The sequence below is a fragment of the Modicisalibacter ilicicola DSM 19980 genome (assembly GCF_900128925.1).
In the GTDB taxonomy this organism is placed as follows: domain Bacteria; phylum Pseudomonadota; class Gammaproteobacteria; order Pseudomonadales; family Halomonadaceae; genus Modicisalibacter; species Modicisalibacter ilicicola.
The window spans coordinates 1-55605 of the sequence record NZ_FQUJ01000015.1; the positions used below are offsets into that span (position 1 = coordinate 1).

Annotated in this window: 60 protein-coding genes, 4 tRNA genes, 1 rRNA gene and 3 pseudogenes (1 of these 68 only partly in view); 55 read left to right on the plus strand and 13 right to left on the minus strand. The window is 60.2% G+C overall.

Annotated features, from left to right (window positions below; translation table 11 throughout):
- The first annotated feature begins 112 nt into the window (after nt 1-112).
- The 47 genes from rrf to rplQ all read left to right on the plus strand — a co-directional run bounded on the left by rrf (nt 113) and on the right by rplQ (nt 33433).
- A 5S ribosomal RNA gene (gene rrf / locus BUA41_RS14965) occupies nt 113-228 on the plus strand.
- A gap of 200 nt (nt 229-428) precedes the next feature.
- Nucleotides 429-1412 carry a biotin--[acetyl-CoA-carboxylase] ligase gene (locus BUA41_RS14970; protein WP_072824314.1) on the plus strand — a complete coding sequence of 328 codons (984 nt, stop codon included), beginning with the start codon at nt 429-431 and terminating at the stop codon, nt 1410-1412.
- Nucleotides 1409-2248 (plus strand): type III pantothenate kinase, encoded by an 840-nt coding sequence (locus tag BUA41_RS14975; RefSeq protein ID WP_072824316.1) that lies wholly within the window; start codon nt 1409-1411, stop codon nt 2246-2248. The genes BUA41_RS14970 and BUA41_RS14975 overlap by 4 nt, the downstream gene beginning before the upstream one ends.
- A 102-nt stretch (nt 2249-2350) precedes the next feature.
- Nucleotides 2351-2434: transfer RNA gene (locus BUA41_RS14980), tRNA-Tyr, on the plus strand.
- A 39-nt stretch (nt 2435-2473) separates the two neighbouring features.
- A tRNA-Gly gene (locus tag BUA41_RS14985) sits at nt 2474-2547 on the plus strand.
- An 18-nt stretch (nt 2548-2565) separates the two neighbouring features.
- Nucleotides 2566-2640 (plus strand) — tRNA-Thr (locus BUA41_RS14990).
- Between the two features lie 141 nt (nt 2641-2781).
- A tRNA-Trp gene (locus BUA41_RS14995) sits at nt 2782-2857 on the plus strand.
- A gap of 74 nt (nt 2858-2931) precedes the next feature.
- Complete coding sequence (gene secE, locus BUA41_RS15000) at nt 2932-3300, plus strand: preprotein translocase subunit SecE (RefSeq protein ID WP_072824318.1); 369 nt, start codon at nt 2932-2934, stop codon at nt 3298-3300.
- A gap of 8 nt (nt 3301-3308) precedes the next feature.
- Complete coding sequence (nusG, locus tag BUA41_RS15005; protein WP_072824320.1) at nt 3309-3842, plus strand: transcription termination/antitermination protein NusG; 534 nt, start codon at nt 3309-3311, stop codon at nt 3840-3842.
- Between the two features lie 99 nt (nt 3843-3941).
- The gene (gene rplK / locus BUA41_RS15010) at nt 3942-4373 is read left to right on the plus strand and encodes a 50S ribosomal protein L11 (RefSeq protein ID WP_072824322.1); all 432 of its coding nucleotides are present in this window, start codon (nt 3942-3944) and stop codon (nt 4371-4373) included.
- Nucleotides 4374-4375: 2 nt separating this feature from the next.
- Complete coding sequence (gene rplA / locus BUA41_RS15015) at nt 4376-5068, plus strand: 50S ribosomal protein L1 (RefSeq protein WP_072824324.1); 693 nt, start codon at nt 4376-4378, stop codon at nt 5066-5068.
- Nucleotides 5069-5309: 241 nt separating this feature from the next.
- The gene (gene rplJ, locus BUA41_RS15020) at nt 5310-5810 is read left to right on the plus strand and encodes a 50S ribosomal protein L10 (protein WP_072824326.1); all 501 of its coding nucleotides are present in this window, start codon (nt 5310-5312) and stop codon (nt 5808-5810) included.
- 90 nt (nt 5811-5900) lie between these two features.
- On the plus strand, nt 5901-6272 hold the full coding sequence (gene rplL / locus BUA41_RS15025; RefSeq protein ID WP_072824328.1) for a 50S ribosomal protein L7/L12: 372 nt from the start codon (nt 5901-5903) through the stop codon (nt 6270-6272).
- 245 nt (nt 6273-6517) lie between these two features.
- Nucleotides 6518-10594 (plus strand): DNA-directed RNA polymerase subunit beta, encoded by a 4077-nt coding sequence (gene rpoB / locus BUA41_RS15030; RefSeq protein ID WP_072824330.1) that lies wholly within the window; start codon nt 6518-6520, stop codon nt 10592-10594.
- 80 nt (nt 10595-10674) lie between these two features.
- A complete protein-coding gene (rpoC, locus tag BUA41_RS15035) occupies nt 10675-14892 on the plus strand; it encodes a DNA-directed RNA polymerase subunit beta' (protein WP_072824332.1) in 4218 nt (1405 codons plus the stop codon).
- A 153-nt stretch (nt 14893-15045) separates the two neighbouring features.
- The gene (rpsL, locus tag BUA41_RS15040; RefSeq protein WP_072824334.1) at nt 15046-15420 is read left to right on the plus strand and encodes a 30S ribosomal protein S12; all 375 of its coding nucleotides are present in this window, start codon (nt 15046-15048) and stop codon (nt 15418-15420) included.
- A 139-nt stretch (nt 15421-15559) separates the two neighbouring features.
- Nucleotides 15560-16030 (plus strand): 30S ribosomal protein S7, encoded by a 471-nt coding sequence (rpsG, locus tag BUA41_RS15045; protein ID WP_072824336.1) that lies wholly within the window; start codon nt 15560-15562, stop codon nt 16028-16030.
- Nucleotides 16031-16064: 34 nt separating this feature from the next.
- Nucleotides 16065-18185, plus strand: coding sequence for an elongation factor G (gene fusA, locus BUA41_RS15050; protein ID WP_072824338.1), 2121 nt, complete (start codon nt 16065-16067; stop codon nt 18183-18185).
- Nucleotides 18186-18214: 29 nt separating this feature from the next.
- The gene (tuf, locus tag BUA41_RS15055; RefSeq protein WP_072824340.1) at nt 18215-19408 is read left to right on the plus strand and encodes an elongation factor Tu; all 1194 of its coding nucleotides are present in this window, start codon (nt 18215-18217) and stop codon (nt 19406-19408) included.
- A gap of 148 nt (nt 19409-19556) precedes the next feature.
- Nucleotides 19557-19868: a 30S ribosomal protein S10 gene (gene rpsJ / locus BUA41_RS15060; RefSeq protein WP_011505728.1), complete on the plus strand. Its 312-nt coding sequence runs from the start codon at nt 19557-19559 to the stop codon at nt 19866-19868.
- A gap of 136 nt (nt 19869-20004) precedes the next feature.
- Complete coding sequence (gene rplC, locus BUA41_RS15065) at nt 20005-20643, plus strand: 50S ribosomal protein L3 (protein WP_072824342.1); 639 nt, start codon at nt 20005-20007, stop codon at nt 20641-20643.
- 13 nt (nt 20644-20656) lie between these two features.
- Entirely contained in the window at nt 20657-21265 is a 609-nt protein-coding gene (gene rplD, locus BUA41_RS15070) for a 50S ribosomal protein L4 (protein WP_072824344.1), read from the plus strand.
- A complete protein-coding gene (rplW, locus tag BUA41_RS15075; RefSeq protein WP_072824346.1) occupies nt 21262-21558 on the plus strand; it encodes a 50S ribosomal protein L23 in 297 nt (98 codons plus the stop codon). Before rplD ends, rplW begins: the two co-directional genes overlap by 4 nt.
- A 16-nt stretch (nt 21559-21574) precedes the next feature.
- A complete protein-coding gene (gene rplB / locus BUA41_RS15080; RefSeq protein ID WP_072824348.1) occupies nt 21575-22405 on the plus strand; it encodes a 50S ribosomal protein L2 in 831 nt (276 codons plus the stop codon).
- Between the two features lie 33 nt (nt 22406-22438).
- Nucleotides 22439-22714: a 30S ribosomal protein S19 gene (gene rpsS / locus BUA41_RS15085; protein ID WP_072824351.1), complete on the plus strand. Its 276-nt coding sequence runs from the start codon at nt 22439-22441 to the stop codon at nt 22712-22714.
- Nucleotides 22715-22732: 18 nt separating this feature from the next.
- The gene (gene rplV, locus BUA41_RS15090; RefSeq protein ID WP_072824353.1) at nt 22733-23065 is read left to right on the plus strand and encodes a 50S ribosomal protein L22; all 333 of its coding nucleotides are present in this window, start codon (nt 22733-22735) and stop codon (nt 23063-23065) included.
- Nucleotides 23066-23076: 11 nt separating this feature from the next.
- Nucleotides 23077-23778: a 30S ribosomal protein S3 gene (rpsC, locus tag BUA41_RS15095; RefSeq protein WP_072824355.1), complete on the plus strand. Its 702-nt coding sequence runs from the start codon at nt 23077-23079 to the stop codon at nt 23776-23778.
- Between the two features lie 15 nt (nt 23779-23793).
- The gene (rplP, locus tag BUA41_RS15100) at nt 23794-24207 is read left to right on the plus strand and encodes a 50S ribosomal protein L16 (RefSeq protein WP_072824357.1); all 414 of its coding nucleotides are present in this window, start codon (nt 23794-23796) and stop codon (nt 24205-24207) included.
- On the plus strand, nt 24207-24398 hold the full coding sequence (gene rpmC / locus BUA41_RS15105) for a 50S ribosomal protein L29 (RefSeq protein WP_072824360.1): 192 nt from the start codon (nt 24207-24209) through the stop codon (nt 24396-24398). The genes rplP and rpmC overlap by 1 nt, the downstream gene beginning before the upstream one ends.
- 1 nt (nt 24399) lies before the next feature.
- A complete protein-coding gene (rpsQ, locus tag BUA41_RS15110; RefSeq protein WP_072824362.1) occupies nt 24400-24660 on the plus strand; it encodes a 30S ribosomal protein S17 in 261 nt (86 codons plus the stop codon).
- Between the two features lie 54 nt (nt 24661-24714).
- Nucleotides 24715-25086 (plus strand): 50S ribosomal protein L14, encoded by a 372-nt coding sequence (rplN, locus tag BUA41_RS15115; RefSeq protein WP_072824363.1) that lies wholly within the window; start codon nt 24715-24717, stop codon nt 25084-25086.
- A 14-nt stretch (nt 25087-25100) separates the two neighbouring features.
- A complete protein-coding gene (rplX, locus tag BUA41_RS15120) occupies nt 25101-25418 on the plus strand; it encodes a 50S ribosomal protein L24 (protein WP_072824365.1) in 318 nt (105 codons plus the stop codon).
- An 18-nt stretch (nt 25419-25436) separates the two neighbouring features.
- Complete coding sequence (rplE, locus tag BUA41_RS15125) at nt 25437-25976, plus strand: 50S ribosomal protein L5 (protein WP_072824367.1); 540 nt, start codon at nt 25437-25439, stop codon at nt 25974-25976.
- Between the two features lie 10 nt (nt 25977-25986).
- Nucleotides 25987-26292, plus strand: coding sequence for a 30S ribosomal protein S14 (gene rpsN, locus BUA41_RS15130; RefSeq protein ID WP_072824369.1), 306 nt, complete (start codon nt 25987-25989; stop codon nt 26290-26292).
- A gap of 30 nt (nt 26293-26322) precedes the next feature.
- Entirely contained in the window at nt 26323-26715 is a 393-nt protein-coding gene (gene rpsH, locus BUA41_RS15135) for a 30S ribosomal protein S8 (RefSeq protein ID WP_072824371.1), read from the plus strand.
- Nucleotides 26716-26724: 9 nt separating this feature from the next.
- Complete coding sequence (gene rplF / locus BUA41_RS15140) at nt 26725-27255, plus strand: 50S ribosomal protein L6 (RefSeq protein WP_072824373.1); 531 nt, start codon at nt 26725-26727, stop codon at nt 27253-27255.
- A gap of 9 nt (nt 27256-27264) precedes the next feature.
- Entirely contained in the window at nt 27265-27615 is a 351-nt protein-coding gene (rplR, locus tag BUA41_RS15145) for a 50S ribosomal protein L18 (RefSeq protein ID WP_072824375.1), read from the plus strand.
- An 11-nt stretch (nt 27616-27626) separates the two neighbouring features.
- Nucleotides 27627-28127, plus strand: coding sequence for a 30S ribosomal protein S5 (rpsE, locus tag BUA41_RS15150; protein WP_072824377.1), 501 nt, complete (start codon nt 27627-27629; stop codon nt 28125-28127).
- 6 nt (nt 28128-28133) lie between these two features.
- Nucleotides 28134-28316 (plus strand): 50S ribosomal protein L30, encoded by a 183-nt coding sequence (gene rpmD / locus BUA41_RS15155; RefSeq protein ID WP_072824379.1) that lies wholly within the window; start codon nt 28134-28136, stop codon nt 28314-28316.
- A gap of 3 nt (nt 28317-28319) precedes the next feature.
- Nucleotides 28320-28754, plus strand: coding sequence for a 50S ribosomal protein L15 (gene rplO / locus BUA41_RS15160; RefSeq protein ID WP_072824380.1), 435 nt, complete (start codon nt 28320-28322; stop codon nt 28752-28754).
- On the plus strand, nt 28755-30086 hold the full coding sequence (gene secY, locus BUA41_RS15165; RefSeq protein ID WP_072824382.1) for a preprotein translocase subunit SecY: 1332 nt from the start codon (nt 28755-28757) through the stop codon (nt 30084-30086).
- 30 nt (nt 30087-30116) lie between these two features.
- A complete protein-coding gene (rpmJ, locus tag BUA41_RS15170) occupies nt 30117-30230 on the plus strand; it encodes a 50S ribosomal protein L36 (protein WP_072824384.1) in 114 nt (37 codons plus the stop codon).
- 269 nt (nt 30231-30499) lie between these two features.
- Nucleotides 30500-30856, plus strand: coding sequence for a 30S ribosomal protein S13 (gene rpsM, locus BUA41_RS15175; protein WP_072824386.1), 357 nt, complete (start codon nt 30500-30502; stop codon nt 30854-30856).
- A gap of 39 nt (nt 30857-30895) precedes the next feature.
- Nucleotides 30896-31282, plus strand: coding sequence for a 30S ribosomal protein S11 (rpsK, locus tag BUA41_RS15180; protein WP_072824388.1), 387 nt, complete (start codon nt 30896-30898; stop codon nt 31280-31282).
- Between the two features lie 12 nt (nt 31283-31294).
- Nucleotides 31295-31915 carry a 30S ribosomal protein S4 gene (rpsD, locus tag BUA41_RS15185; protein WP_072824390.1) on the plus strand — a complete coding sequence of 207 codons (621 nt, stop codon included), beginning with the start codon at nt 31295-31297 and terminating at the stop codon, nt 31913-31915.
- A 93-nt stretch (nt 31916-32008) separates the two neighbouring features.
- Nucleotides 32009-33007, plus strand: coding sequence for a DNA-directed RNA polymerase subunit alpha (locus BUA41_RS15190; protein WP_072824392.1), 999 nt, complete (start codon nt 32009-32011; stop codon nt 33005-33007).
- A 39-nt stretch (nt 33008-33046) separates the two neighbouring features.
- Nucleotides 33047-33433 carry a 50S ribosomal protein L17 gene (gene rplQ / locus BUA41_RS15195; RefSeq protein ID WP_072824394.1) on the plus strand — a complete coding sequence of 129 codons (387 nt, stop codon included), beginning with the start codon at nt 33047-33049 and terminating at the stop codon, nt 33431-33433.
- Nucleotides 33434-33522: 89 nt separating this feature from the next.
- Here rplQ and uvrA read toward each other — a convergent pair whose 3' ends face one another.
- Nucleotides 33523-36405 carry an excinuclease ABC subunit UvrA gene (gene uvrA / locus BUA41_RS15200; RefSeq protein ID WP_072824396.1) on the minus strand — a complete coding sequence of 961 codons (2883 nt, stop codon included), beginning with the start codon at nt 36403-36405 and terminating at the stop codon, nt 33523-33525.
- A gap of 182 nt (nt 36406-36587) precedes the next feature.
- On the opposite strand from uvrA, the gene BUA41_RS15205 reads away from it, so the two are divergent.
- Nucleotides 36588-37973 carry an MFS transporter gene (locus BUA41_RS15205; RefSeq protein WP_072824398.1) on the plus strand — a complete coding sequence of 462 codons (1386 nt, stop codon included), beginning with the start codon at nt 36588-36590 and terminating at the stop codon, nt 37971-37973.
- Between the two features lie 12 nt (nt 37974-37985).
- Here the strand turns inward: BUA41_RS15205 and BUA41_RS15210 are convergent, their stop codons facing one another.
- A complete protein-coding gene (locus BUA41_RS15210) occupies nt 37986-38393 on the minus strand; it encodes a hypothetical protein (RefSeq protein ID WP_072824400.1) in 408 nt (135 codons plus the stop codon).
- A 258-nt stretch (nt 38394-38651) separates the two neighbouring features.
- On the opposite strand from BUA41_RS15210, the gene BUA41_RS15215 reads away from it, so the two are divergent.
- The 4 genes from BUA41_RS15215 to BUA41_RS15230 are packed head-to-tail and all read left to right on the plus strand — an operon-like array spanning nt 38652 to nt 41610.
- Entirely contained in the window at nt 38652-39230 is a 579-nt protein-coding gene (locus BUA41_RS15215) for a cytochrome b/b6 domain-containing protein (protein WP_072824402.1), read from the plus strand.
- Nucleotides 39217-39534, plus strand: coding sequence for a PepSY domain-containing protein (locus BUA41_RS15220; protein WP_072824404.1), 318 nt, complete (start codon nt 39217-39219; stop codon nt 39532-39534). Before BUA41_RS15215 ends, BUA41_RS15220 begins: the two co-directional genes overlap by 14 nt.
- A 1-nt stretch (nt 39535) precedes the next feature.
- Nucleotides 39536-40219: a response regulator transcription factor gene (locus BUA41_RS15225; protein WP_072824406.1), complete on the plus strand. Its 684-nt coding sequence runs from the start codon at nt 39536-39538 to the stop codon at nt 40217-40219.
- Complete coding sequence (locus BUA41_RS15230; RefSeq protein ID WP_072824408.1) at nt 40216-41610, plus strand: sensor histidine kinase; 1395 nt, start codon at nt 40216-40218, stop codon at nt 41608-41610. Before BUA41_RS15225 ends, BUA41_RS15230 begins: the two co-directional genes overlap by 4 nt.
- Here BUA41_RS15230 and BUA41_RS15235 read toward each other — a convergent pair.
- From BUA41_RS15235 to BUA41_RS15245, 4 genes and pseudogenes are all read right to left on the minus strand, one after another.
- On the minus strand, nt 41562-41876 hold the full coding sequence (locus BUA41_RS15235) for a PepSY domain-containing protein (RefSeq protein ID WP_072824410.1): 315 nt from the start codon (nt 41874-41876) through the stop codon (nt 41562-41564). The two genes, BUA41_RS15230 and BUA41_RS15235, sit on opposite strands and share 49 nt — an antisense overlap.
- Before the next feature lie 619 nt (nt 41877-42495).
- Nucleotides 42496-42594: pseudogene (locus tag BUA41_RS19775) on the minus strand (hypothetical protein); the annotation flags it as partial.
- Between the two features lie 738 nt (nt 42595-43332).
- Nucleotides 43333-43449, minus strand: a pseudogene (locus tag BUA41_RS19745) (IS3 family transposase); the annotation flags it as partial.
- Between the two features lie 139 nt (nt 43450-43588).
- A complete protein-coding gene (locus tag BUA41_RS15245) occupies nt 43589-43819 on the minus strand; it encodes a helix-turn-helix domain-containing protein (protein ID WP_072824412.1) in 231 nt (76 codons plus the stop codon).
- A gap of 101 nt (nt 43820-43920) precedes the next feature.
- On the opposite strand from BUA41_RS15245, the gene BUA41_RS15250 reads away from it, so the two are divergent.
- Both BUA41_RS15250 and BUA41_RS15255 read left to right on the plus strand, forming a co-directional pair.
- Nucleotides 43921-44508, plus strand: coding sequence for a VspR family transcription factor (locus BUA41_RS15250; protein WP_072824414.1), 588 nt, complete (start codon nt 43921-43923; stop codon nt 44506-44508).
- Nucleotides 44509-44627: 119 nt separating this feature from the next.
- Nucleotides 44628-45569 (plus strand): annotated as a pseudogene (locus BUA41_RS15255) (IS481 family transposase).
- Between the two features lie 146 nt (nt 45570-45715).
- Here the strand turns inward: BUA41_RS15255 and BUA41_RS19025 are convergent.
- From BUA41_RS19025 to BUA41_RS15280, 7 genes are all read right to left on the minus strand, one after another.
- Nucleotides 45716-45826 (minus strand): LPXTG cell wall anchor domain-containing protein, encoded by a 111-nt coding sequence (locus BUA41_RS19025; protein WP_139249146.1) that lies wholly within the window; start codon nt 45824-45826, stop codon nt 45716-45718.
- A gap of 389 nt (nt 45827-46215) precedes the next feature.
- Entirely contained in the window at nt 46216-46734 is a 519-nt protein-coding gene (locus BUA41_RS19750; RefSeq protein WP_084671675.1) for an IS630 family transposase, read from the minus strand.
- Between the two features lie 4 nt (nt 46735-46738).
- Nucleotides 46739-47218 (minus strand): IS630 family transposase, encoded by a 480-nt coding sequence (locus BUA41_RS15265; protein WP_084671678.1) that lies wholly within the window; start codon nt 47216-47218, stop codon nt 46739-46741.
- Between the two features lie 78 nt (nt 47219-47296).
- The gene (locus tag BUA41_RS15270; RefSeq protein WP_072824418.1) at nt 47297-51148 is read right to left on the minus strand and encodes a hypothetical protein; all 3852 of its coding nucleotides are present in this window, start codon (nt 51146-51148) and stop codon (nt 47297-47299) included.
- Between the two features lie 377 nt (nt 51149-51525).
- A complete protein-coding gene (locus BUA41_RS19030; RefSeq protein WP_139249147.1) occupies nt 51526-52044 on the minus strand; it encodes a hypothetical protein in 519 nt (172 codons plus the stop codon).
- Between the two features lie 305 nt (nt 52045-52349).
- Nucleotides 52350-53006, minus strand: a complete 657-nt coding sequence (locus BUA41_RS15275; RefSeq protein ID WP_072824420.1) for an SOS response-associated peptidase — start codon at nt 53004-53006, stop codon at nt 52350-52352.
- 366 nt (nt 53007-53372) lie between these two features.
- Nucleotides 53373-54080 carry a DUF4113 domain-containing protein gene (locus tag BUA41_RS15280; protein ID WP_072824422.1) on the minus strand — a complete coding sequence of 236 codons (708 nt, stop codon included), beginning with the start codon at nt 54078-54080 and terminating at the stop codon, nt 53373-53375.
- A gap of 244 nt (nt 54081-54324) precedes the next feature.
- Here BUA41_RS15280 and BUA41_RS15285 point away from each other — a divergent pair, with 244 nt between their 5' ends.
- On the plus strand, nt 54325-55605 hold the 5' portion of the coding sequence (locus BUA41_RS15285) for a site-specific integrase (RefSeq protein ID WP_072824425.1). 75 nt of this gene lie beyond the right edge of the window; the window shows 1281 of its 1356 coding nt (coding positions 1-1281); it begins with the start codon at nt 54325-54327; its stop codon lies beyond the right edge, outside the window.

The following is a 55605-nucleotide window of genomic DNA, read 5'->3' on the forward strand; positions in this document are numbered from 1 at the left end:
ACAGTGAGCAGGCCCGCGCGACGCGCGCATACCGGAGACGAGAGTCGTATCACCGAGGCCACCGAAAGCGCCTCGGGCATTGTCAGCGAGATTCAGGTTGTTACCGATTACGCCTGACGACCATAGCGAGCGGGTCCCACCTGACCCCATGCCGAACTCAGCAGTGAAACCGCTCAGCGCCGATGGTAGTGTGGGGCCTCCCCATGCGAGAGTAGGTCATCGTCAGGCATCTTTCCCCAAACCCCCGATCTCCCCGAGGTCGGGGGTTTTTCGTGGGCGCCAGGAAAGTGACCTGTCAGTGGCAAATGGCCTCCAAGGCTTCCACCAGGCTATCCATAAGGCCTCGGTAGTATTCAACTTTGATCGCTAGCGTTCCCGGCAGGCAGTGGCATCCGCTAGAATGAGCATTTTCGGCGGGGCGACGCGACATGACCACTGGTGAGCTGATCCGTCTGCTGAGTGACGGCGACTACCATTCGGGCGAACAGCTGGGTGAGCGATTCGGCGTGTCACGTACCGCAGTGTGGAAGCAGCTGAAGAAGCTGGAGTCTCAGGGCATCGTGCTCGAGGCGGTGCGGGGCCGAGGCTATCGGCTGGCGTCACCGCTAGAACTGCTGGATGGCCCATTGATCGTCGGCTCCCTGAGACGGGACTCGAGGCGTCATCTGGCCAGACTGTTCGTGGAAGAGTCTCTGGACTCCACCAACCTCTTTTTGCGCGAGCGCTTTTCCCAAGGCGCAGGTCATGCCGAGGTATGTCTGGCGGAAAGCCAGAGCGCGGGAAGAGGGCGCCGTGGACGCCAATGGTTATCTGGGTGGGGACAGGGGCTGACGCTGTCGCTCGGCTGGCGGTTCGAGGGAGGGGCGGCTGCCTTGGAAGGGTTGAGCCTGGCGATCGGGGTGGTCATGGCTCAGGTGCTCGAAAGGCATGGCCTGGAGATCAGGCTAAAGTGGCCTAATGATGTGCTGATGCTGACCGCGGAAGGTGAAAAGCGCAAGTTGGCGGGGATCCTGCTCGAGCTGACCGGTGATGCGGAGGGGCCTTGCGAGGTCGTGGCAGGCATTGGTCTCAATATTGTGCTTCCCGCGTCGCTGAACGGTCACTTGGACCAGCCGGCAGCAGCCGTGACGGACCAGGCACCGGGCGTGTCACGCAATGGCCTGGCCGCGGAACTGATCGGGGGGGTGTTGGAGCTGATGGCCGACTTCGAGCAGACCGGCTTCGTCGTCTGGCAAGAGGCATGGAATCGGCGCAATGCCTATTCCGGACAGGAAGTGGATGTCATCCAGAGCACTCGTCGCTATACGGCTACCGACGGCGGAGTGGACGAGTCCGGCAACCTGCTGGTTCGGCAGGGTAGCGAAGAGTTGCGCCTGGTCGGTGGAGAGATCAGCTTGCGTGGGCGCCCATGATCCTCGACCTCGACATCGGCAATACACTCTCAAAGTGGCGACTCAAGGACGTCGTGAGTAGCGAGATCCGCTCCCGCGGCGCTGTCTGGACAAGAGAGGAGTGGCGTCCCGGGGCCGATATACCCGACCTGGATGTGGTGACCGCCGTGCGCATCTCTAGCGTTGCGCGACGTGCCGTGCTCGATGATACGGTTGCCTTGCTGCGCCGCCAGGTTGGCGCAGTCCATGTGGCGCGCTCATCTAGGGAAATGCTTGGCGTCGTCAATGGCTACGAGGAACCCGGACGGCTCGGAGTGGATCGCTGGATGGGTGTGCTGGCTGGCTATCAGTTGACCGGTGGCTGCTGCAGCGTCGACTGTGGTAGCGCCGTCACCATCGATTTCGTTCTGCCGGGCGGGCGCCATCTTGGGGGCTATATCATGCCTGGATTGCGGTTGATGAAGGAGAGCCTCCAATTGGGCACGCGCAACGTGGCGATCGATCCGGATAGCGAGGCCGACGAACTGCTCGCGCCGGGGAAGAACACCGTCGAGGCGGTCAACCATGGCATCTTCATGGCTACGGTCAGCGCCGTTAATCGTCTCTACTTCGAGGTGTGCGATCGCGAGGGTGTCTCCTTGCCCCTGTTGTTGACGGGGGGAGACGCACGGGTGGTGTCTCGGGGCATTCGTGTTCCGCATGCGCTGTGGCCGGATATGGTCTATGCGGGACTGGAGGCCTGCTTCCCACTGACTGCTGCCGAGAGGGCCGGACGGATGTCGGGTTCGCCACATGTGCCGGACGCCGTCGAGCTTGAAAAAATCCGTATCGGTCTTGCATTCTCCATGCTGCTTTGACACAATTCGCCCCGCTTCGAGGCAACGGCAACCGCAGAAGAAATGCTTGATTTTCTAAGGGTTGACAGCGTTGCAGCAGGCGGTAGAATTAGCCGCCAAGTTGGAGGGGTTCCCGAGTGGCCAAAGGGAGCAGACTGTAAATCTGCCGCGAAAGCTTCGAAGGTTCGAATCCTTCCCCCTCCACCAAGTTTCTTTAGACACGAGTTTCGTGTCGTGAGCGGGCAAGCGGGCATAGTTTAATGGTAGAACCTCAGCCTTCCAAGCTGATGATGCGGGTTCGATTCCCGCTGCCCGCTCCAGTTAGTGGTGGTGTTTGCGCTCATGTAGCTCAGGGGTAGAGCACACCCTTGGTAAGGGTGAGGTCGACGGTTCAAATCCGTCCATGAGCTCCAGCGATCGAAAAGACGAGCCCGCCTCGTCTTTTCTTTTTCCGATTGCAAGGCCAGGTAGGGTTGCCAGCACCAAGCGCATCCGCTATCATTTCGGCCGCTGTTGCATAGCCGCCTGCAAGAGGCGAATAGCAACACTGTTAAAGGCCAGTAGCTCAATTGGCAGAGCAGCGGTCTCCAAAACCGCAGGTTGGGGGTTCGATTCCCTCCTGGCCTGCCAGTCTTCCCCAGACTGGCTCGTTTTCAATATGATTCGTTCTTTTTGATTGCCGCACCCTGAGGAGTCCCGCTGTCATGAAACACAACGCCGAGGTGCAGGAGTCGCGCCACGACGGGGCCAGATGGGCGGTTGTCGTCATTCTTGTTGCTCTAGCCGTCGTCGGTAACAGTTATTTCTCCGACCAGGCCTTGCTGTACCGTGTCTTGGGTGTGGTGGTGCTGGGTGTTGCTGCCGCTGCCGTCGCCTTGACGACGACCAAGGGGCGTGAGCTAACCGAGTTGGCGCGTGGCGCCCGCAAGGAAATTCAGCGCGTGGTCTGGCCGACCCGTCAGGAAACTGTTCAGACGACCGCCATCGTGCTGGTGGCGGTGTTGCTGGTCGGCCTGATGCTGTGGTTGATCGATACCGTTCTGGGTTGGGCCATGTCCAGCATCATAGGTTAGGAGAGTTCATGTCCAAGCGTTGGTACGTCGTACACGCCTATTCCGGCTTCGAGAAGCAGGTCATGCGCTCGCTGATCGAGCGTGTGAAGCTGTACGAGATGGAAGATCAGTTCGGCGAGATTCTGGTGCCCACCGAAGAAGTCGTCGAGATGCGCGACGGCAAGCGTCGCAAGAGTGAGCGCAAGTTTTACCCGGGCTACGTGCTGGTCGAGATGGAAATGGATGATCGTACCTGGCACCTGGTCAACGAAACACCTCGTGTGATGGGTTTCATCGGCGGCACTCCCGAGAAGCCGGCTCCGATTACGCAAAAGGAGGCCGACTCCATTTTGCGTCGCGTGCAGGACGGGACCGACAAGCCGCGTCCCAAGACGCTCTTCGAGCCGGGTGAAGTGGTGCGTGTCGTCGACGGCCCCTTTGCCGACTTCAACGGTGTCGTCGAAGAGGTCAACTACGAGAAGAATCGTCTGCAGGTAAGCGTGCTGATCTTCGGTCGCGCGACGCCTGTCGAACTCGAGTTTGCGCAAGTCGAGAAGGATTGAGTGCGCCGGGGACGGTGCAGGTAGCGCAGACGTCAGCGGACTCAAGTGGTCCGAAAATCCGGGGAGCCGCAAGGCGCTATCACCCAACTGGAGAGTATCATGGCAAAGAAAGTCCAAGCCTACATCAAGCTGCAGGTTGCAGCTGGTAAGGCCAACCCGAGCCCGCCCGTCGGCCCCGCGCTGGGTCAGCACGGTGTCAACATCATGGAGTTCTGCAAGGCGTTCAATGCCCAGACTCAGGATATCGAGCCCGGTCTGCCGACGCCGGTGGTCATCACGGTCTACTCTGATCGCAGCTTCACCTTCATCACCAAGACGCCGCCCGCCGCCGTCCTGCTGAAGAAGGCAGCCGGCATCAAGTCAGGCTCCGGCGAGCCTAACAAGAAGAAGGTGGGTACCGTGACGCGTGAGCAGCTCGAGGAGATCGCCAGGACCAAGGAGCCGGACATGACGGCTGCCGATCTCGATGCCGCTGTTCGTACCATTGCGGGTAGCGCCCGCAGCATGGGTCTCAATGTGGAGGGCCTCTGATCATGGCGAAACTATCCAAGCGCGCGCAGATGATCCGCGAAAAGGTCGATTCCTCCAAGGTCTACTCTCTGGACGAGGCCGTCACGCTTCTCGGTGAGCTATCCAAGGTCAAGTTCAAGGAATCCCTGGACGTTGCCATCAATCTGGGGGTCGACCCGCGTAAATCCGACCAGGTGGTGCGTGGCGCGACCGTCATGCCTCACGGTACCGGCAAGGACGTGCGTGTCGCCGTCTTCACTCAAGGTGCTAATGAAGAGGCTGCCAAGGAAGCTGGTGCCGACATCGTGGGGATGGACGATCTTGCCGAGCAGGTGAAGAAGGGTAACCTGGACTTCGATGTCGTCATCGCCTCGCCGGATGCCATGCGCGTCGTCGGTCAGCTGGGTCAGATTCTCGGTCCGCGCGGCCTGATGCCCAACCCCAAGGTGGGCACGGTGACCCCCGACGTGGCGACCGCCGTCAGGAATGCCAAGGCCGGTCAGGTGCGCTTCCGTACCGACAAGAACGGCATCATCCATACGACGCTCGGCAAGGTGGATTTCTCTTCCGATGCCATTCGCGGCAACCTGGAAGCGCTGGTCAACGACCTCAAGCGTCTCAAGCCCAGCACGTCCAAGGGTGTCTATTTCCGCAAGATGACCCTGTCCACCACGATGGGGCCGGGATTGACCGTCGACCATTCGGCTTGGGTCTGACGCGTCCATTGCAGGCAGTAACTTTGCGGTCCCCGTGCCAGATGGCCGGGGCACCGTCAAAGACCGCAGGCGTCATCTCCAGATGACTTAATGGCTTGATTCTTGGACGAGCCGCCTGCGCAGATGGTGTGGCCCGCCAGAAGATTGGTGAGCACCATCCAACAAGGCTTCCCTGTCGATGGCAGTGGAAGAGATGGTAACCACCGGGATTCGACTATCCCGGCACGAAGGAGTGAGCACTGTGCCACTAGCTCTCGAAGGCAAGAAGGCAATCGTTGCCGAGGTCAGTGAAGCCGCCAAGGATGCACTCTCCGTCGTTGTTGCCGATTCTCGTGGCGTCGCGGTCAGCGCGATGACCGACCTGCGCAAGCAGGCCCGCGAGAATGGCGTGCAGATCCGTGTTGTTCGCAACACGCTGGCACGCCGCGCCCTGTCCGGAACTCCCTGGGAGGTCCTGGACGAGACGTTGACCGGTCCGACCCTGCTGGCATTCTCCTACGAGCATCCGGGCGCTGCCGCTCGTCTGTTCAAGGAGTTTCTCAAGTCGCAGAAGGACTTCGAAGTCAAGGCGCTGGCCTACGAAGGTGAGCTGATTCCGGCTTCCGATCTCGATCGTCTCGCGACGCTGCCGACCTATGACGAAGCCATCGCCAAGCTGATGTCCGTCATGAAGGAAGCGTCCGCCGGCAAGCTGGTTCGTACCCTTGCCGCACTGCGCGATCAGAAGCAGGAAGCCGCCTAAGCGGTTTCGCTATTTCTCACGAAACGACTACCCAGTCACCGAGCGTCTACCTGCGATGGAAAGCGCTCCGCAAAGTTCAGGAAAGTAAAAATGGCACTGACCAAAGACGATATCATCAACGCCGTAGCCGACATGTCCGTGATGGAAGTCGCCGAGTTGATCGAAGCGATGGAAGAGAAGTTCGGCGTATCTGCGGCAGCGGCTGTGGTGGCCGGTCCCGGCGGCGGCGCTGAAGAAGCGGCCGAAGAGCAGACCGAGTTCGACCTGGTGCTGACCGCTGCCGGCGACAAGAAAGTCAACGTGATCAAGGCGGTTCGCGAGATCACCGGCCTTGGCCTGAAGGAAGCCAAGGGCGCTGTCGATGGCGCACCGGCAACCATCAAGGAAGCCATGTCCAAGGACGACGCCGAGGAAGCCAAGAAGAAGCTGGAAGAAGCCGGCGCCTCTGTGGAACTCAAGTAACCCTTGCGTTCCGGGGCTTTACGCGACGCGTGAGCTTCTGCGGCTGGTGGCGGGATTCCCGCTGCCGGCCTTTTTCTGTTGTCACTAGCGTTCCATCGTGAATCTTTCATCGCTGATGACGCTAGACGAATTCCGGCGGCGAGCCTCTCATGGGGCTTGCCGTCAGCGCCTGACGGGGGAGGTCCTCCGTCTGGCGGCGCTGACCGCGCATCGGTCACCCATGGTGAACAAGCTGGGGAATACAGATGGCTTACTCATACACTGAGAAAAAACGCATCCGCAAGGATTTCGGCAAACTGCCCCAAGTAATGGATGTGCCTTATTTGCTGGCCATCCAGCTTGATTCCTACTACGACTTCCTTCAGCAGGACCGGGCGCCTCAGGAGCGCCTCGATGTCGGTCTGCATGCTGCTTTCAAGTCCGTGTTCCCTATCTCGAGCTTCTCCGGGAATGCGGCGCTCGAGTATGTCAGCTATCGTTTCGGTACCCCGGCCTTCGATGTCAAGGAGTGTCAGCTGCGTGGTGTCACCTATTCGGCACCGCTGCGGGTCAAGGTTCGCCTGATCATCTACGACAAGGAGTCGTCGAACAAGGCGATCAAGGACATCAAGGAGCAGGAAGTCTACATGGGGGAAATCCCCCTGATGACCGAGAACGGTACCTTCGTCGTCAATGGTACCGAGCGGGTCATCGTCTCTCAGTTGCACCGTAGCCCGGGCGTGTTCTTCGATCACGACAAGGGCAAGAGCCACTCTTCCGGCAAGCTGCTGTATTCCGCGCGGGTGATTCCCTACCGTGGTTCCTGGTTGGACTTCGAGTTCGACCCCAAGGACAACGTCTTCGTGCGCATCGATCGCCGCCGTAAGCTGCCGGCGTCGGTTCTGCTGCGGGCCCTGGGCATGAGCACCGAGGAGATTCTCGATACCTTCTTCGAGACCAGCACCTTCCACATCGAGAAGTCCGGCTTCTCCGTGGATCTGGTGCCCTCGCGCCTGCGCGGCGAGACCGCCACCTTCGACATCAAGGATGCGGATGGCGAGGTGATCGTCGAGGAAGGGCGGCGTATCACCCAGAAGCATATTCGACAGATGGAGAAGGCCGGTCTCGAGCGCCTCGAGGTGCCGATGGAATACCTGTTCGGCAAGACCCTGGCCAAGGATCAGGTCGACCCGAACACCGGCGAGCTGATCTGCGAGTGCAACAGCGAGATCACCCCGGAGCTTCTCGAGAAGCTGGCCCAGGCCGGCATCACGACCCTGGAAACGCTCTACACCAACGACCTGGATTGCGGCTCGTTCATCTCCGACACCCTCAAGCTGGACACCACGCGTTCCGGCCTCGAGGCGCTGGTCGAGATCTACCGCATGATGCGCCCCGGCGAGCCGCCGACCAAGGAAGCCGCCGAGACGCTGTTCCACAACCTGTTCTTCACCGAGGATCGCTACGACCTGTCCGGTGTCGGTCGCATGAAGTTCAACCGCCGCCTGCGTCGCGAGTCCGACACCGGCTCCGGCGTGCTGGACAACGACGACATCATCGCCGTGCTCAAGGAGCTGATCAGCATCCGTAACGGCTTTGGCGATGTCGACGATATCGACCACCTGGGCAACCGGCGCATCCGCTGCGTGGGCGAGATGGCCGAGAACCAGTTCCGCGTGGGTCTGGTGCGGGTCGAGCGGGCGGTCAAGGAGCGTCTTTCCATGGCCGAGAGCGAAGGCCTGATGCCCCAGGACCTGATCAACGCCAAGCCGGTGGCGGCGGCGGTCAAGGAGTTCTTCGGCTCGAGCCAGCTCTCCCAGTTCATGGACCAGAACAATCCGCTGTCCGAGGTCACCCACAAGCGGCGCGTGTCCGCCCTGGGGCCGGGCGGCCTGACCCGGGAGCGGGCCGGCTTCGAGGTGCGCGACGTGCATACCACGCACTACGGGCGCCTGTGTCCGATCGAGACGCCGGAAGGGCCGAACATCGGCCTGATCAACTCCCTGGCGACCTACAGCCACACCAACAGCTACGGCTTCCTCGAGACGCCTTACCGCAAGGTGGTGGATCGTCAGGTCACCGACGAGGTGGTGCACCTGTCGGCGATCGAGGAGGGGGACTTCGTCATCGCCCAGGCCTCGGCCACCGTGGATGGCGACAACAAGCTGGTCGACGACCTGGTGCAGGTCCGTCACCGCGGCGAAACCACCTTCATGGGGCCCGACAAGGTCACCCTGATGGACGTCTCGCCACGTCAGGTCGTCTCCGTGGCAGCAGCACTGATTCCGTTCCTCGAGCACGACGATGCCAACCGTGCCCTGATGGGGTCGAACATGCAGCGTCAGGCGGTACCTACCCTGCGTGCCGACAAGCCGCTGGTGGGCACCGGCATGGAGCGCTTCGTGGCTCGTGACTCCGGTGTCTGCGCCGTGGCCCGTCGCGGCGGCGTGATCGACTCGGTGGATGCCAAGCGCATCGTGGTGCGCATCAACGAGGACGAGATCATCGGCGGCGAGGCCGGGGTCGACATCTACAACCTGACCAAGTACACCCGTTCCAATCAGAACACCTGCATGAACCAGCGCCCCATCGTGCGCCCGGGTGACGAGGTGGCACGCGGTGACATCCTCGCCGACGGCCCCTCCGTCGACATGGGGGACCTGGCCCTGGGTCAGAACATGCGCATGGCCTTCATGCCCTGGAACGGCTACAACTTCGAGGATTCGATCCTGGTCTCGGAGCGGGTGGTTCAGGAAGACCGCTTCACCACCATCCATATCCAGGAACTGACCTGCGTCTCCCGCGACACCAAGCTGGGGGCCGAAGAGATATCGGCGGATATTCCCAACGTGGGGGAGTCGGCGCTGTCCAAGCTCGACGAGGCCGGGGTGGTCTACATCGGTGCCGAAGTCGGCGCCGGCGACATCCTGGTCGGCAAGGTGACGCCCAAGGGCGAGACCCAGCTGACCCCGGAAGAGAAACTGCTGCGCGCGATCTTCGGCGAGAAGGCCTCCGACGTGAAGGATACCTCGCTGCGCGCGCCGACCGGCATGAAGGGTACGGTCATCGACGTGCAGGTCTTCACCCGCGATGGTGTCGAGAAGGATTCCCGGGCCCTGTCCATCGAGCAGATGCAGCTCGACGAGGTACGCCGGGACCTGCAGGAGACCTACCGCATCGCCGAGGATGCCACCTTCGAGCGCCTGAAGCGTGCGCTGACTGGCCAGGCGGTCAACGGCGGCCCCAAGCTGAAGAAGGGCGATGTGCTCTCCGAGGAGTACCTCGAGGAGTTGCCGCGCCAGCAGTGGTTCAGGCTGCGTCTGCAGGACGAGGCCCTGAACGAGCTGCTGGCCCAGGCCGACGAGCAGCTCGAGAATCGCCGCAAGGAGATGGACGAGCGTTTCGAGGACAAGAAGCGCAAGCTCACCCAGGGCGACGACCTGGCGCCGGGCGTGCTCAAGATCGTCAAGGTCTACCTGGCGGTCAAGCGGCGCATCCAGCCCGGTGACAAGATGGCCGGTCGTCACGGCAACAAGGGTGTCATCTCGGCGATCATGCCCATCGAGGACATGCCCTTCGATGACAACGGCGAGCCGGTGGACGTGGTGTTGAACCCGCTGGGTGTTCCGTCACGCATGAACGTGGGGCAGATCCTCGAGACACACCTGGGCCTGGCCTCCCGGGGGCTGGGCATGAAGATCGAGAGCATGCTGCGTGATGCTCGTGAACAGCAGGTGGCCGAGATCCGCGAATTCCTGGGCAAGATCTACAACACCCCGGACACCCGTCAGGAAGACATCGACTCCCTGACCGACGACGAGGTGATCGCGCTGGCCAAGAATCTGCGCGGCGGCGTGCCGATGTCGTCACCGGTCTTCGATGGCGCCAAGGAGCAGGAGATCAAGAGTCTGCTCAAGCTGGCGGATCTGCCCGAGTCCGGTCAGATGGACCTCTACGACGGGCGCACCGGCGAGAAGTTCGACCGTCCGGTGACCGTGGGCTACATGTACATGCTCAAGCTCAACCACCTGGTCGACGACAAGATGCACGCACGCTCCACCGGCTCCTACTCGCTGGTCACCCAGCAGCCGCTGGGTGGCAAGGCGCAGTTCGGTGGGCAGCGCTTCGGCGAGATGGAAGTCTGGGCACTGGAAGCCTACGGTGCAGCCTATACCCTGCAGGAAATGCTCACGGTCAAGTCCGACGATGTGGAGGGGCGTACCAAGATGTACAAGAACATCGTCGACGGCGACCACGCCATGCAGGCCGGCATGCCGGAGTCCTTCAACGTGCTGGTGAAGGAAATCCGTTCGCTGGGTATCGATATCGAGCTTGAAGGCTAAGCGCCGCACGCTGGCAATGACGGTCCGCGGGGCCCCGAAGATTCGGCCCCGCTCATGACAACTCCGCGATGGAGCGACCTATGAAAGATTTGGTGAAAGTCCTCAAGTCCCAGGCACAGTCCGAAGAGTTCGATGCGATCAAGATCACGCTTGCATCGCCGGACATGATCCGCTCCTGGTCCTACGGCGAGGTCAAGAAGCCCGAGACCATCAATTATCGTACCTTCAAGCCGGAGCGCGACGGCCTGTTCTGCGCCAAGATCTTCGGCCCGGTGAAGGACTACGAGTGCTTGTGCGGCAAGTACAAGCGCATGAAGCATCGCGGCATCATCTGCGAGAAGTGCGGCGTCGAGGTGACCCGCGCCGCGGTACGCCGTGAACGCATGGGGCACATCGAGCTGGCAAGCCCGGTCGCCCACATCTGGTTCCTGAAGTCGCTGCCCTCGCGCATCGGCATGTTCCTGGACATGACCCTGCGCGACATCGAGCGCGTGCTCTACTTCGAGAGCTTCGTGGTCATCGACCCGGGCATGACCACCCTGGAACGCGGTCAACTGCTCAACGACGAGCAATACTTCGAGGCTCTCGAGGAGTTCGGCGACGACTTCGACGCGCGCATGGGCGCCGAGGCGGTGCAAGCCCTGCTCAAGGACATCGACCTCGAGGAGGAGATCGAGCGTCTGCGCGAGGAGATCCCCCAGACCAATTCCGAGACCAAGATCAAGAAGCTCTCCAAGCGTCTGAAGCTGCTGGAGGCGTTCCACAAGTCCGGGAATGCGCCGGCGTGGATGGTCATGGAGGTGCTGCCGGTGCTGCCGCCGGACCTGCGTCCGCTGGTGCCGCTCGACGGTGGCCGCTTCGCGACCTCGGACCTCAATGACCTGTATCGTCGGGTGATCAACCGCAACAATCGCCTGAAGCGGCTGCTCGACCTCAATGCACCGGACATCATCGTGCGCAACGAAAAGCGCATGCTCCAGGAGTCCGTGGACGCGCTGCTCGACAACGGCCGCCGCGGTCGTGCCATCACGGGCTCCAACAAGCGTCCGCTGAAGTCCCTGGCCGACATGATCAAGGGCAAGCAGGGGCGTTTCCGCCAGAACCTGCTGGGCAAGCGCGTCGATTATTCCGGCCGTTCGGTGATCACCGTGGGGCCGACCCTGCGCCTGCACCAGTGCGGCCTGCCGAAGAAGATGGCCTTGGAGCTGTTCAAGCCGTTCATCTATTCCAAGCTGCAGTCCAGCGGTCAGGCCTCGACGATCAAGGCCGCCAAGAAGATGGTCGAGCGCGAGCTGCCGGAGGTGTGGGACATCCTCGCCGATGTCATCCGCGAGCATCCAGTGCTGCTCAACCGTGCGCCGACCCTGCACCGCCTCGGTATCCAGGCCTTCGAGCCGTTGCTCATCGAGGGCAAGGCGATCCAGCTTCATCCGCTGGTGTGTGCCGCCTATAACGCCGACTTCGACGGCGACCAGATGGCCGTGCACGTGCCGCTGACCCTGGAGGCCCAGCTCGAGGCGCGCGCCTTGATGATGGCCACCAACAACGTGCTGTCGCCGGCCAACGGCGAGCCGATCATCGTGCCGTCCCAGGACGTGGTGCTGGGTCTGTATTACATGACCCGCGAGAAGGTCAACGCCCAAGGCGAGGGCATGGTGTTCGCCAATCTCAACGAGGTCGAGCGCGCCTTCGGCACCCAGAGCGTCTCCCTGCATGCCCGGGTCAAGGTGCGCCTGACCGAGCACCTGGCCGAGGAGGAGGACGGCGAACTGGTTGAGAAGACCTCGCTGTTCGATACCACCGTGGGCCGGGCGCTGCTGTTCCGCATCCTGCCCAAGGGCGCTCCCTTCGAGCTGGTCGACCAGCCGATGAAGAAGAAGGCGATCTCGCGGCTGATCAACGAAGTCTATCGTCGCAGCGGCCTCAAGGATGCGGTGATCTTCGCCGACCAGCTGATGTACACCGGCTTTCGCCTGGCGACTTGGTCCGGTGCGTCGATCGGCGTCAACGACTTCGTCATTCCCGAGGCGAAGAAGGAGATCGTCGACGGCGCCGAGGACGAGGTGAAGGAGATCGAGGACCAGTTCTCCTCGGGCCTCGTCACCGCCGGCGAGAAGTACAACAAGGTCATCGACATCTGGTCCAAGGCCAACGACAAGGTGGCCAAGGCGATGATGGCGGGCATCTCCAAGGAGACCGTGACCGATCGCGACGGCAACGAGGTCGAGCAGGATTCGTTCAACAGCGTGTTCATCATGGCCGACTCCGGGGCCCGGGGCAGTGCCGCCCAGATTCGCCAGCTGGCGGGCATGCGCGGCCTCATGGCCAAGCCGGATGGCTCGATCATCGAGACCCCGATCGTCGCCAACTTCCGTGAAGGGTTGAACGTACTGCAGTACTTCATCTCGACCCATGGCGCGCGCAAGGGCCTGGCGGACACGGCGCTCAAGACCGCCAACTCCGGCTACCTGACCCGTCGTCTGGTCGATGTCGCCCAGGATCTGGTGATCACCGAGCAGGATTGCGGTACCGAGGAAGGCCTGACCCTGCATCCGGTCATCGAGGGCGGCGACATCATCGTCTCCCTGGCCCAGCGGGTGCTGGGGCGTGTGGTCGCCCAGGACGTCGTCGATCCGGTCAGCGAGGATGTCCTGATTCCCCGCGGCACCCTGCTCGACGAAGCCTGGTGCGCACAGCTCGACACCATGGGGGTGGACGAGATCGTGGTGCGCAGCACCATCGCCTGCGAGACGCCTCATGGGGTGTGCTCCGCCTGCTACGGTCGCGATCTGGCCCGCGGGCATCGCGTCAACATCGGCGAGGCGGTGGGGGTCATCGCCGCCCAGTCGATCGGTGAGCCGGGCACCCAGCTGACCATGCGTACCTTCCACATCGGCGGCGCCGCCTCACGTGCCTCGGCGGTGGATAGCGTGCAGGTCAAGCACGGGGGCAAGGTGCGCCTGCACAACATCAAGCACGTCGAGCGTGCCGACGGCAAGCTGGTGGTGGTTTCCCGCTCCAGTGCCCTGGCGGTGGCCGACGAGCATGGCCGCGAGCGGGAGTACTACAAGCTGCCCTACGGTGCCGAGCTGTCGGTCAAGAACGGCGATGCGGTCGAGGCCGGACAGACGGTGGCCAAGTGGGACCCGCACACCCACCCGGTCATCGCCGAGGTCGAAGGCCAGGCGCAGTACATGGACATGGACGAAGGGGTCACCATCCACCGCAGCGTGGACGAGATGACGGGCCTTTCCTCCATCGAGGTGATCGAATCCGCGGCGCGTCCGGCCTCCGGCCGCGACAAGCGCCCCATGATCATGCTGCTCGACGCTGCCGGCGAGCATGTCACCCTGCCGGGCTCCAACACGCCGGTCCAGTACCTGCTGCCCGGCAAGGCCATCGTTTCCGTCGAGAACGGGGCCGCCGTCGGGGTGGGCGAAGTCATCGCTCGCATCCCGGTGGAAGCGTCCGGCAACAAGGACATCACCGGCGGTCTGCCGCGGGTCGCCGACCTGTTCGAAGCCCGCAAGCCCAAGGAGCCGTCGATTCTCGCCGAGATCACCGGTGTCGTCAGCTTCGGCAAGGAAACCAAGGGCAAGCGCCGCCTGACCATCACGCCGGAATCCGGCGAGCCGTACGAAACGCTGATCCCGAAATGGCGCCAGATCGCCGTCTTCGAGGGCGAGACGGTCGAGAAGGGCGAGGTGATCTCCGATGGCCCGAGCAATCCTCACGACATCCTGCGCCTGCTGGGCGTCGCGGAACTGGCCAAGTACATCACCACCGAGATCCAGGAGGTCTACCGCCTGCAGGGCGTGGGCATCAACGACAAGCACATCGAGGTGATCGTGCGTCAGATGCTGCGCAAGGTGGAGATCACCGATGCCGGGGACGCCAACTTCATCCCGGGCGATCAGGTGGAGCTGGTACGTGTGCTCGAGGAGAACGCGCGGCTGGCCGAGGAGGACAAGTTCCCGGCCAAGTACGAGCGTGTGCTGCTGGGCATCACCAAGGCCTCGCTGGCCACCGAGTCGTTCATCTCCGCCGCCTCCTTCCAGGAGACCACGCGGGTGTTGACCGAAGCGGCGGTCACCGGCAAGCGCGACTACCTGCGCGGGCTGAAGGAGAACGTGGTGGTGGGTCGCCTGATCCCGGCCGGCACCGGCCTGACCCATCACGCCGAGCGCCGTCGCAAGCGCGAAGAGCTCGAGCGCATGCAGGAGCATCCGTCGGCCTACGACGTCGAGCAGGAGTTGGGGGCCCAGCTCACCGCCCTCGACGCGGACGACGAGCTATAACCGCGCCGCAGCACCGGCGCCCCGCGGGGCGCCGGTCTTGACGCGGATTGCCGCTAGACATTAGAATGCGCAGCCTTCGATAGTGGGCTGGTGCGCCCCTATCCGCGCAAGAGTGCTCAAAGGCACAGCAACCACTGGAGTCAGCTACAGACTATGGCAACGATCAATCAGCTCGTGCGCAAGCCGCGCAAGCGCCCCGTCGAGACTAGCGACGTGCCGGCGCTGCAGGCCTGCCCGCAGCGTCGCGGGGTTTGTACCCGCGTGTACACGACGACCCCGAAGAAGCCGAACTCCGCACTCCGCAAGGTGTGCCGTGTTCGCCTGACCAACGGCTACGAAGTCGCTTCCTATATCGGCGGCGAAGGCCACAATCTTCAGGAACACTCCGTGGTCCTGATCCGTGGCGGCCGCGTCAAGGATTTGCCGGGTGTGCGTTATCACACCGTGCGCGGTGCACTGGACACCTCCGGTGTGCAGAACCGCAAGCAGGGCCGTTCCAAGTACGGCACCAAGCGTCCCAAGACCTGAAACCAGGCGCGGCGCATACGAGTACAAGCAAGCTTAAAAAGACACGGTCAGATAAGAGTAAGGTCGAGCGGCGCAGCGACGGCTGTCATTGCGCGGCGTCTCGGGTTTACCTGAAGGACCCTTCAACAGAGGGCTTATCATGCCTAGAAGAAGAGTTGTGGCCAAGCGCGAGATTCTTCCGGATCCCAAGTTCGGAAGCGAGCGCCTGGCAAAGTTCATGAACCATCTCATGATCAGTGGCAAGAAGTCTGTAGCTGAGCGTATCGTGTACGGTGCGCTGGACAGGGTTGCCGAGCGTGGCAAGGACACGCCGCTGGAAATTTTCGACAAGGCCCTGGAGGCGATTCAGCCGATGGTCGAGGTGAAGTCCCGTCGTGTCGGCGGTGCCACCTATCAGGTGCCCGTCGAGGTCCGCCCGTCGCGTCGCCAGGCACTGGCCATGCGCTGGTTGGTAGACGCCGCCCGCAACCGTGGCGAAAAGACCATGGTGCAACGCCTGGCCGGCGAGATGCTGGACGCCGCAGAGGGCAAGGGTGCTGCTGTGAAGAAGCGTGAAGACGTGCATCGCATGGCAGAAGCCAACAAGGCCTTCTCACACTATCGCTTCTAAAAGCGTCGCTTCTTAACCAACGGGGAGTTCCACCTTGGCACGCAAGACTCCACTCAAGCGTTACCGCAATATAGGTATCGTGGCTCACGTCGACGCCGGCAAGACCACCACTACCGAGCGCGTACTGTTCTACACCGGCCTGTCCCACAAGGTCGGCGAGGTCCATGAGGGCGCCGCCACCATGGACTGGATGGAGCAGGAACAGGAGCGTGGCATCACGATCACCTCCGCGGCGACGACCTGCTTCTGGCAGGGCATGAACAAGCAGTTCGACGAGCACCGCATCAATATCATCGACACCCCGGGGCACGTCGACTTCACCATCGAGGTCGAGCGTTCGCTGCGTGTTCTCGACGGCGCCGTCGTCGTGCTCTGCGGCAGTTCCGGCGTGCAGCCGCAGACCGAAACCGTCTGGCGCCAGGCCAACAAGTACGAAGTGCCGCGCATGGTGTTCGTCAACAAGATGGACCGTGCCGGTGCCGACTTCTTCATGGTCGTCGACCAGCTGAAGAGCCGGCTGGGCGCCAATGCCGTTCCCATCCAGATCAACTGGGGCGCGGAAGACGAGTTCAAGGGCGTCATCGACCTGATCCAGATGAAGGCCATCCTCTGGGACGAGGACAACTTCGGCATGAACTACCAGCTCGTGGATATTCCCGCCGAGCTGCAGGAAACCGCCGAGAAGTATCGTGAAGAGATGGTCGAGGCGGCCGCCGAAGCCTCGGAAGAGCTCATGGACAAGTACCTCGAGGAAGGAGAGCTGTCCACCGAAGAGATCAAGGCCGGCCTGCGTCGTCGCACCCTGGACAACGAGATCGTCCTGATCACTTGCGGCAGTGCCTTCAAGAACAAGGGCGTGCAGGCGGTGCTGGATGGTGTCATCGAGTACATGCCCTCGCCTACCGAGGTCAAGGCCATCGAAGGCGAGCTGGACGACAAGGACGGTACCATCGCCACCCGCGAAGCCGACGACAATGCGCCGTTCGCCGCGCTCGCCTTCAAGATCGCTACCGATCCCTTCGTGGGCACCCTGACCTTCATTCGCGTCTACTCCGGCGTGCTGAAGTCGGGCGACAGCGTCTTCAACTCCGTCAAGGAGAAGAAGGAACGCGTCGGTCGTATCGTGCAGATGCATGCCAACTCGCGGGAAGAGATCAAGGAAGTCCTGGCGGGCGACATCGCGGCCTGTATCGGCCTCAAGGATGTCACCACCGGGGATACCTTGTGCGACTTGAACGACAAGATCGTCCTCGAGCGCATGGAGTTTCCGGATCCGGTCATTTCCGTGGCCGTCGAGCCGAAATCCAAGGCCGATCAGGAAAAGATGGGTGTCGCCCTGGGCAAGCTGGCTCAGGAAGATCCTTCCTTCCAGGTCAAGACCGACGAAGAGACCGGGCAGACCATCATCTCCGGCATGGGTGAGCTCCACCTGGACATCATCGTCGACCGCATGCGCCGCGAGTTCAAGGTGGAAGCCAACATCGGCAAGCCGCAGGTGGCCTATCGCGAGACCATTCGCGGCAATGTCGAGCAGGAAGGCAAGTTCGTTCGTCAGTCCGGTGGTCGTGGTCAGTATGGCCATGTCTACCTGCGCATCGAGCCACTGACGGCCGAAGACAAGGGCGAGGACGAAGACATGCACTTCAAGTTCGCGTCCGAGATCGTGGGTGGCGTGGTTCCCAAGGAATACGTCCCGGCGGTCGAGAAAGGGGCCTATGAACAGCTGCAGAACGGTGTCGTCGCGGGTTACCCGATGATTGACGTCAAGGTCACGCTGTTCGATGGTTCCTACCACGACGTGGACTCTAACGAGACCGCGTTCAAGATCGCCTCTTCCATGGCGGTCAAGGAAGGTGCTCGCAAGGCCAAGGCGGTACTGCTTGAGCCGGTGATGAAGGTCGAAGTCGTGACGCCCGAGGACTTCATGGGCGACGTGATGGGCGACCTCAACCGCCGGCGTGGCCTTGTACAGGGCATGGATGACTCTTCCATGGGCAAGGTCATCCGCGCCACGGTTCCGTTGGCTGAGATGTTCGGTTATGCCACCGATCTGCGTTCTCAGACCCAGGGCCGCGCAAGCTACACCATGGAGTTTGCGAATTACGAAGAGGCGCCGTCCAGCGTCGTCGAAGCCGTCATCAACCAGAACGGTTAACCGTTAGCTAACGTAAAGAGGTTATAGCAGTGGCTAAGGCAAAATTTGAGCGTTCCAAACCGCATATCAACGTCGGCACCATCGGTCACGTCGACCACGGGAAGACCACACTGACCGCGGCCCTGACCCGCGTTTCCGCAGAGGTGTTCGGTGGCGACTGGCGTGCCTTCGACACCATCGACAACGCGCCGGAAGAGCGTGAGCGTGGTATCACCATCGCCACCGCGCACGTCGAGTATCAGTCCGAGACGCGTCACTACGCCCACGTCGACTGCCCGGGGCACGCCGACTACGTCAAGAACATGATCACCGGTGCCGCCCAGATGGATGGCGCGATCCTGGTGTGCAGCGCCGCCGACGGCCCCATGCCCCAGACTCGCGAGCACATCCTGCTGTCGCGTCAGGTCGGCGTGCCGTACATCGTCGTGTTCCTGAACAAGGCCGACATGGTCGACGACGAGGAGCTGCTCGAGCTGGTCGAAATGGAAGTTCGTGAACTCCTCAGCGAATACGACTTCCCGGGCGACGATACCCCGATCATCATCGGTTCCGCCCTGATGGCGCTGGAAGGCAAGGATGACAACGGCATGGGCACCACCGCCGTCGCCAACCTGATCAAGTCGCTCGACGAGTACATCCCGGAGCCGGAGCGTGCTATCGACCAGCCGTTCCTGATGCCGATCGAAGACGTCTTCTCCATCTCCGGTCGTGGCACCGTGGTCACCGGTCGTGTCGAGCGCGGCATCGTCAAGACCGGCGATGAAGTCGAGATCGTCGGCCTCAAGGACACCACCAAGACCACCGTCACCGGTGTCGAGATGTTCCGCAAGCTGCTCGACGAAGGGCGTGCCGGGGAAAACATCGGTGCCCTGCTGCGCGGCACCAAGCGTGATGATGTCGAGCGTGGTCAGGTCCTGGCCAAGCCGGGGTCGATTACGCCGCACACCAAGTTCGAGTCCGAGGTCTACATCCTGTCCAAGGAAGAAGGCGGTCGTCACACGCCGTTCTTCAAGGGCTACCGTCCGCAGTTCTACTTCCGTACCACCGATGTGACCGGTACCTGTGAGCTGCCGGAAGGCGTCGAGATGGTCATGCCGGGCGACAACGTGCAGATGGTCGTCACCCTGATCGCGCCTATCGCCATGGAAGACGGCCTGCGCTTCGCCATCCGCGAAGGTGGTCGTACCGTCGGCGCCGGTGTCGTCGCCAAGATCATCGACTGATCGATGATGTCGTGATCGAAGGGGGCTCCGCGAGGAGCCCCCTTTCTATGCATGTTTGACTCTCGTAGCAGGCATGCCTATAATGCGCATCCTTTAAATGCGTGGGTAGACGGCTCGCGCCGTCGACATCCATTGGAGTTCAGGGCTAATGCAGAACCAGAAGATTCGCATTCGGTTGAAGGCCTTCGACCACCGCCTGATTGATCAGTCCGCACAAGAGATCGTGGATACCGCGAAGCGTACTGGTGCTCAGGTTCGTGGCCCGATCCCGCTGCCGACCAATCGTGAGCGCTACACGGTGTTGATCTCGCCGCACGTCAACAAGGACGCGCGCGATCAGTACGAGATCCGCACCCACAAGCGCGTGCTCGACATCGTCGAGCCGACGGAAAAGACCGTCGACGCGCTGATGAAACTCGACCTCGCCGCCGGCGTGGACGTCCAGATCAAGCTCGACTAATCACACTAGACACTCGCGGCAGGTCGCTTCAGCGCCTACCGCCACGCCGGGACGGCGTCACACAATGTGCTAGTGGAATGCTCTGGAAAGGGCAGCCATAGCGGGTGATAGCCCCGTACACTATAGGAGACTGAACATGACTATCGGTTTAGTCGGTAGAAAGAGCGGCATGACCCGCGTTTTTACCGAAGCTGGTGCTTCCGTACCCGTAACCGTCATCGAGGTTGAGCCCAACCGCGTAACCTGTGTCAAGACGCTCGAGTCTGACGGTTACAGCGCGGTACAGGTGACAACCGGTTCCCGCAAAGCCAAGCACCTGACCAAGGCGGCCGCCGGCCAATATGCCAAGGCAGGTATCGAGGCTGGTCGCTCACTGATGGAATTCCGCCTCTCCGAAGGCGACGACGTTCCGCAGGTGGGTGGCGAATTCACTGTATCCCTCTTCGAAGCCGGTCAGAAGGTCGATGTGACCGGTACCTCCAAGGGCAAGGGCTTCCAGGGCGCCGTCAAGCGCTGGAATTTCCGTACCCAGGACATGACCCACGGCAACTCCTTGTCGCATCGCGCGCCGGGCTCCATCGGTCAATGCCAGACCCCGGGTCGCGTATTCAAGGGCAAGAAGATGGCTGGTCAGCTCGGCAACGAGCGGGTCACCGTGCAGAGCCTGGAAATCGTCCGTGTCGACACCGAACGCAATCTGCTGCTGGTCAAGGGTGCCGTACCGGGTGCGCCGGGCAGCGATGTGATCGTTCGCCGTGCCGTGAAAGCTCGCTGAGGGGTAGAGACCAATGAATCTGAATCTTGCAGGTGCTAGCGCCGGCACCGTCGAAATCGCCGACGCCACCTTTGGCAAAGAGTTCAACGAAGCGTTGGTGCATCAGGTGGTGACTGCCTACTTGGCAGCCGGCCGCCAGGGCACCCGCGCCCAGAAGAACCGCTCCGACGTGCGCGGCGGCGGCAAGAAGCCGTGGCGCCAGAAGGGCACCGGCCGTGCCCGTGCCGGTACCATTCGTTCTCCGCTGTGGCGTAGCGGTGGCGTGACCTTCGCGGCACGTCCCCAGGACTACACCCAGAAGGTCAACCGCAAGATGTACCGCGCGGCGATGCGCTCGATCCTTTCGGAGCTGGTGCGTCAGGAGCGTCTGGTCGCGGTCGAGGAGTTCGCCGTCGACTCGCCGAAGACCAAGCAGCTGGTCGGCAAGCTCAAGGAGCTCAACCTGGAGAAGGTGCTGATCGTTACCGAAGAGGTCGACGAGAAGCTCTACCTGGCCGCCCGCAATATTCCCAACGTGGACGTGGTCAATGTCGCTGCCGCTGATCCGGTGAGCCTGGTCGCCTTCGACAAGGTGCTGGTCACGGTCTCCGCCCTGCGCAAATTCGAGGAGAAGTTGGCATGAACCAGGAGCGCGTATTCAAGGTTCTGCTCGGGCCGCACATGACCGAGAAGGCCGCTTTCGCCGCCGAAAACAACCAGTACGTGTTCAAGGTGGCCCAGGACGCGACCAAGCCCGAGATCAAGAAGGCGGTCGAAGTGCTTTTTGGCAAGAAGGTCGATCGCGTGCAGGTCCTGAACATGAAGGGCAAGACCAAGCGCACCGCGCACGGCATGGGCTTGCGCAAGGGGTATCGCAAGGCCTACGTGACGCTGGCCGCGGGCGAGACCCTCGAAGACTTCTCTGGCGTCGAATAAGGCAGGAGCAAGGATCATGGCAGTAGTTAAGACCAAACCGACATCCGCCGGTCGTCGCCACGTCATCAAGGTCGTTAGCGACGATATCTACAAGGGCCGGCCCCATGCCCCCTTGCTGGAAAAGCAGTCCAAGTCCGGTGGACGCAACAACCACGGTCGCATCACCACCCGTCACGTCGGGGGTGGGCATCGTCATCACTATCGTCTGGTCGATTTCAAGCGCACCAAGGACGGCATTCCCGCCGTCGTCGAGCGCCTGGAATACGATCCGAACCGCAGCGCCCACATCGCGCTGCTGAAGTACCGGGACGGCGAGCGTCGCTATGTCATCGCGCCCAAGGGTGTGAGTGCCGGCGATGTGCTCGAGTCCGGCGTCAATGCAGCGATCAAGAAGGGCAATGCCCTGCCGCTGCGCAACATCCCGGTGGGTTCCACCGTCCACTGCATCGAGCTCAAGCCCGGCAAGGGCGCTCAGCTCGCACGCAGTGCCGGTACCAGTGCCCAGCTGGTCGCCCGTGAAGGCAACTACGCCACCCTGCGTCTGCGCTCCGGCGAGATGCGCAAGGTGTTGGCCGAGTGCCGTGCGACCCTCGGCGAAGTGAGCAACTCAGAGCACAGCCTGCGTCAATTGGGCAAGGCCGGTGCCAAGCGCTGGCGCGGTGTGCGCCCGACCGTTCGCGGTGTCGCCATGAACCCGGTGGATCACCCGCATGGTGGCGGCGAGGGCCGTACCAGCGGTGGTCGTCATCCGGTGTCCCCGTGGGGCATTCCCACCAAGGGACACAAGACCCGCAAGAACAAGCGCACCGACAAGCTCATCGTCCGTCGCCGCAAGGCCCGGAACTGAGATTAAACGTCAAGATATCAAGAGGTAACGGCTGTGCCACGTTCACTGAAGAAAGGTCCTTTCATTGACCTTCATCTGCTGAAGAAGGTTGAGACTGCAGTGGAGAAGAACGACCGCAAACCGATCAAGACCTGGTCGCGTCGTTCCATGATCCTGCCCAACATGGTCGGGCTCACCATTGCCGTCCATAACGGTCGCCAACATGTCCCGGTGCACGTTTCCGAGGAAATGGTTGGCCACAAGCTGGGCGAATTCGCTGCTACCCGCACCTATCGCGGTCACGCGGCGGACAAGAAAGCCAAACGGTAAGCCAGAGAGGATTGAGAGATGGAAGTCACAGCTAAGCTGCGTGGCGCTCGGTTATCCGCCCAGAAGGCCCGTTTGGTGGCTGACCTGGTCCGCGGTAAACCGGTCGCCGAAGCGCTCGACCTGCTGACCTTCTCACCGAAGAAGTCGGCCAAGCTGGTCAAGAAAGTGCTTCAGTCCGCCATCGCGAACGCGGAAGAAAACAACGGCATGGACATCGACGAGCTGCGTGTCTCGACCATCTGTGTCGATGAGGGCATGACGCTCAAGCGCATCCAGCCGCGCGCCAAGGGCCGTGCGGATCGCATTCTGAAGCGCACTTGCCATATCACCGTCAAGGTAGCCGAGAAGTAGGAGTCGACCAGATGGGTCAGAAAGTAAATCCAACAGGCATTCGGCTGGGCATCGTCAAGGACCACACCTCGGTCTGGTATGCCGAGCGCGGTGCTTATGCCGACAAGCTGAACAACGACCTCGAGGTGCGTCGCTTCCTGGAGCAGCGTCTGAAGAACGCCTCCGTGAGCCGCATCACCATCGAGCGTCCCGCGAACAACGCCCGAATCACCATTCACACTGCCCGCCCGGGCATCGTGATCGGCAAGAAGGGCGAGGATGTCGATCGCTTGCGTCGTGAAGTCACCGAGATGATGGGCGTGCCGGTACACGTCAACATCGAGGAAGTTCGCAAGCCCGAGCTCGATGCCACCCTGGTGGCTCAGAACGTGGCCGGCCAGCTCGAACGTCGCGTGATGTTCCGCCGCGCCATGAAGCGTGCGGTACAAAACGCCATGCGCCTGGGCGCCGGCGGTATCAAGATCCAGTTGTCCGGTCGTCTCGGCGGGGCGGAGATCGCCCGGACCGAGTGGTACCGCGAAGGTCGTGTGCCGCTGCACACCCTGCGCGCGGACATCGACTACGCGACCTACGAAGCGCACACCACCTACGGCGTCATCGGCGTCAAGGTGTGGATCTTCAAGGGTGAAATCCTCGGGGGCATCGAAGAGGTGCGTGCCAAGCAGAAGCAGCCGCAAGGCCAGCCCGCACCCAAGAAGAAAGGTTCCAAGTAAGGGGAGATGTAGTCGATGTTGCAACCCAAGCGCATGAAGTTCCGCAAGATGCAGAAAGGCCGCAATCGTGGCCTGGCGCATCGCGGAAGCAAGGTGAGCTTCGGCGAATACGGCCTCAAGGCAACGGGTCGTGGTCGTATCACCGCTCGTCAGATCGAGGCCGGTCGTCGTGCCATCACGCGTCACGTCAAGCGTGGCGGAAAGATCTGGATTCGCGTCTTCCCGGACAAGCCGATCACCGAGAAGCCGCTCGAAGTCCGGATGGGTAAGGGCAAGGGCTCCGTCGAGTACTGGGTCGCGCAGATTCAGCCCGGCAAGGTGCTCTATGAAATCGAGGGCGTGTCCGAAGAGCTGGCGCGTGAAGCGTTTACTCTGGCGGCGCGCAAGATGCCCGTCTCCACCACCTTTGTGAAACGGACGGTGATGTGATGAAAGCTCAGGAAATTCGCGAAAAGTCGGTCGACGCGCTGCAGGAGCAGCTTTTCGAACTCCTCCGCGAGCAGTTCAACCTGCGCATGCAGAAGGCCACCGGCCAACTGAGCCAGACTCATCTGCTCAAGCAGGTGCGCCGGGATATCGCCCGCGTGAAGACGGTGCTCAACGAGAAGGCAGGTGACTGAGATGGCCGAACAGAAACAAGCCCGCACGCTCACCGGCAAGGTGGTGAGCGACAAGATGGACAAGTCCATCGTCGTAATGATCGAGCGCCGCGAGCGTCATCCGATCTATGGCAAATACGTGAAGCGCTCCACCAAGCTGCACGCCCATGACGAGGCGAACCAGGCGAAGCAGGGCGATACGGTTTCCATCGAGGAGTGCCGCCCGCTGTCGAAGAAGAAGGCCTGGACGCTGGTTGAGGTGGTCGAGCAGGCCAAGGGCTAAGTTCGACGAGTGCCTTCATAACCAGTGCAGCCAGATTAGGTTTGGAGAAAACCGATGATTCAGACTCAGACAATGCTGGATGTCGCCGACAACAGCGGCGCGCGCCGGGTGCAGTGCATCAAGGTGCTGGGCGGTTCCCATCGCCGTTACGCCCGCGTCGGTGACATCATCAAGGTGACGGTGAAGGAAGCCATTCCGCGTGGCAAGGTCAAGAAGGGCCAGGTCATGAAGGCGGTGGTGGTCCGCACCCGTAGCGGCGTCCGTCGTTCCGACGGCTCGCTGATTCGCTTCGACGGAAATGCGGCGGTCCTGTTGAACAACACCAACGAACAGCCGATCGGTACCCGTATCTTCGGACCGGTAACTCGTGAACTTCGTACCGAGAAGTTCATGAAGATCATTTCCTTGGCGCCTGAAGTGCTGTAAGGAGCGAGGCGGATATGCAAAAGATCAAACGTGACGATGAAGTGATCGTCATTGCCGGCAAGGACAAGGGCAAGCGTGGCACGATCAAGCGCGTCCTTCAGGACAGTCGCTATGTCGTGTCCGGTGTGAACATGATCAAGCGTCACACCAAGCCCAACCCCATGGCGGGCAACCAGGGGGGTATCGTCGAGCGCGAGGCTCCGATTCACGCGTCCAACGTGGCCATCTTCAATGCGGAGACCGGCAAAGCGGATCGCGTCGGCTTCCAGATATCGGAAGACGGTACCAAGGTACGTATCTACAAGTCGACGCAGAAGCAGATCGACGCCTAACGCGAGTCGGGTAGCAAAATGGCGAACTTGAAAGAACGTTATCAAAACGAGGTGGTGGCAGGACTCAAAGAGCAGTTCAGCTACGCCAATGTGATGCAGGTGCCGCGGATCACCAAGGTGACCCTCAACATGGGCATCGGCGAGGCGACCAGCGACAAGAAGCTGATCGACAATGCCATCGCGGACCTGGAAAAGCTTTCCGGCCAGAAGCCGGTGATCACCAAGGCCCGCAAGTCCATCGCAGGCTTCAAGGTCCGCGAAGGATGGCCGATCGGTGTCAAGGTGACCCTGCGTCGCGAGCGCATGTGGGACTTCCTGGATCGCCTGGTGAACATCGCGATTCCCCGGGTGCGGGACTTCCGCGGTCTCAATCCGAAGTCCTTCGATGGGCGTGGCAATTACTCCATGGGCGTGCGTGAGCAGATCATCTTCCCCGAGCTCGAATATGATAAGATCGATCGGATTCGTGGATTGGATGTGACGATCACCACGACGGCCACCAGCGATGAAGAAGGTCGTGCTCTGCTGAGCGCGCTGAACTTCCCGTTCAAGAAATAAGGGTAGCATCATGGCAAAGAAAAGCATGATCGAGCGTGAGCTCAAGCGCGCCAAGCTGGTGGACAAGTACGCCGCCAAGCGTGCAGAGCTCAAGGCCATCATCCATGACGTCAACGCTTCTGATGAAGAGCGCTTCGACGCCCAGCTCAAGCTGCAGTCGCTGCCGCGGGATTCGAGCCCGGTTCGTCGCACCAATCGGTGCCGCATTACCGGCCGTCCCCATGGCTTCTACAACAAGTTCGGGCTGGCCCGCAACAAGCTGCGTGAAGCCGCCATGCGTGGTGACGTCCCTGGACTCAAGAAGTCCAGCTGGTAACGCCACGTCGAGAATCAGGAGCGCAACGTAATGAGTATGCAAGATACGCTGGCGGATATGTTTACCCGTATCCGCAATGCGCAGATGGCCACCAAGGAAGCGGTCACCATGCCGTCTTCCAAGCTGAAGGTAGAAGTGGCCCGCGTACTGAAGGAAGAGGGCTACATCAACGACTTCGCGGTCGCTGAAGGCACCAAGCCCGAATTGTCCGTCACCCTCAAGTATTTCGAGGGCAAGCCGGTCATCGAACACATCCAGCGGGTTTCCAAGCCGTCTCTTCGCATCTACAAGGGCAAGGGCGAGCTGCCGAAGGTCGCGGATGGCCTGGGTGTCGCGATCGTATCCACCTCTCAGGGCGTGATGACCGATCGTGCGGCGCGTCATGCCGGTGTCGGTGGCGAAGTCATCTGCACCGTATTCTAGGAGTGACGAATGTCCCGCGTAGCCAAGTATCCGGTTAAACTGCCCAGCGGCGTCGAGGTCAAGCTCGACGGCGACAAGCTGACCGTCAAGGGCGGCCAGGGCACGCTCGGCATGACCGTTCATCCCGACGTGGTGATCGGTCAGGAAGACAACCAGCTGACCTTCAACCCGAGCGAGAAGGCCAAGAGCTGGGCGATGGCTGGCACCACTCGCGCACTGGTCCAGAACATGGTCACCGGTGTGTCCGAAGGCTTCACCAAGTCTCTCGAGATCAACGGCGTCGGCTACCGTGCCCAGGCAAGTGGCAAGACGCTAAATCTGACATTGGGCTTCTCCCACCCGGTCGAGTACACGCTGCCCGAGGGTGTCACGGTGGAAACGCCGAAGAACACCGTCATCGTGCTGAAGAGCGCGGACAAGCAGCAGCTCGGTCAGGTCGCCGCGGAAATCCGTGCCTTCCGTCCGCCCGAACCCTACAAGGGCAAGGGTATTCGGTATGGCGACGAGCAGGTCCGCCGCAAAGAAGCCAAGAAGAAGTAAGGCAGGGTTATGAACGCGAAGAAAGAATCTCGTCTCCGTCGTGCCCGCCGCGCTCGCGCGAAGATTCGCGAGCTGGGCGTGTACCGCCTGTGCGTCAATCGTACCCCGCGCCATATCTACGCGCAGATCATCTCGCCCCAGGGCGACAAGGTATTGGCCAGCGCCTCCACGCTGGACAAGTCCCTGCGCGAGGGCGGCACCGGCAACGCAGAAGCCGCCGCCAAGGTGGGTGCATTGATAGCCGAACGCGCCAAGGAAGCGGGCATCAAACAAGTTGCCTTCGACCGCGCCGGGTTCAAGTACCACGGTCGGGTCAAGGCCCTGGCCGACGCCGCTCGTGAAGGCGGCCTGGAATTCTAAAGGGTTTTACGATGGCGAAGAACGAACAGCAAGGCGGCGATCTGCAAGAGAAGCTCGTGCAGGTCAACCGCGTCGCCAAGGTGGTCAAGGGTGGCCGTATCTTCGGTTTCACCGCCTTGACCGTCGTTGGCGATGGCAATGGTCGTGTGGGTTTCGGTCGCGGCAAGGCACGTGAAGTGCCGGTGGCGATCCAGAAGGCCATGGACCAGGCGCGTCGCAACATGATCAAGGTCAGCCTCAGTGGCCATACCCTGCAGTACCCGGTCAAGGCCCGCCACGGTGCCTCGAAGGTGTACATGCAGCCGGCCTCCGAGGGTACCGGGATCATCGCTGGCGGCGCCATGCGCTCCGTGCTCGAGCTGGCAGGCGTCCACGACGTCCTGGCCAAGTGCTACGGTTCCACCAACCCGGTGAACGTGGTGCGGGCGACCATCAATGGTCTCTCCGCCATGCAGGCTCCGGAAGACATCGCCGCCAAGCGCGGCCTGTCCGTCGAAGAGATCGCGGGGTAAGGCATCATGGCAGCTTCGATCAAAGTCACTCAGATTCGTAGCACCATCGGCGTGCTGGAAAAGCACAAGGCCACCATGAAGGGGCTTGGGCTGCGCCGTATCGGTCATACAGTCGAGTTGGAAGACACCCCGGCCGTGCGTGGCATGGTCAACAAGGTTAATTACCTTGTGCGAGTCGAGGGAGAGTAATCCATGAAACTCAATAGCCTGAGCCCGGCACCGGGCTCCAAGCACGCCGCGAAGCGGGTCGGTCGTGGCATCGGTTCCGGCCTTGGCAAGACCGGCGGGCGTGGTCACAAGGGCCTCAAGTCTCGGTCCGGTGGTAGCGTGAAGCCCGGTTTCGAAGGCGGCCAGATGCCCTTGCAGCGGCGTCTGCCCAAGTATGGCTTCACTTCCACGAAGTCACTGGTCTCGGAAGAGGTGCGTCTGGCCGAGCTTGGCAAGGTCGCGGGTGACGTCGCCGATCTGGCCGCGTTGAAGAAAGCCAATGTACTCAAGGATGCCACGCAGTTTGCGAAGGTGATCCTTTCCGGCGAACTGAACAAGGCGGTCACCGTTCGTGGTCTGAAGGTCACAAAGGGTGCCCGTGCCGCGATCGAAGCCGCGGGCGGCAAGGTAGAGGACTAAATGGCTAAGTCAGGAAACATGCCGGCAATGGGTAGCGGGTTGAGCGAGCTCTGGGCACGTCTGCGTTTCGTGTTCATCGCCATCGTGGTGTACCGCATCGGTGCCCACATCCCCGTCCCGGGCATCAATCCTGACCAGCTTGCTGCCCTGTTCAGAGAAAATCAGGGCACCATCCTGAGCCTGTTCAACATGTTCTCGGGTGGTGCGCTTGAACGCATGAGCATTCTCGCGCTGGGCATCATGCCCTACATCTCCGCGTCGATCATCATGCAGCTTCTGACAGCGACCTCGCCCCAGCTCGAGCAGCTGAAGAAGGAAGGCGAGGCCGGCCGTCGCAAGATCAGCCAGTACACGCGCTATGGTACCGTGGTGCTGGCCCTGATTCAGGCGACGGGCATGGCAGTCGGTCTGGTCGGGCAGGGCGTGACCTATACCAGCGATTTCAGCTTCTACTTCACCGCGATCGTCTCCTTCGTGGCCGGTGCGGTGTTTCTGATGTGGCTGGGCGAGCAGATCACCGAGAAGGGCATCGGCAATGGCATCTCGCTGCTGATCTTCGCGGGCATCGTCGCGGGACTGCCGGGCGCCATCGGCCAGTCCTTCGAATTGGCGCGCAACGATGGCGCCTGGAACGTGCTGCCCCTGCTGGCACTCACCGCGCTGGCCATCGCCACCGTGGCGTTCGTGGTGTTCATCGAACGCGGTCAACGCCGCATCACGGTGAACTATCCGCGGCGTCAGGTCGGCAACAAGATGTATGCGGGGCAAAGCAGCTATCTGCCCCTCAAGGTCAACATGGCGGGTGTCATCCCGGCGATCTTTGCCTCGAGCATTCTCTTGTTCCCGGCGTCGATCGGCCAGTGGGTAGGGTCCGCCGACGGTTTCGAGTGGCTTCAGGCGGCCTCCCAGTCGCTGGGGCCAGGACAGCCGCTGTACATCTTGCTTTTCGCCGCGGCGGTGGTATTCTTCTGCTTCTTTTATACAGCGCTGGTCTTCAATCCCAAGGATGTCGCCGACAACCTCAAGAAGTCAGGCGCCTTTCTGCCCGGGATCCGTCCTGGTGAGCAGACCGCTCGCTACATCGACAAGGTCATGACACGTCTGACCCTGTTCGGCGCCCTCTACATCACTGCGGTTTCCCTGATGCCCCAGTTCCTGATCGTCGCCTGGCAGGTACCGTTCTTCTTTGGCGGTACGTCCCTGCTGATCGTGGTGGTGGTGATCATGGACTTCATGGCACAAGTGCAGTCGCATCTGATGTCGCACCAGTACGAGTCGGTGATGAAGAAGTCCAACCTGAAAGGCTACGGTAGCGGCGGTCTGATGCGCTAGGGCGCACGCCGCCGTGCAATGGAGAGAACGATGAAGGTTCGAGCTTCCGTCAAGAAAATGTGCCGCAACTGCAAGATCATTCGGCGTAATGGCGCGATTCGCGTCATCTGCACCGAACCTCGGCACAAGCAGCGCCAGGGCTGAGGCCCTGGGCTGGTTCAACGCGGGCGCTGGCATTTCCTCTTGCTCCACGAGGAGTACTGAGGTATGCTATTGCGCCTTTTGTAGATGATAAATCGAGCAAGCCGCTCAGGAAACGCCGATTGGATCGGCGAGCGGTGCGAAGAGCAAGGCGTACGGCGTGCAGAAACCAAAGCCTATGAAATATAGGCGAGAATTTCGAGCACCGCACAACGCAGCGATTCGCCCGTGCAGCCATTCAAGCGGTTTTTCACAAATTTCGGAGTAAGCTGATGGCCCGTATAGCAGGCGTCAATATCCCGGACAACAAGCATGCGGCGATCTCGCTGACCTATATCTTCGGGATTGGCCGCACGCGTGCACAGGCAGTCTGTGCATCCGCCGGCATCGCGCCGACGACCAAGATCCAGGAGCTATCCGCTGAAGAGCTGGATGCCCTGCGGTCCGAAGTCGGCAAATACACCGTCGAAGGCGACCTTCGCCGTGATGTCACGCTGAATATAAAGCGTCTCATGGACCTGGGTTGCTACCGTGGTCTGCGTCATCGCCGTGGTCTTCCGTTGCGCGGTCAGCGCACCAAGACCAATGCGCGCACCCGCAAGGGTCCGCGCAAGCCGATTCGCAAATAACACGCACGTTCTGGCGTTTAGACAGGAAGAAACATCAACATGGCTAACCCGCGCAGTAACCGTAAGAAGGTTAAAAAGCAGGTAGTGGATGCGGTTGCCCACATCCATGCCTCTTTTAACAACACGATCGTGACGATCACAGACCGCCAGGGGAACGCTCTTTCTTGGGCGACTTCCGGTGGTTCGGGTTTTCGTGGTTCTCGCAAGAGCACCCCGTTCGCTGCTCAAGTGGCAAGCGAGCGTGCAGCAACCGCTGCAGCCGAGTATGGTGTGAAAAACGTCGACGTACTGGTCAAGGGCCCCGGTCCCGGCCGTGAGTCTGCCGTGCGCGCATTGAATGCCGCCGGTTTCCGCGTGCAAAGCATCACCGACGCGACGCCCGTTCCCCACAACGGCTGCCGTCCGCCGAAGAAACGCCGCGTTTAAGGAGACAGACTCATGGCACGTTATATTGGACCGAAGTGCAAACTGTCTCGTCGTGAGGGGACCGACCTCTTTCTGAAGAGCGGTGTCACTCCCTTCGAGAAGAAGTGCAAATCCGAACAGATTCCGGGTGTGCATGGCCAGCGCCGTCAGCGTCTTTCCGACTACGGCTTGCAGCTTCGCGAGAAGCAGAAGGTACGTCGCATCTACGGCGTACTCGAGAAGCAGTTCCGCAACTACTACAAGGAAGCCGCCCGCCTGAAGGGAGCGACCGGTGAGTTGTTGCTGCAACTGCTCGAGTCCCGACTGGACAACGTCGTCTACCGCATGGGCTTCGGCTCGACGCGTGCCGAAGCGCGTCAGCTGGTCAGCCACAAGGCGATTACCGTCAATGGGCGCAGCGTCAACGTGGCGTCCTACCAGGTCAAGCCTGGAGACGTCGTCGCCGTCCGCGAGAAGGCAAAGAATCAGGCACGCATTCAGCACTCGCTGCAGCTGGCTGGCCAGCGCGGTGACGTGAGCTGGATCGATGTCGACTCCAAGAAGATGGAAGGCACTTTCAAGGCTGTCCCCGAGCGCGGCGACCTGTCTGCCGACATCAACGAGAACCTGATCGTCGAGCTGTACTCGAAGTAATCTCGCCCGCCCCGTGGGTGAAGCCGGGCCTGATCTCTCCAGGCCCGGCACCCGAGTACCGAGTATCCGTTTGGCAGCCTGAAAGGTGTTCATATGCAGCGTTCAGTGACAGAATTTCTCCGTCCTCGCGATATCAAGGTCGAAGAGATCAACGCGCACCACGCAAAGATCGTGCTCGAACCCTTCGAGCGCGGCTTTGGTCACACTCTGGGGAATGCTCTACGTCGCATCTTGCTGTCCTCCATGCCCGGTTGCGCCGTGGTGGAAGTGGAGATCGCCGGCGTCGATCATGAATACAGCGCCATCGAGGGTGTCCAGGAAGATGTCATCGAGATCCTCCTGAACCTCAAGGATGTGGCGATCAAGATGCACAGTCGTGACGAGGCCATGCTGTCGTTGAACAAGCAGGGCCCGTGCGTCGTGACGGCCGGCGATATCGCCACCGATCACGATGTGGATATCGTCAACCCCGAGCACGTGATCGCTCACGTCAATGAAGGCGCCGAGCTGAAGATGCAGCTCAAGATCGCGCGCGGTCGTGGCTACGAGCCTGCCGATGCGCGTGCCGAGGCGGACGACGAGTCCCGCGCCATCGGCCGCCTGCAACTGGACGCGACCTTCAGCCCGGTACGTCGTGTTTCCTACTCCGTCGAGGCGGCCCGTGTCGAGCAGCGCACCGATCTCGACAAGCTGGTCATCGATCTCGAGACCGACGGCACCCTGGACCCCGAAGAGGCGATACGGCGCAGTGCCACGATCCTCCAGGAACAGCTGGGGGCGTTCGTCGATCTGGAAGCCGACAAGGAGCAGGAGAGCGAGGAGGAAGAGGATCACATCGATCCGATCCTGTTGCGCCCGGTGGATGATCTCGAGCTGACGGTTCGTAGTGCCAACTGTCTCAAGGCCGAGAATATCTACTACATCGGCGATCTGATTCAGCGCACCGAGGTGGAGCTGCTGAAGACTCCGAACCTCGGCAAGAAGTCCCTGAATGAAATCAAGGACGTGTTGGCAGCGCGCGGCCTGTCGCTCGGCATGCGGCTAGAAAACTGGCCGCCATCTAGCCTGAAGGACGACAAGGCCTCCGCGTGAGCGTCGACTCGAGTCCCAGTTTGGTAAGGAATTACAACCATGCGTCATCGTAAGAGTGGTCGTCATCTGAATCGCACCAGCTCGCACCGCCAAGCCATGTTCAAAAACATGTGCGTGTCGCTGGTCGAACATGAAGTCATCAAGACAACCCTGCCCAAGGCCAAGGAACTGCGTCGCCATATCGAGCCGCTGATCACCTTGTCCAAGCAGGACAGCGTCGCCAACCGTCGCCTGGCCTTCAGCCGTACCCGGTCGAAGGAAGCGGTCGGCAAGCTCTTCAACGAGCTGGGGCCGCGCTACGCCAACCGTCCCGGCGGTTACGTGCGCGTGCTCAAGTGCGGATTCCGTGCGGGCGACAATGCCCCCATGGCCTTCGTCGAGTTGGTCGATCGCCCGGTCGCCGACGAGGTTGCCGGCGAAGAGTGACCGTGACGGGCCTTTCATGCCCGTAACCGCCACGAAAAAACCGGCCTACGGGCCGGTTTTTTCGTGGGCGCGTCTTGCACGACCGGGGCTCAGGTGCCGCTGGCGGCGATCTTCCTGGCTCGTGTCCTGCTTCCCTCCCTGGCCGTCTGACGTGCAAGGAGCGGCTTCAGGAAGCGTCCGGTATGAGAGGCCTCCATCTCGGCGACCTGTTCGGGAGTGCCCTCGGCGATGATGCGTCCGCCGCCGGAGCCGCCTTCCGGCCCCAGATCGGTCAGCCAGTCGGCGGTCTTGATGACATCCAGGTTGTGCTCGATGACGACGATGGTGTTGCCATGATCGCGCAGGCGATGAAGCACCGTCAGTAGCTGGCGGATATCCTCGAAATGCAGGCCGGTGGTCGGCTCGTCGAGGATGTACAGGGTCTTGCCGGTATCGCGCTTGGCCAGCTCCCGGGCCAGCTTGACCCGCTGGGCTTCGCCGCCGGACAGGGTGGTGGCGCTCTGGCCCAGCCGAACGTAGGAGAGTCCCACGTCCATCAGCGTCTGCAGGCGTCGGGCGATCACCGGGACCGGGCTGAAGAACTCCAGCGCCTCCTCCACGGTCATCTCCAGCACCTCGTGGATGCTCCTGTCCTTGTACTTGACCTCGAGGGTTTCGCGATTGTAGCGCTTGCCCTTGCAGACATCACAGGGTACGTAGATGTCGGGCAGGAAGTGCATCTCGACCTTGATCATACCCTCGCCCTGGCAGGCCTCGCAGCGTCCGCCCTTGACGTTGAAGGAGAAGCGTCCGGGCTTGTAGCCGCGGGACCGCGCTTCCTGGGTGCCGGCAAACAGCTCGCGAATCGGCGTGAAGATGCCGGTGTAGGTGGCCGGGTTGGAGCGCGGCGTGCGGCCGATGGGGCTCTGATCGATATCGATGATCTTGTCGAGCGCCTCGAGACCCTCGATCCGCTTGTAGGGCGCTGGCGTGAGCGTGGTGGCACGGTTCAGTTCGCTGGCGGCGATCGGCATCAGGGTTGAGTTGATCAGGGTCGACTTGCCGGAGCCGGACACGCCCGTCACGCAGACGAACAGACCCAGGGGCAGCTCCAGGGTGACATCCTGAAGGTTATTGCCGTTGGCACCGCTCAGGCGCAATACCTTGTCGGGATTGCGGGGGATCCGGTAAGGGGGAATCTCGATGCGCCGCGTACCGGCCAGGTACTGCCCGGTAAGCGATTCTTCGCTGTTCTCGATATCCACCGGCTTGCCCTGGGCCACGATGCGGCCACCATGCACGCCGGCGCCGGGGCCGATGTCCAAAACGTGATCGGCAGCGCGGATGGCGTCCTCGTCATGCTCGACGACGATCACCGTGTTGCCCAGGTCGCGCAGATGGATGAGGGTCTTGAGCAAGCGGTCGTTGTCGCGCTGGTGCAGGCCGATGGAGGGCTCGTCGAGGATGTACATGACGCCCACGAGACCGGCACCGATCTGGCTGGCCAGGCGAATGCGCTGGGCCTCGCCCCCGGACAGCGTGTCGGCACTGCGCTCCAGGTTGAGGTAGTCGAGGCCGACGTTGACCAGAAACTCCAGGCGGGCGTGGATCTCGTTGATGATCTTGAGCGCGATTTCACCCTTGCGCCCGGGAAGCTCCAGTGTCTTGAAGTAGTGCCAGGCATCGCCGATCGGCAGGTGCACGATATCGGGCAGGGTGTGATCGTCGATGAAGACGTGGCGAGCTTCCTTGCGCAAGCGGCTGCCATGGCAGGTCGGGCAGGGCTGGACGGCCAGGTACTTGGCCAGGTCCTCGCGCACCATGCTCGATTCGGTCTCGCGGTAGCGGCGCTGCATGTTGGGCAGCACGCCCTCGAAGGCATGCTCGCGCGTCACCTTGCGGCCTCGGTCGTTGACGTAGCTGAAGGCGATGGCATCGTCGCCGCTGCCGTGGAGGACGATGTCGCGTTCGTGGCGGGCCAGGTCCTGCCAGGGGGTTTCCAGGGCGAAGCGATAGTGCCGGGCCACTGCCTGGAGCTGATTGAAGTAGTAGACGCTGCGCCGATCCCAGCCCTTGATGACCCCTTCGGCCAGGGAGAGCTCCGGATGGCTGATCAGCTTCTCGGCGTCGAAGAACTGCTGCACGCCGAGGCCGTCGCAGGTCGGGCAGGCACCCGCGGGGTTGTTGAAGGAGAACATCCGCGGTTCGAGTTCGGCGATGGAGTAGCCGCAGACCGGGCAGGCGAAGCGTGCCGAGAAGGTGATGTCGTCCCGCTCGCCGTCCATGAAATGCACGATGGCGATGCCGTCGGCCAGGTTGAGTGCGGTCTCGAAGGACTCGGCCAGGCGCTGTTGCAGATCCTCGCGCACCTTGATGCGATCCACCACCACGCTGATGTCGTGTTTCTTGTTCTTTTCCAGTGGCGCGATGTCATCGAGTTCCAGTACCTGGCCATCCACCATGGCGCGCACGAAGCCCTGGGCGCGGAGCTCGCTGATCAGCTGCAGGTGCTCGCCCTTGCGGCCCTTGACGACCGGTGCCAGAAGCATCAGCTTGCTGCCCTGGGGCAGGGCCAGGACCTGATCGACCATCTGGGAGACGGTCTGGGCCTCCAGGTCGGTGCCGTGTTCCGGGCAGCGTGGCGTGCCGGCGCGGGCGAACAGCAGGCGCAGGTAGTCGTAGATCTCGGTGATCGTGCCGACGGTGGAGCGCGGGTTGTGCGAGGTGGACTTCTGCTCGATGGAGATCGCCGGGGAGAGTCCCTCGATGTGATCGACATCGGGCTTCTCCATCATCGACAGGAACTGGCGGGCGTAGGTGGAGAGCGACTCGACGTAGCGCCGCTGGCCCTCGGCGTAGAGCGTGTCGAAAGCCAGAGATGACTTGCCGGACCCCGACAGCCCGGTGACGACGATCAGCTTGTCGCGCGGCAGCTCGACATCGATGTTCTTGAGGTTGTGAGTGCGGGCGCCTCTGACCTGGATCTTGTCCATTACCACCTCGTGAGCAGCGCAAAAGCTCGATTATACGCTCTGGCCCGAAGGGGCGGCAAAACGATGTCATGCTTTTCCTGATGGTTGTGGTGCCGCTAGAATAGCCCGTTCATAGCCAGGCAATGCCCTCGACGTGTTCCCTTGCCCGGCGAACCGCTTTCCATCCAGTATGCGACTCGCTCATGACCACCCGTTTGCTTTCCACCGAGCGCCGCGCCATTGCCGGTCTGGCAGGTCTATACGCCACACGCATGCTCGGCCTGTTCATGGTCCTGCCGGTGCTGGCCTTGCATGCCGACGATCTGGTAGGTGCCACGCCCCTGCTGATCGGCCTGGCACTCGGCGTCTATGGCCTGACCCAGGCGATGCTGCAGATCCCCTTCGGCCTGCTGTCCGATCGTATCGGACGCAAGGCGGTCATTGCCGGCGGCCTGGGGCTGTTCGCCCTGGGGAGTGTCGTCGCCGCCGAAGCCAGCACCATCGGGGGCGTCATCCTGGGACGCTGCCTGCAAGGGAGCGGTGCGGTGGCCGGCGCCATCATGGCACTGCTTGCGGATCAGACCCGGGAGGAGATCCGCACCGCGGCGATGGCCACCATCGGTCTGTCGATCGGCATCGCGTTTGCCGTGGCCATGGTGCTGGGACCATTGATTGCCGCCTCGTTCGGTCTCGATGGTGTCTTCTGGTTTACCGCGGGGATGGCCCTGTTGAGCCTGCTGGTCCTGTGGCGGCTGGTGCCGGCCGCACCGCGCCGGGCTCGGCATCGCGACGTGGGGCTGGATCGCGGCCAGTTGCGTGACACCCTCACCCGCGGCGACCTGCTGCGCCTGGATTTCTCGATATTCGCCTTGCACCTGATCCTCATGGCGGCCTTCGTGGCGGTTCCCTTCCGGCTGCTCGACACCGGCATCGAGGCCGCTCAACATGGCTGGGTCTATCTGGGAGTGATGGTTCTGGCCTTCGTCGGCATGGTGCCTCTGGTGATCGTCGCCGAAAAACGCCGGCGCATGCGCGCCACCTTCATCGGCGCCGTGGCCAGCATGGCGGTGGTGCTGGGACTGCTGGGCGAATGGGGGCAGCAGCGCTGGGTGCTGATCGGCCTGCTGTGGGTCTTCTTCGTGGCATTCAACCTGCTCGAGGCGACACTGCCCTCGATGATCAGCAAGTTGGCGCCAGCCGGTGCCAAGGGCACGGCCATGGGGGTGTATTCCACCAGCCAGTTTCTGGGTGCCTTTCTCGGTGGCGTGCTGGGTGGCGCCCTGGCTCAGGGCTTCGGCTACGATGCGGTGTTCCTCGGTTGCGCCGTGCTGGCCTTGCTATGGCTGGCGGTCATCTGGAAGATGCCGGCACCCCGTCACCTGTCCAGCGAGGTCGTGGCATTGGATGCGTCGCATCATGGCGATGCACTGGATACGCTGATGGCACGGTTTGCCGATGTGGCGGGGGTCGAGGACGTGCTGGTGGTACCCGAAGAGCGCGTCGCCTACCTCAAGGTGGATCGCCAGCGCCTCGATGCGGAGGCGCTGGCCCGGGTAGTCGGCACCCGACGCGATCATGAGGGCGCCTGACCGAAGGTGTCATCACTGACCCTGATTACCTGAACCCATGCCTTTGCCTTTGCCTTGGCCCATGCCCTGGCCCTGCTGCATTCCCTTGCCTTGGCCCATGCCCTGGCCCTGCTGCATGCCCTTGCCTTGGCCCATGCCTCGCGCGGGCGGTTCATCGGGCAGCGTGATGCCCTGCTCCTGCGCACGCGCCTGCATCCGCTCGTGATGCTCGGCACGCATGCGCGCGCGCTCTTCGGCGCTCTGCGCACTGCGCATCTGGTTACGGTACGCCTGACGTTCCTGGTCGGTCATGAGTTGGCTGCCGTAGATGGGCTGCTGGTCGGCGGACTGGGCCGTTGCCGGAGTGGCCAGCGGTAGCAGGGCGCCAAAGGAGAGGGCGGCCGCCAGGGTGACGGTGGTTAGAACAAGCTGTTTCTTCATCACACTTCCCTCCTGGATCGATCGAATCATTCAAATATGCACTAACGATAGAACGATAGTCGGGGGGCGTGGGTGCCGCCTTGACCAGGGTCAACATGCCTGCGGGCGGCCCATGCGATGGTGTTTTGGGGACGGGTGTTTAAGGCTGGTTTCATGTCCGAGGGATAACCTTTGCCCAGTACCGCTTGTGAAGTCGCTTCGAAGCGGGCCTGACCCCGCCATGGGCGGGACGTCGAGAATGACACGGTGAGGTGGATTATGAAACGCAATGACACGATTCGGGTGTGGGACCCGCTGGTACGCATATTCCACTGGTCGCTCGTGGCGGTCTTCTTCACGGCCTATCTGACCGAAGGCGAGCCCGAGTGGCTGCATACCTGGGCGGGTTACATCGCCCTGATGCTGCTGGGTGTGCGAATCCTGTGGGGTTTCATCGGCACCCGGCATGCCCGTTTCTCCGATTTCGTCTACGCGCCGTCCACGACGCTGCGCTACCTGGTCGATGAACTGGTGGGTCGAGCGCGCCGCTATCTGGGACACAACCCCGCGGGCGGACTCATGGCGCTGGCCCTGATCCTTCTGGTGGTGGCCACCGGCCTCAGCGGCATGGTCCTGTACGCCGCCGACGAGGGAGCCGGCCCGCTGGCGGGGCTGATTCCCGTTACCGAAGCCTGGGAAGAGGGGGCCGAGGAGGTGCATGAAGTGCTCGCCAACCTGACCCTGGGGATGATCGGGCTACATGTCGTCGGCGTCATCTTCAGCAGCCTGCGCCATCGCGAGAATCTGGTCGCCTCCATGCTTCACGGCTTCAAGCGGCTTGGCGATGAGCGGCATTGATCCCAGGTCGTTCGTTTTCCCCTTCCTGCTGGGGGCCATGGCCTGGGGAGGCCCCGCCACCGCCCAGCGCATCGATCAGGATGAGGCACTGAGGCTGCGCCAGAGCGACAAGATCCTGCCCTTGGAGTACATCCTGCAGCAGGCGCTTCAGGCGCAGCCGGGACGCGTGATCGAGATCGAGCTGGAACGGGCCGATGGTCGCCCCATCTACGAACTGGAGGTGCTCGATACCCAGGGGCGCATCTGGGAACTGTACCTGGACGCAACGACCGGCAGTCTACTCGAGCACGAACGGGAGGACTAGGATGCGCATTCTGGTGGTCGAGGACGATGCCGAGGTGGCGCGAGGGCTCCGGCGGGACTTGAATGCCGCCGGCTTCGCGGTGGATCTGGCCGACAACGCCCTGGATGCAGGCCACCTCGGCAGCGAGGAGCCTTACGACCTAATCGTGCTCGATCTGGGGCTGCCGGATGGCTCGGGACTGGAGCTTCTGCGCCGCTGGCGCGATGCCGACAATCCGGTGCCGGTGCTGGTCCTGACCGCTCGGGACGCCTGGCATGAGCGCGTCGAGGGCTTCAGGGCCGGGGCCGACGACTATGTCGGCAAGCCGTTTCATCCCGAGGAACTGATCGCCCGAGTCACTGCCTTGGTGCGTCGTGCGCAAGGGGTGCCGGGCGGGGTGCTGCGTCGTGGGGAGCTGACTCTCGACGAGGAGCGCCAGCGGCTGCACCTGGCGGACGACAGTGTGGTAGAGCTTACTGGCACCGAGTTTCGGCTGATGCGCTATTTCATGCTTCACGCCGGGCAGATCCTCTCCAAGACCCGACTCGCCGAGCATATCTACGACTACGATCATGACCCGGACAGCAACGTGGTGGAGGTCTATATCAATCGCCTGCGCCACAAGCTGGGCAGCCGCTATATCCGTACCCGGCGCGGCCAGGGGTATCTCTTCGACGGTGCGGGGCGAGGCGACGACGAGCGATGACCGGCGCTCCACGCCTGCGTGCCCGTCTCTCCTGGTTCCTGGCACTCTCCCTCGCCGCCGTGCTGGCCCTCGCCGGCATGGCATTGACGTTCGCCCTGGCGCAGGTGACCGAGACCTTCGTGGTAACCCGGATGGAGCACGATCGCGACACCCTGATCGCCTCGCTCTCGGCGCCCGATACTCTCGAACAGGCCCTGCCCCGGGTCTATCGGCAACCCTATTCCGGCCATTATTTCCAGGTCGAGCGTAACGATGGCGAGGTGATTCGTTCGCGCTCCCTGTGGGATACGCGTCTGGCGCTGCCGTCCCTGGAGGCCGGTGAGCAGTGGCGGAGCGAGCAGGCAGGGCCCCAGGGCCAGCCACTGCTGGTGCTGGCGAGTGGCGTGCGGGCCGGCGACGCTGTGACGATCGTGGGCGTGGCAGAAGACATGACGGAATTGCGCACGACCCTGGCGCGGGTCTATATCGCGCTTGCCGTTCTGGGCATCCTCACCCTGGGGGCGTTGCTATGGCTCCAGCGGCGTATCCTGCAGGGCCTCTTCGCCCCCCTGATGCGCCTGCAGGTCGACACCGAACGGCTCATCCACGGCGAACTGGAGAAGCTGTCGACGCAGGGGGTGCCCGAGGAGGTCGTGCCCCTGGTGGAGGCGATCGATCGTCTACTGGGAGTGCTCAGCCACCGCCTGAGCCGTTCGCGCCGGGCGCTGGGCGATCTCGCCCACAGCCTGAAGACACCTCTCACGGCGCTGGGCACCCTCGAGGGGGAGCCCGAGCTACGGGATTCCCCGTCGCTGGTCGGTCGCCATCGCGCTCAACTGGAACGGATTCAGCGTCTCGTCGATGCCCAGCTGCGACGTGCCCGGCTGGCGGGCGGGAGTGCGCCGGGCAGGGGGATGGCGCTGGCCCGGGGAGTCGACGATCTGCTCGACACTCTCGGCCGCATCTATCGGGACAAGCAGATCGTCGTGGAACGCGATGTGCCGACCGACATCCGGGTGGCCGGGGATCGCGAGGACGTGCTGGAACTGCTGGGCATAGTGCTGGACAACGCCTTCAAGTGGGCGACATCGCGGGTGGCGATCACCGTCGGCACCGGAGAGACGGTGCGTATCCGCATCGAGGACGATGGCCCCGGGGTATCGCCGGCTCAGGCCGGACTTCTGACGCGGCGTGGCCTGCGGCTGGACGAATCCGCACCGGGCAGCGGGCTCGGGCTGGCCATCGTCTCCGATATCGTCGAGCAGTACGAAGGCCGCCTCGACATCGTCCCGAAAGGGCGTCTCGGCGGCCTCGCCGTGACCGTGTCGTTGCCCGCACACTCACGGACTATCCTCGACGAGGATCAGTCGTCGTCATCGTCCTCCCGGCGTTCGCCACGCTCGTCGAAGTAGAGTTCGCGGGTGCGTCCCTCGTCGTCGACAAGCTTGACCTCGTAATAGCCGTCTTCGCGCTCGACCTCCACCACGCGGCCACCCTGCTCTCGTTCGACGCGCTGTACCAGGGTTGTCATGTCGATGCCGGCATCGGCAGCCATCGATGACTGCTCGCTGCTCGATGCCTGGGGTGTGTCGTTCGCCGCGAACAGCCAGCCTGCGGAGAGCAGGGCGCCGGTGCCGACCACGGTAGTCATGAAGCCGATCAGTTTGCTGTGTGTCATGAGGTAGCCTCCTTGGTTGGGTCCTCGATGAGCAGGCTACGCCCGAAAGTTAAAACGACCCTTAAATTCGCGGCGGGCGTCGATCGGAGCATTTGTGTATGATCTGGCAACCGTGAAAAACTGGCAGGTCGAATGCCGTTGAGCGGCGAGGACGGCGGCGCATCGCTCATGGATGATGGGGTGCCCTGGTTTTCAAACTGATGATGGTAAAGAGAAAGGTGTCTACCTATGGCTAGGGGTGTGAACAAGGTCATTTTTTATCACCCCCCTATGTCTATACCTTTTAATCTACGTCTGTATCTGTCGATGATTAAGATAAAATAGTATCCATGTTCATCTTTCAGATGCTTTCCGCAACCGATGTTTCCTAATTTGCATAAGTGCTCCAGCAACCCTACCTTCTCGAACTGACTAGCGTCGGCCACACTGGTGACCTCTGATCATTGGAGGACGCCATGAACGAACTGACCTCGACGCAGGCCTACTGGCTGAGCCATATGTTACATGCCTCGTCCCGGCAATTGGCGCTGAGCGAGTATGCCGCAGAGCAGCGACTGGTGGCGTCACTGCTGGCCTGGGAGCAGCGTCTCGCAGTGCAAGGTGTGCCGCTACCGTCGCGTCAATGGCCGCGGCGCTTCGTCGCCGACGTAGCCCTCACCACTAGGGTGTCGCCGTCACGCAGGGCGCGCAGGCAGGCCTGCAGCTCGGGGCGCTCTAGCTTGGTGCCGGTGACACGCTCCTCGAAGACCTGCTCACAGCCAGCCTCATCGAGGGCATCACATCACACTGCAGCTCGGGGTTCTGGTACTGTGTGCTGACGCGGGCATAGCCGATGATCAAGTAAGGTCTTCTTGCTGTGTGTTGAGATAGTAGGTGGCTGCATGAAAATCACGGAGCACTTCCGCGGCTGCGGTCAGGTCGGCGATCGTGAAATCAGTCCAGCCAATCAACTTCGAAAGCTACTGGCTCCGTCTCACCACAACTACAGGCATGGCTGCGCCACGTAGATAGCGCATGAAGTCATCCTGAAACAATTCCGGGATGTCTCGAATCCGAACATAAGGCGTTCCTGTTGATGTATGGGGCACTTTGACGTTCGGCTCACCTTCTTCGCGTGGTGCTTGACGCAGCGTGAGTCGACCATCACCCAACGTCTTTTGCATTGCCCAGAGTTCATGCGCAATAGCGAGCATGGCACGAGAAGCATTAGGATCCACAGCTTCTAGCCGTAAGCCGCTCTCTTGCAACTAAGAGGCATGATCATTGAGATCATCAACTAGGATCTGGATGTCATGATCGGAGAAGACAACTATCAGATACTCCTAAGTTATGTGCTATTGAACGTCATGAGAATTCGCCGCATTCGATTTTTTCCAATACCTCGCGTATCGACTGCCACCCTCTAGAAGTGCCGAGCAGATCCACGGGCCGCGAGCCAGATAGCGCCGGCGCCTCGCAGCGAGCGATGTCGCACAGCCTCAGCATCGAGAACATCAGCGACGGGGCGGCCACGTTCTGTCATTTGCTTGATAGCTTCGACCTTAAATTTTTCGGTGTTCCGTTGACGGCTCATAGGACCTCCTGGGTGCCTTCAGTATAAGATCTGGAGGTGACTACGAAACTCGGGACGATTCAGTTTGGAGCCTCTCGGGAATCCCGGTGCTGTTCAGAAGCTACAGACAGGAGTTCTTGATGGTAAGTAGCTCGTCCCGCTAGTTGACTTGGATCTTCGTTGCCGGAGGCAGGAGAGAAGCAGGGTCGCACCCTAGCACGCGGGCGATGCGGTACAGCTTGTCGACCGTGATATTGACCTCACCGCGCTCAATGCGGCCCATATAGCTGCGGTCGATATGGCTGGCCAGAGCCAGAGCATCCTGAGACAGCCCATAGGCCTTTCTCAGGGCCCGAATCCGTTTCCCTAGCGCTTTCGCCAACTGTTCCATAGCTGCCTCGATTCCACTTGAGACAGCACTATCGTGTGTTTACGCATACGCGAACCACGGATTATAATCCGCGGAATTTCTCTTTTCTCCTCGGACTTCCTATGAAACCTACCTCGTTCACTCTCGATAAGTGGATATATGAGCTATTACAGGAAGAAAGATTTGCTCAGTTCACTACTCGTGAAATGCGGGACGCTTATGCCTTACGACTTGAGGGCGTCTCCTATCCGCTCAGTGATGTTCGCCGGTATGTGTATGAGCAGATTCGCCGTATGCTGAAGTCGGGTTGGTTAGTGAAAGCTAATGAGAGCCGCAAGCGGGGACAGGTCTATCATCGACTTCCCATGCCGGAGCATTTGCAACTGAAGCTCATTGACAACGGGTTCAAGACTAGCCTGAAGCCCGGACAGCAAGCGGCGCAAGCGCCGCCGGAACATGCTCAGTCCTCTATGCCATCCACGGCTGAGGTGGATGCATATCAGCGCTTGAACGAAATCTTGGAAAGAATCCGTCTAGATTTTCTGACGTCGACGGGAGAGACAGAGCGCTACAAGCAACTCGTTGATGAAATGCCACACCTTCTGGATCACGTGAAAAGAGAATACCGCGAAGTCAAGGACCGCAGCTTTCGTCTGTTGGGGCACCACCGAGCGGTAGAGAAGGCCCTCAGCAAGTTGCCTTCACTATGACAATGCCAGTACTGCGTTATTGGCAGCGCCGTTGCCCCAAGGCAGCGGTAGGACTCCACTACGTGTGCGGTCCCGAAGAGTAATGGTCTATCTTACGAGCCACTATCGGAGGATGACCCATGGCTCAGATTCTTCATCAACGCGCCATGACCACGCACGCCATCCGAGCAGAAATACAGCGATCGACGGATTCGGTCGCGACGTTGAGCCGTCGCTACGGCATCAATCCAAAAACTGTGCGCAAGTGGCGCAGTCGGGATAGCGTCGAGGATACTCGCATGGGGCCCAAGGCGGCTCGTTCCACGTCGCTGACGCCTCTGGAGGAAGCCGCAGCTGTTACCTTCCGGTAAAAGACCCTGCTGCCTCTCGATGACTGACTTCATGCGCTTCAGCGAGAGATCCCTTCGCTTACCCAATCCCGCCTTTATCAGCGGCACGGCATCAGTCAGCTACCCAAGGCTGGCAACCAGAATCGTGAGAAGAAGCGTTTCAAGCGTTACCCGATGGGCTACCTGCACATCGATATCAGTGAAATCCGTACCGGAGAGGGCAAGGCCTACCTGTTCGTCGCCGTGGATCGCACCTCCAAGTTCGTTCATGCCCAGCTATACCGGAAGATGACGAGGCAAGTCGCCGCTGATTTCCTCGAAGACACGCTGCAGGCCCTGCCTTACCGCGCCCATACGGTGTTGACGGACAACGGGGTACAGTTCGCGAAGAAGGCCGGAACAGAGACCTACAAGCCGCATATCTTCGATGTTGTCTGTTACCGCCACGGCATCGAGCATCGCCTGACGAAGCCCTTCCATCCCTGGACCAACGGGCAAGTGGAACGAATGAACCGCGCCATCAAGAAGGCAACGACTCGGACGTTCCATTACACCTCGCTGGATCAGCTCCAGTCCCACCTGGATGATTACCTATGGGCCTATAACAGTGCCCGGCCACTCAGGGCGCTCAAGGGCAAGACACCGATAGGATTTATCCTTGAGCAGTGGCATAAAGAACCCGAGAGATTTCATTACGACCCGAACCATTACTCTTCGGGACCGCACACCTAGATGGGTTTTGGTTGTCAGGCCATCCTCGCTTCGTCGAAGCGCATAGTTTACCGGTTCCCGAGAGCTCTTTTTACCGTCACTGGCGGCAAAGCGAACCGTTTGAGCCGAGGGGAATCGACCACTTAGATCCCAGACTCAAGAAAGCACTACGGTTTATGCTTACGTTTGCGGCGCAGCCAGAGAGCAGCCACCAGCAGCATGGCAGACACGACAATAACGGGCGATGCAACGACAAGCATTTCCAAATATTTATCCATGACCGCGCTCCTTGGCAAGAAGCTTGAATTTCTTGGCTTTTCGGCATGGGGTCAGAAATTTACCCCTTATCTCGAACCTAGCTATGGCTTTCATGACGCTTGGAGGAAAGACCTGTCCGGCCCACGGCTTAACCGCCAGGCCCTGGCCCGGGAGCAATGAAGGCTTCCGATGTATGCCAGGAAATTAGAAGGGCGGTGTATCCTATTGATCGATCACGGCCAGGATCTTGATCAGTACAAGCGGCTGTGTCGTGACCGACTCTACTTTCCGGGCCCTGCCGCAAGCAACGCCCGAAGCCACCGGCCCGTTGCACGGCCTAATGCGCCACGGGCACGGGAGCTCATTGCCAAAGCCGCATAAGCAGAGCTACTGACCTTCCATAAAAAAGCTAATGAATAGGCGAGGCACGCAAGAGTTGCTTGACCTGCTCACGGCGACGCTTCAGCCATTGGGTGGCATAACGTAGCCACTCACCCAAAGCCAGAGCCGTCGAAAACGCCCGATTGGCACAGCGTCGCTTCAACCAACTCCATACCGCCTCGGCCGGATTCAACTCGGGCGCATACGGAGGAAGCGCTTCCAGGCGCAACCGGCCTTGTACCTCCGGATGGCGCAGCAGATCGCGCACAGCCTGACAGCGATGGACCGGGGCGTTGTCCCAGATGATACGAAGCTTGCCTGGCCAATAACGCAGTAGCGTCTTCAGAAAAGCGACGATGCTTGCGCCGGTGACCGTGTCCGAGGTCCAGTGAAAATAGCTACGTCCTTCGCTCGAGACGGCACCGATGACCAGGTGGCGCGGCGACTGCCCTCGCTTGCCTTTGACGACCGGCGTTTGCCCTATAGGCGCAAAGGTCTTCAGATGATGCGTGCAGAGATGGAAGCTCGACTCATCGACGAAGATCAGCGTTTCATTCTGCGCCTCGGCTTCTTTTTTTTAATTCTGGCCAGAGCTGTTCTCGCCAGTGGTCGATGGTGGCCTCGTCACGCCGACTATCCTGGCGCTTGGGCACTTGCCAGGACCAGCCCCATTGCCTGAACAGGTCGCTGATCGACGAGGTGCTGTAGTGAACGTCGGTCAGCCGCGCGATGGCATCGGCAATGCGCTGCGTTGTCCAGCGCTGATCGTCATAGCCGAAACCTTCTGGTCCCAAGGCTTCGAGCGCTACCAACACCTTGGCCATCTTGTCGGGAGGAAGACGTGGCGGCCGACCGGATCGCGGCTGTGCCTTGAGCGCGTCTTCACCGCCTTCTCGGTCCCGGGCGATCCATTGACTGATAGCTCCTTGAGTGACCTCCAGGCGCTGGGCGACTTCCTGCTGACTCATGCCGTCCTTGACCCATTTGACGGCAAGCGAACGACGATAGGCTTGAGCAAAGTCTTGTAGCATGACGATGACCTGTCAGAGCATGTTCTCGGTCGACAGATGCTTCATTACGAAGTTCCTGTATCGTCAGTAGCGTTACTTTCATTCAAACCGCTGTTCGCGCTCCTCGTCCTCCCGCTGTTCACGCACTCTCTCATGATCGATCCACTCAACCAGTTTTTCAGACACCGATTTAGCAGCCACAGCGATCTCCTCGCTCTCATGCTCAACGAACACACTAATGGCATCCGCTCTAGGTTGCATCACGTTAGATCGACTACCAGAGCATGATGAAGGTGTGACGCGCTCGGCGAATGCCTCCAGAACGGCTTCTGGCTCAGGAGAAGCTTCCAGTAACCTGATCGCTGACTCCGATATCTTAACTGCCCCCTGATCCCCATCCTTTGACCAAAGACTGATACCCGCCGCGACAGGTGCCCACACGCTAGTATCGTTTCTGGAACGACACCACCCAATCAAAACGTCCATATCGATTTTGGCGAGAGGAGAGCGACGCAAGCTACCATGGTGAATAAAGAACAGCCGTCGATGTTGTTCTTTTTCAGTGCCTTTAAAAACGCGATTGAGAAACGCCTCTGGCATCAAAGCGATAGTCGTCTCGATAGCACTTTCGAACGCATGAATGAAGCCATACCGCTCATCAATAACAGTAAAGATAGTTTCCAGCCACTTCAGCTTTTCGGCATCGTTGTCGTCAAAGCGCAACGCGACACTGATGACGCGCTCCATGTTATAATCTATGGATCCGCCAGTATCCCTGTCATCTTTTTGGAGTCTCTGGATCGCTGCTCTTAGACCGACCAGTCGAAGGTCGGAACCAAGTATATCTACAGCGTAATCTTTGCCATGTAGCTTCATGCTTAGAGCATCCAAAACCACATCATCGCCGTTCGGTATACTCAGCAGCTGCTGAGCAAGATAGAGAACACGGTCACTGGACAGATTAGCATACCCGTCACGCCATAAAATTGGACCATACATCCACGGACGTGTGTCAGAATCATCCAGAAGCGACATGCAGCGATCTAAGTCGGTTTCTGTGAACTCCCGCCTTGGGTGCAAGCCGACCAGTACATGTCGAAGTTCAGGGTGCTGTGCGCACTGGTCGAGTAACCCTTGTGCTAGTGCCCGATCAACAGAGTCTACCTCTTCGATAAAACCGGCAAAGACTGCGAAGTTCTTGTTGGATTCAGGCTTATGTTCAAGTTGATCGAAGAGTTGCCGCCAACCAACTCGCAAGTCATGTGCCCCCTTCGCCAACCCTCTTCCAAATGCAGTACAATATGGCATCCAGTCGTTGGAGAAAAGGTTGGGACCCAACTCGTCGAGCTCATGGTCTGATGCTGCGAAGCCCTCACCTAATCGAAGCGCCTTGGTTTCAAGTCGCTTTTCAACTTCGTGATACTTGTTGCTGTCCTTATGATCAAAATCGACGTCTAGCGCCCAATAGTCCTGCTCCTTGCTTAGCACGTATGTCAATATTTCCGGAACCAAGCCCTCGGGCTCCAACTCCCTTTCCAATGCGGCAAGGTTATCTGGCAGCGGCTCGAAATCATCCTTGTCTTTGCGCTTGGTATGGTTGAAATAAATCGTTGACCGGACTGCTTTCCAACCTTCGCCCCAAGGGTGATAATCATGTAGCTTGCGAGCCGCATCGACGAGTTTCTCTCTCATTGCTTTGTGATGCCACATCCCTCGAAATCCGTTCGCAAGGGTCAACCGTGCAGGCCCTTCAAGACCAGGATCGCCAGAGGTCCCCAATCGCACCGCAACGTTGATAAAGGCGCAGCGCCACTCCACAAGTTCATCGTGGTTGGGTTGGAAACCGAAGTCTCTTGGGCGAGCACCAAACTCATTCATCCCAAATCCTGTCCACGGCGGCCCACCCAAGGCAGTCGAGAGCATCCTAAAACCCAGCGACCTACGCCCAGCCACATCTGAAGAAAGGCATTCATTCATAATCCCGATGCGCTGATTTAGAGAGGCATGTGTGCCCGACAAGTATGCCTGGAAAAACTTCGTAATCTTATCTCGAACCGCGTCGTATTTGTTGTTCTCATCTTCGTAGTCTGACACGCGGATTAGTAGCCGGATGCAGCGGTCGAAGGCGCCCGATTCGTATGACAACAACTGCAAAAGATTGAGAATGGTTGTCCGCTGTGGATTGTGAAGCGGCCCCATACCACCAAAATCAGGCGCGGCAAGCTCTGCTTCAATCCTGTCAAGCAGTGCTTCAGGCGCGACCGGGCCGATATAGCCCAGCATTCGTACTGGCATTCCCTCCAGCGCTAATATCCGCCCCAGCAGCCCATCTGGCTGGAGCCAAGCTTCAACGATCTCTTTCGCCACGGGGTTATCGTGCAATAGCCCCAGTCTGTGTGCGAACGACAATAGTAAGCGTTGACGACCGGAGGCTTCAAAGGTCGCCCTGAGTTGATCAACCGGGACACCATCAAGTGCCGAGGCAGCCAGCTTGTTCGCAATGGCATGGGGCAGGATGGCTCTCCAATGTGCCCTCTTCTGCACAATATGACGGTCCAATAGTTTCTTGACTGATCGAAACAATTGGCTATGGGAATGCCCCAAGATCGATCCTAGAACTTCTAACTCGCTATAACTGTCCTCAGGGTTTGAGACCGAGAACGAATAAACCAGAGACAGTATTTCAGCCTGTTCCCGCAGATCTTCGTCCGGATAATTACGCTGCTCAAACAAGCGGTTAAACAACTGCGCATCAGAAAGCTGAGCCAAACTCTCACCTACCTCCACTCTCTCGGCGATTGCTAGGGAAACCCTTGCGTTCCCATCAGCGAACTCTGCTATCCGGCGAGCGTTGTGCTGGCCAATCCCGGGGAACCGACGGATCAGAAGCTGCTCGGCCACCTCCGGCCCAACTGCTTCAATGTGGATTACCTCAGTTGTCTGAGGTTTGTCATCCCTGATGTCATACTCAACGGTTATGAGGCTTACCTCACTGCCTGCAGCTGATACTTTTCTGGCCAATGAAGAGTGAAGTTCTGACGGACAATTATCGAGGATCATGACGGCACGTCGGCCCTCAGCGATAAGTCTGTCCAGCATCGCTGCTGCCGAAGGATCCGGCTCAGCACCAGTATCGACGTACACAGCTAGAGTCCGATCGAGAGCATTTTTGCCGACCGTTTCATCAAAGAGTGCCTGCACAATTCTGGTCTTCCCGACGCCGGATAAACCCGTTATACGAATGGCCTTGAGCGTAGACCTTATGAGGCCACGCATTGGTTCAATGGCATCTTCAATACTGAGCTTCTGGCCCTTCCCTGATGGCAGCATGACCGTCACGCCTGGGGCCGAAATCAATGTATCCTCGACATCTTGAGGTGGATTGCTCCAAGCCCCGTATGGCTGCCAACCTGAGTATCCCTGACCAAGCTTTCCTTTTGTCCACAGCATAATCGACGGATGCTGACGTAGCCATTGAGTCAGCTTCGAGCGGTCATAGAAGTCTAGGTGAATATTTCTGCTGTTGGGATCATCCTTCACAGCTTCTCGCATTGCCTGAAGACGCTTCTCCTTGTTCGGAGGCGAACAATCATCAGCCAAGCTAACGATAATGTAGCCACCCCCCTTCGAAGCCTGCTCTGAGATAGTCGCCGACAGTTCGCCGTCTATGACCATTTCCTGCGTGATCGCGCCTTTTGGCATCGGGTGTTTCTTAGCCTGAATAACCGTATCAGGCTTTTCAATAAATCCGGTGCTTAATGTATCGACTGGAACCTGAACGTGGATATCAATTCCTTCGTCAGGAGCATTGATTGAACCTGACCAGTTCACCCATGCAGGGCTATGGCCATGCGCTGCTACTTCGGCCTCGGCGAGGCGAGCAATCAACTCTTCCAGCTGGGTATCTGACAGCGGGAGTAATTCGTCTTTCTCTATGTCAAAAATTGCCACGATCTCACCTCAGTACAACATCCCATTCTTTTCAGAAATTCAGCCGACATGTATAACGTTACCCACGGAAGCGCTTTTTATAAACGGTTTTCACTAGGCTTTATTCGGAAGATAAAATGTTTTTAATCGGCGGCCCGTTTTGCTCGCTGATATAGCGAATGATCGAAAATAAGCACTGCTCGCTGTTTCTGGCACGACCTGCTGGTGTGTATCGTCAGCCGTCGAAATTTCATTCATCAGTGTTGACTAACATTCCTCAGCTGGCCAAGAGCGAAATCTCGTAATTCCCTCATTAACACCGCCGACAGCACCCGAGCGTAGTGAGCTCTAGCCCCGATAGGACGATGCTACTTGGCCTTGCCACGAGCTTTTTGATTTCAAAGGAGCTGTGAAAACACATGTCCACTCTCTGAATTCCTGTATAGATAAATAGAACTAAAAATTGATGACTCTTGCGAGAGCTCTGTATTTATAGATACGCCTGCCTGATCAATGATTTCTTCAGGCATTGTTAACGGCGTATAAGAACCTACCAGCAATATCCCTTGGCCATAAGATTGCATCAACTGCTTCATGGTTCCTTTGCGATACTTCTTCAAAATCACTTCTTTGACCTGTGAACAGGCTTGTTGGTCAGGCTCAGTTATTAGACCTCTCTTGTACGAAACATGCGTCTTATCTTCAGCAGCATACGACGTAATGCTTTTAGCCCAATCCGCACTTTGAAAAGCATCCGTAATTTCGATCCAACTTCGCTTTCCATCCAAATTTACAATGGCATCAGGTGGATCAGGTCGGTCGATAACCGTGAGATTTATTCCTTGTGCAAGGAGGTAGCCCCCAAAGCTATCCAGAACTGACTTTTCATGTGCTGGCTGTATATCTCTATGCTTCATAGTAACCCTAGCGCATAATAATTATTAGACTACTGGCCTTATGATTGGATTAAGGTTCCGGAACGTTAATCCAGCAAAGGTATCTTGACTACGTTATCGCAAGCCTTTGATTCTTAGGAATCATAAAAAATTCAGCTTTATAACAAAAATCACGTGTCCGCTGCATTTTCCGCAATGGCCGCTCTGGGTCGTGAGCAGCCTTTCTTTCCGCTATCTATCGGCAATCCCACCTCTTTCCTTGAGCCTCAGCTAAAATCCAGCTTTGTCACTATACGCCGCCTCATAACTACCTTATTGCTTTGCCGTTACGCTGGATTGATCAGCGATTCATCCCCCGGCCCGTTCGGCCTGTTCACCTTTGTGCTGACCGGCCAGTGCGTAATCAGCCCAGCATCGATATGATGCACCACGTTGCGTAGCGTCTCCTGGTCAGACAGGTCGGGGTCAAGCCATGGTTCTAAGCTCTCGTCGTCCAAGATCAGTGGCATACGATCGTGCACCTTGTGGGCTGAGCCTCGGGCCGGCTCGGTGATGATTGCACAGCCCAGTGAGCCATCCTCTCGCTCGGTGTAGATCCCTGCGAAGAAGAGCGGCTCGCGATCCTCACGGCAGATAAAGTGAGGTTGTTTGGGTGTAGTGGTCTTGTCCCATTCATACCAGCCATCGGCAGGAATTAGGCAGCGGTGCTTTTGAAACGCTGCCTTGAAATAGCCAGAGGTGGCTACCGTTTCGGCCCGAGCGTTGATCGGCTGGCTCGCCTTGCCTTTTGCCCATCTGGGTTTGTAGCCCCACCACAGTTCCTCCACGTGCGGCGGCTCATCTTCCGAGAGCCGGCGTATCGCTGTGATCCACGTGCCAGGCGGTACGTTGTAGCGCGGTGTCAGCTCTTCACTGATGGTCGGCGCACCCGCCTTGGTTGCGAACTTGGGATAGGCGCTGTAAAGCGCAAAACGTCCGCACATGTACGACTTCTCCTGACGAAGGTTTACTACAGCATGAGCAGTAACGCCTGGCTCGGCAAACCACGGTGATACACGTACCGCTTGACCTGACTCACCACCCCACGCAGACCCGCTCAGCGCCCCGGCATCACGCACCCTCTTTTCCCAAGATGCTATCAGTTGTGCAAGCCACTGATCGTTTATCAAGCTATTGAAGGCGACATTTGCCCTTCGACTAGCATCCTCGAAGAACAGCTGTCGTCATATCAGCAGTGGTTTTGCCCAGCAGACACGTTCGGGATTCCGTTGTCATTGCAACAAATGGAACCTCCTTGGTGACATCAGTACAAGAGCTAAAAGCGTCTACGAGATTCGAAGGGATTCGCCTCACCGCATCCGCACAACCGGCAATTCTTCCCAGCTGGTTGTGTATCGTGGCGTACGGTGCTGGCACCTCAACGCCCAGGCAGCATTCTTTCGGGGCTTGCCGATGCTTATCGCATTGCGACCATGCTCGCGATTGATACGATCCACCACACTCATCAGCTTTTCACTGCGCTCGCGGTCAGCATTACCCTGCTTCGCATCGAACAAGTCGTGCTGTAGGGTCTTTTTGTCCGCCAAATCGAGCATCATGACGCCGCACTTCATGAACGCGTACCCGGGACGATAGAGACAATCAAGCGCGCGCTGAGCGGTGCCGACGATGATCCGACTGTCGTCACTCGCACGCGGTAGCGGCACGACCAGGCTGGGATTGTACTGATGCAGCTCGAGGCGGTGACAATTCGTCTTGAGAAAGACCATCAGCGCCCGCGCAACCGACCCCTGACGACGCAGCTTCTCGGCACCACGGCTGGCATGCACGCGCACGGCCTCACGCAGATCTGCTCGGTCGCCGGTGAGCCGTCCAAACGAGCGACTGGTCATGATGTTGTCTTTCGGCTTGCTCATCTCGTCGATCTCAATGCAATCGACACCACGCAGCTCCCATACGGTGCGCTCCATGACAACAGAAAACTGGCGTCGAAGCCGCTTTGGATCAGCGTTGCGCAAGTCCCAGGCAGAGCGGATGCCCAGGTTGTCGAGCTTCATACCGGTACGACTGGCCACGCCCCATAAATCAGTCGTGGGGGTACGTTCCAGTATGTGACGCGTTATCGCGGAATCGGGCGCTAGTACGCAGACGCCTTCATAGGCTGCCTGCTTTTTGGCAATTCGATTGGCAAGTTTGGCCCTATACTACAGAGCATACTCTTGTTCACTGATGATGCTGTAGCACAGTCATCGGACACGTGCAGGTAGCATCAGTGTGTCTTGCCCTGGGAGGTAACCTCTCATGCCGGTTTATCGGGTCCTGCGTGCCGAAGGGGCCTTTCCCTTTCATGTGGTGGATCGCGATGGGTTACCGCACCCAGAGCTGACCCTCTATGCCTGCCTATCCGTGCGTCACCATGCATCGCTGACTGCAAGAGCCTACACGAGGGAAGTTGTCTCCTTTGCTTCATGGGCGACAGATCATCCCGTCGTGATTCGACAGGGTTGGCAGTTGCTGGGGCCACCTGCTCAGGTGCGCGCACTGTTGGCTTTCTTCCTCGCTTCGGAAATGAAGTGCATCGTGGCGTTGGGTCGAGATCGCGGTGGATTCGAAACCCGTCGAATCGAACCGACTTGGCAGACTGGCCGGCGCCTGGAACGGCTTCTGGCGGCGTTGAGATCGTTCTACACGGTACTGCATGAGCACGGTCGCTATCGCCATGGCAATCCTATGGATGCCGACGGTGCCCGCCGTTACATTGAGGAGGAGCGCCGCCGGCAACTCCAAGCGTTTGTCGATGCCCACGGTCGAATGCCCATGCCGGCCGACAGTGGCGTGGACGGCGTTCGAGAGATGCGTCTTTCCGCCAGTTACTTCCGGCTGAAAGGAAATCAATGGTTGCCCGAGATCCTGGATGAACCGGCCCTGATGAACAGGGTCATGTCAGCTGGTGAGCAGTGGGGGTGGACACTACGCGAAACTGGCCTGGTACGTATCCTCTTTGATACCGGCTGTCGTGTCCATGAGGCGTGTCAACTCAGCGTGGCGGACTGGGTACAGAGCGGTTTTATGCGCGAGATGCTGTCGATCAGCAAGGGAAGTCATGGACGCCGAGTGAAACGGCTTTTCATTACCGACCGCACGGTCAAGGTCTTGCGACGATATGTGGACGAGCAGCGTGCTCGGCTAGATCCCCGAGGGTGCGGGCTTACGGAACTCGCTGAACTGCCTGTGGAAACTCTGCATCACCTTCCGCTGTTTCTGACTCGCCACGGCACATCTCTGAGCCCGGACCACTTCCGCCGCAACTATTGGACGCCGGCGCTCGACGCCGCAGGACTGCAGCTGCGTTGTCATCAGGTCCGTCACTGGTTCGTGACACAGGCGCTCAACGACATCCACCAGCGTGCCCGCTCAGCCGAGGAACTGCAGAGCCTGCGGGGTGCCCTGCGTGAGCTCATGGCCTGGAAAAGCGATATGCTGCCGATCTATGACCAGGCTATCCGCCGGCATGACCTGCCGGATCTGGCTCATCGCATTCATGCTCGCATCGAACGTGAGCACCGGCATGATCGCGCTCGC

Bases quoted from the DNA above. Each gene is read 5' to 3' on its own strand.
- BUA41_RS14970 (WP_072824314.1), top strand. From the start codon at position 429: ATGACCACTGGTGAGCTGATCCGTCTGCTGAGTGACGGCGACTACCAT.
- BUA41_RS14975 (WP_072824316.1), top strand. From the start codon at position 1,409: ATGATCCTCGACCTCGACATCGGCAATACACTCTCAAAGTGGCGACTC.
- secE (WP_072824318.1), top strand. From the start codon at position 2,932: ATGAAACACAACGCCGAGGTGCAGGAGTCGCGCCACGACGGGGCCAGA.
- nusG (WP_072824320.1), top strand. From the start codon at position 3,309: ATGTCCAAGCGTTGGTACGTCGTACACGCCTATTCCGGCTTCGAGAAG.
- rplK (WP_072824322.1), top strand. From the start codon at position 3,942: ATGGCAAAGAAAGTCCAAGCCTACATCAAGCTGCAGGTTGCAGCTGGT.
- rplA (WP_072824324.1), top strand. From the start codon at position 4,376: ATGGCGAAACTATCCAAGCGCGCGCAGATGATCCGCGAAAAGGTCGAT.
- rplL (WP_072824328.1), top strand. From the start codon at position 5,901: ATGGCACTGACCAAAGACGATATCATCAACGCCGTAGCCGACATGTCC.
- rpoB (WP_072824330.1), top strand. From the start codon at position 6,518: ATGGCTTACTCATACACTGAGAAAAAACGCATCCGCAAGGATTTCGGC.
- rpoC (WP_072824332.1), top strand. From the start codon at position 10,675: ATGAAAGATTTGGTGAAAGTCCTCAAGTCCCAGGCACAGTCCGAAGAG.
- rpsL (WP_072824334.1), top strand. From the start codon at position 15,046: ATGGCAACGATCAATCAGCTCGTGCGCAAGCCGCGCAAGCGCCCCGTC.
- rpsG (WP_072824336.1), top strand. From the start codon at position 15,560: ATGCCTAGAAGAAGAGTTGTGGCCAAGCGCGAGATTCTTCCGGATCCC.
- rpsJ (WP_011505728.1), top strand. From the start codon at position 19,557: ATGCAGAACCAGAAGATTCGCATTCGGTTGAAGGCCTTCGACCACCGC.
- rplC (WP_072824342.1), top strand. From the start codon at position 20,005: ATGACTATCGGTTTAGTCGGTAGAAAGAGCGGCATGACCCGCGTTTTT.
- rplD (WP_072824344.1), top strand. From the start codon at position 20,657: ATGAATCTGAATCTTGCAGGTGCTAGCGCCGGCACCGTCGAAATCGCC.
- rplW (WP_072824346.1), top strand. From the start codon at position 21,262: ATGAACCAGGAGCGCGTATTCAAGGTTCTGCTCGGGCCGCACATGACC.
- rplB (WP_072824348.1), top strand. From the start codon at position 21,575: ATGGCAGTAGTTAAGACCAAACCGACATCCGCCGGTCGTCGCCACGTC.
- rplV (WP_072824353.1), top strand. From the start codon at position 22,733: ATGGAAGTCACAGCTAAGCTGCGTGGCGCTCGGTTATCCGCCCAGAAG.
- rpsC (WP_072824355.1), top strand. From the start codon at position 23,077: ATGGGTCAGAAAGTAAATCCAACAGGCATTCGGCTGGGCATCGTCAAG.
- rplP (WP_072824357.1), top strand. From the start codon at position 23,794: ATGTTGCAACCCAAGCGCATGAAGTTCCGCAAGATGCAGAAAGGCCGC.
- rpmC (WP_072824360.1), top strand. From the start codon at position 24,207: ATGAAAGCTCAGGAAATTCGCGAAAAGTCGGTCGACGCGCTGCAGGAG.
- rpsQ (WP_072824362.1), top strand. From the start codon at position 24,400: ATGGCCGAACAGAAACAAGCCCGCACGCTCACCGGCAAGGTGGTGAGC.
- rplN (WP_072824363.1), top strand. From the start codon at position 24,715: ATGATTCAGACTCAGACAATGCTGGATGTCGCCGACAACAGCGGCGCG.
- rplX (WP_072824365.1), top strand. From the start codon at position 25,101: ATGCAAAAGATCAAACGTGACGATGAAGTGATCGTCATTGCCGGCAAG.
- rplE (WP_072824367.1), top strand. From the start codon at position 25,437: ATGGCGAACTTGAAAGAACGTTATCAAAACGAGGTGGTGGCAGGACTC.
- rpsN (WP_072824369.1), top strand. From the start codon at position 25,987: ATGGCAAAGAAAAGCATGATCGAGCGTGAGCTCAAGCGCGCCAAGCTG.
- rpsH (WP_072824371.1), top strand. From the start codon at position 26,323: ATGAGTATGCAAGATACGCTGGCGGATATGTTTACCCGTATCCGCAAT.
- rplF (WP_072824373.1), top strand. From the start codon at position 26,725: ATGTCCCGCGTAGCCAAGTATCCGGTTAAACTGCCCAGCGGCGTCGAG.
- rplR (WP_072824375.1), top strand. From the start codon at position 27,265: ATGAACGCGAAGAAAGAATCTCGTCTCCGTCGTGCCCGCCGCGCTCGC.
- rpsE (WP_072824377.1), top strand. From the start codon at position 27,627: ATGGCGAAGAACGAACAGCAAGGCGGCGATCTGCAAGAGAAGCTCGTG.
- rpmD (WP_072824379.1), top strand. From the start codon at position 28,134: ATGGCAGCTTCGATCAAAGTCACTCAGATTCGTAGCACCATCGGCGTG.
- rplO (WP_072824380.1), top strand. From the start codon at position 28,320: ATGAAACTCAATAGCCTGAGCCCGGCACCGGGCTCCAAGCACGCCGCG.
- secY (WP_072824382.1), top strand. From the start codon at position 28,755: ATGGCTAAGTCAGGAAACATGCCGGCAATGGGTAGCGGGTTGAGCGAG.
- rpmJ (WP_072824384.1), top strand. From the start codon at position 30,117: ATGAAGGTTCGAGCTTCCGTCAAGAAAATGTGCCGCAACTGCAAGATC.
- rpsM (WP_072824386.1), top strand. From the start codon at position 30,500: ATGGCCCGTATAGCAGGCGTCAATATCCCGGACAACAAGCATGCGGCG.
- rpsK (WP_072824388.1), top strand. From the start codon at position 30,896: ATGGCTAACCCGCGCAGTAACCGTAAGAAGGTTAAAAAGCAGGTAGTG.
- rpsD (WP_072824390.1), top strand. From the start codon at position 31,295: ATGGCACGTTATATTGGACCGAAGTGCAAACTGTCTCGTCGTGAGGGG.
- BUA41_RS15190 (WP_072824392.1), top strand. From the start codon at position 32,009: ATGCAGCGTTCAGTGACAGAATTTCTCCGTCCTCGCGATATCAAGGTC.
- rplQ (WP_072824394.1), top strand. From the start codon at position 33,047: ATGCGTCATCGTAAGAGTGGTCGTCATCTGAATCGCACCAGCTCGCAC.
- uvrA (WP_072824396.1), bottom strand. From the start codon at position 36,405: ATGGACAAGATCCAGGTCAGAGGCGCCCGCACTCACAACCTCAAGAAC.
- BUA41_RS15205 (WP_072824398.1), top strand. From the start codon at position 36,588: ATGACCACCCGTTTGCTTTCCACCGAGCGCCGCGCCATTGCCGGTCTG.
- BUA41_RS15210 (WP_072824400.1), bottom strand. From the start codon at position 38,393: ATGAAGAAACAGCTTGTTCTAACCACCGTCACCCTGGCGGCCGCCCTC.
- BUA41_RS15215 (WP_072824402.1), top strand. From the start codon at position 38,652: ATGAAACGCAATGACACGATTCGGGTGTGGGACCCGCTGGTACGCATA.
- BUA41_RS15220 (WP_072824404.1), top strand. From the start codon at position 39,217: ATGAGCGGCATTGATCCCAGGTCGTTCGTTTTCCCCTTCCTGCTGGGG.
- BUA41_RS15225 (WP_072824406.1), top strand. From the start codon at position 39,536: ATGCGCATTCTGGTGGTCGAGGACGATGCCGAGGTGGCGCGAGGGCTC.
- BUA41_RS15230 (WP_072824408.1), top strand. From the start codon at position 40,216: ATGACCGGCGCTCCACGCCTGCGTGCCCGTCTCTCCTGGTTCCTGGCA.
- BUA41_RS15235 (WP_072824410.1), bottom strand. From the start codon at position 41,876: ATGACACACAGCAAACTGATCGGCTTCATGACTACCGTGGTCGGCACC.
- BUA41_RS15245 (WP_072824412.1), bottom strand. From the start codon at position 43,819: ATGGAACAGTTGGCGAAAGCGCTAGGGAAACGGATTCGGGCCCTGAGA.
- BUA41_RS15250 (WP_072824414.1), top strand. From the start codon at position 43,921: ATGAAACCTACCTCGTTCACTCTCGATAAGTGGATATATGAGCTATTA.
- BUA41_RS19025 (WP_139249146.1), bottom strand. From the start codon at position 45,826: ATGGATAAATATTTGGAAATGCTTGTCGTTGCATCGCCCGTTATTGTC.
- BUA41_RS15265 (WP_084671678.1), bottom strand. From the start codon at position 47,218: ATGCTACAAGACTTTGCTCAAGCCTATCGTCGTTCGCTTGCCGTCAAA.
- BUA41_RS19030 (WP_139249147.1), bottom strand. From the start codon at position 52,044: ATGAAGCATAGAGATATACAGCCAGCACATGAAAAGTCAGTTCTGGAT.
- BUA41_RS15275 (WP_072824420.1), bottom strand. From the start codon at position 53,006: ATGTGCGGACGTTTTGCGCTTTACAGCGCCTATCCCAAGTTCGCAACC.
- BUA41_RS15280 (WP_072824422.1), bottom strand. From the start codon at position 54,080: ATGAAGCTCGACAACCTGGGCATCCGCTCTGCCTGGGACTTGCGCAAC.